The organism is Herbidospora sp. RD11066 (assembly GCF_054661255.1).
The window spans coordinates 56,223-113,405 of the sequence record NZ_BAAGDO010000012.1 but is presented as its reverse complement, the minus strand read 5'-3'; the positions used below and the strand labels follow the sequence as shown (position 1 = coordinate 113,405).

Genomic DNA, 57,183 nt, shown 5'->3' with positions numbered 1-57,183 from the left:
GGCTTGATGATCCTGAGCCTCGACCGGTGGCTGGTCACCACGATGCGGAGCGACAGCCCGCGCCGTTTCGCGCTGGCGGTGCCGCGTCTTCTCATGGCCGTCCTGCTCGGCGCGGTCGTCTCGACGCCACTGGTGCTGCAAATCTTCAAATCGGAAATCGATGCACAAATCGTAGAAATCAAGCAGGAGCGCGCCGAGGCATTCCTGCGCGACCAGTCCGCGGGCGAGGTGGGCAAGAGCGTCGACGAGCTGCGCGCCGATGTGACCCGCCTTCAGCAGGTGATTTCGTCCGGCGGAGACGTTCCGGTCGACCTCACGCAGGATGCCAAGATCAAAGCACTTCAGGTCGATCGTACGAACGAAGAGAAACAGGCCGAAAAGCAGTACAAAGAGTGGCAGTGCCAGCTCTACGGCGGCGCCGGATGCACCAAGAAGGGCGACGGCCCCCTCGCCCAGAGCAGCAAGAAGGCCTACGACCGCAGCCAGACCCGCATCGCCACCCTGACCCGGCAGATCGAGAACCGGAAGAAGGAACTTACCGCCGCGGGCGCCGACGCCAAGGAGAACAGGCTCGCCAGCGCCCGGGAGGCGCTGCCGAAGGCGCAGAAGCAGCTCGACCTGGCCGTGCAGCGCCAGTCGAACCTCCAGAACGCCTTCGACGACGAGAACCTCGTGACCGACGGCCTGCTCATCCGGCTGCAGGCCCTCGACGAGGTCACCGGCGAAGACGCCACGCTCAGCACCGCCCGCATCGTGCTGTTCCTGCTGTTCCTCCTCATCGAGTGCCTGCCCGTGACGATCAAGCTCATGATGCGGCCGGGCAACTACGAGAAGGTCCTCGCCCTCGCCGAGAAGGACGAATACCGCAGCGCCCGGGGCGCCTTCAGCGGCGGCGGCCCGGCGCCCGGCCCGCGCGGCGACACCGACCCCGGCGGGTCGTGGAACGTCTGGGGCGTCTGGAACCGGTCGGCCGACACCGGCGACGGCTGGAAGTCGCCCGGCACCTCGACCGAACGCGGCCCCACCGGCACCAGCGTGGAAGACCGCCCCGACCCCACGGGCGCCCACCGCGGCGACGACGACGCGCTGCGCCGGATGAACGACACCCGCGCCGCCCGCCTGTCGAGCATGGACCGCCCCGGAGGAGTGGAGCTCCTCCCCGACGACGACCACTGACCGCCGCATGATCAAAGGCAGATACGAGCTGATCAGGCAGCTCGGCGCGGGCGGCATGGGCACCGTGTGGGTGGCCCACGACACCATGCTCGGCCGCCGGGTGGCGCTCAAGCGGATCACCCTGGCCGGCGGCAGGGAGGCGGCCGAGACCCAGCGCCAGCGCGCCCTGCGCGAGGCACGCGCCGCCGCGTCGGTCCACCACCCGGCGGTGGTCCCGGTCTTCGACTGGTTCCTCGACGACGACGGCGCCCCCTGGATCGTCATGGCCTACATCGAGGGCACCACCCTCGAACAGTGGATCGACGAGGGCCGCCACACCGAACACGAGGTGGCCTCGCTGGCCCGCCAGGTATTGGGCGGCCTGATGGCGGTTCACCGGGTGGGCGTGCTGCACCGCGACATCAAGCCCGCCAACATCGTCGTCACCCACGACCGGCAGGTCTGCCTGGTCGACTTCGGCATCGCCCGCATCGAGGGCGAGATCGGAGTGACCGCGACGGGTCTGCTGCTGGGCACGGTCGAGTACATGGCGCCGGAGCGGATCAACGACCACTCGCAGTCCCCGGCGGCCGACCTGTGGTCGTTCGGCGTGACCTTCATCCACGCGCTGGAGGGCCGCTCACCGTTCCGCCGCGGCACCGTCCCCGCGACGTTCTTCGCCATCCTGAACGACGACCTCCCGGCGGCCCGCCGCCCCGGTCCCCTGTACGACGCCCTGACCGCCGTCCTGCCCAGAGACCCCGGCCGCCGTCTCAGCGCCCGAGACCTGGCCGCCCGACTCGACGCGATCCTCGCCCCTCCGGTCGCCACGCCGACCAAGGGGAACCACAGCCCTGCCCCGCCTCCTCCGCGACGCGCGCCAGCCCCGCTCCGGGAGCCGGACTCTTCTCAGCGTCGTGCGCCGGTTCCACCTCGGGAGCCGGACCCTCCCCCCCGACGTCCGGCGGCTCCACCTCGGGAGCCGGACCTTCACCCGCGGCGGTCCGCGGCCGCGCGGCCGGTCCCGCCGAAGGAGGCCAGGGGGACCGGGCCCTATGCGCGGATGGAACCACGTGAGGCGGCCCGGGAACTCGACGCCCTCGCGACGACGCGCCCCAGCGAGGCGACCGTGGCACTGACGGCTCTTCCGGCCGACCGGGCCGGGCGGATCCTGGGGTTCATGCGGCCCGACGCCGCGGTCGCGGTGTTCCGGGTCCTGCCGCCCGCCCAGGGGGCGCGTCTGCTCGCGCAACTGAGTGAGCGCTCTGCGGGGACCCTGCTCGGCATGCTCGGCGTCACCGCCGCCGCGATCCGGCTGGTCGAGGCGATGACGCTGGTGCGGGCCTGCGCCGTGCTCGAACACGTGGTGCCCGAGGTCACCGCCGGGCTCCTGAAATCCTCGACGGACGGCCGGTCGGGCCGGATCCTGAAGGGGCTCAGCCCCGGGGCCCGTGACCAGGTCACCTCGATCGGATGAACGAGCGATCCCAGCTAGTTGGACAAATGGTAGATATTTAACTTAAAGGGCAAGTTGGGTTATGGCTGCCACTTCCGGAGTTTTCGGCCGGTTAGTAAAAGTAGCATTGTTAGGATTTACTCATATAACCTGCTCGACCCGATAATGTGACCTATGTCAGCTGAAGGTTGAGTCGGCACGGGCCGTCATCATCGAGGCGGGGAGATGGCTCGCAGCAGGCTTAACGTATTTCTTGACGTCGCGCTTTCACTGATAGTCGTCCCGCTTTCAATGGAGGTCGTGGCCGACCGGCTGACTCCGTCGGTGAAAGTAATGCCGATGTGGGATTACACGCTGATCGGTGGAGCGCTGGTCACGATAGTCATCAGACTGCGGCTTTGGCGGTGGGTGCGGCGGCCCTGGAAAGGCGTGCGCCGCTACAACGTCCCACTGCCGGACGACTGGACGTGGCGCCCGGAAGCCGACCGTGTGATCGACCTTCTCACCAGGGACGATGCCGTCGACGTCGGCCTGCACGGCCCCGGCGGGTTCGGTAAGACGTCACTCGCCCGCGCCATCAGTGGTGACCAGCGAATTCGCGAGCATTTCCGCGGTGGCACCGAGTGGGTGCGCGTCGGACAGCCGAGTGTTCAGACCGACGGTGCCGAGCTGCTCAGGAGTTTCTGCGCCTCACTTTCGATGCGCGACGGCTCGCCGCCGAAAGACCTCGGCCAGATGATGAGCGTTGAACACCTGACCGCCTATCTCGTCGAGCTGCTGGAAAAACGAGACCGTGTGCTCGTGGTGGTCGATGACGTCTGGACAGAGGGCCAGCTGGAGCCGTTTCTGGCACTGGGAGAAAAGGTCTGGCTTCTTGTCACCGCGCAGAAATGGAAGGTTTTCCCGCGCCGAAAGGATTTCGTCCGGGTCCAGGTGCAGGTCCTGGCGGCGGACGCCGCCAGGACGATGCTCTCCGGGGCGCTTCCCGATCTCAGCCCCAAGATCCTCGACGAACTGCTGGAGGTGACCGGCAGGTGGCCCCAGCTGCTGGGCCTGGTCGTCCGCCGGCTGGCGACGGAAGTGGGGCGGGGCGCGGTCGCGGACAAGGCCGCGAAGAAGGTGATCGCCCAGTTCGACGAGGCCGGGATAACCGCCTTCGACGTTGAGGACAGTGAGAAACGCGAGACCGCGATCAGGGCGACCATCGAGTACAGCCTGGCCGTGCTGTCCGAGGACGCCCGAAGCCGATTCCTCGAGCTGGGGATCTTCGCGCCGAATGTGGACGTGCCCCTGGAGACCGCCGCCCAGCTCTGGCGGGTCACGGCCGGCCTGTCACCGGCGGAGGCCGAACGACTCTGTGACGACCTCGCCGGTCTGTCCCTGCTCGCGCTGCGCGAGGAGAACGACCGCCTGGTGATCACCCTCAACAGTACGATCCGGCTGTTCACCCTTTCGCCGAGCGTTCTCGGTCCGGCGCAGCGGGTCACACTGAACCGCTCGTTCGTGGACGCGTCCCGCGGCCTGCTCGTTCAGGAGGGCGTGCCGGACACCCCGTGGTGGCTGCTCCCGAGAGATCATTTCCTCTGGGACCAACTGGCCTATCACCTGGCCGGGGCCGATTGGCAGCCGGAACTCACGCGGGTGGTGACCAATCTCGAGTGGGTGCTCGCCCGTCTCGAACAGCCGGGTCCCTGGGCACTGGAATCGGACCTCGGTTTCTCCACGGCGAGGGACGCGGGCGAGATCCGCCGGCTGATCGCCCGGGTCGGTTACCTCCTCGGTGACGTGGCCAGCGGGGAGCTCGTACGGAGCAGCCGTCGCACGCATCTCAGCGCCCTGCCCGTCTTCCGCGCCCAAGTGGAGGAGACGGCCGTCGCCGAGCGGCCGGACCTGCTGCAACTGCTTCCCATTCCGGAGAGCCGTGAGTCCGACCCCATGCGGACGATGCCCGCACACCATGACGTCGTCACCGCGGTCGTGATCATGGAACGAGGACGGTTCGTCACCGGTTGCCGCGACGGGACGGTCTGCATGTGGGACATCGACAAGGGCACCCTGATCAGGAGGTTCAAGGGTCACACCGCAGCCGTCACCGGCATCGCCGTCGCCCGGGAGGGGACGCTGCTCGCGACGGCGTCGGAAGACCAGACGATTCGCCTCTGGAACTGGGAGGACGGCACGCTGCAGGCCGTCTGCGAAGGCCACACGAACACCGTGACGGCGGTGGCGATACGGGCCGACGGCTCTCGCATCGCGAGTTCGTCCATGGACGGGACGGTCAGGACCTGGGACAGGAAGGGCAGAGAGCGAGGTGCCCTCAAAGTCCAGGGCGGCTGGTCTACGCCGTCGCGTTCTCCCCGGACGGCACCTGGCTCGCGACCGCGTCCATGGACGGGAGGGTGGGACGGTGGGACGCCAACGGCATGCCGATGGTGGAACTGGCCGCACACGAGCACGCCGCGACCGCGCTCGCCATCTCTCCCGATGGGAAGTGGGTCGTCAGCGGGTCACGCGACGCCACTCTGCGCGTCAGCGACTCGGAGGGGATCACGGGTAAGGGGCTCAGCGGGCACACGGGAATGATCAACGCCGTGGCCTTCTCCCCGGACGGCACCTGGGCCGCCAGCGCGTCGGACGACAACACGGTGCGCATGTGGCATCCCGGCGACGGCACGCTCAGCGCCATTTTGAGAGGCCATACCGAGCCGGTGACCGCTCTGGCGATCTCTCCCGACGGAACGCGGCTGGTCAGCGCCTCGGGCGAGTCAGTCCGGGTCTGGGACACCACCGACGTCTCGAGCATCACGGCGAGCGAACACATCGGAACCGTGTACAGCGTCAGCGCGGCACGTGGCGGAAGACTGCTGGTCAGCGGTTCGGACGATGCGACCGTACGCCTGTGGAACGCCAGAGACGGCCGTCAGGTGGCCGTGCTCGAAGGGCACACCGATGCGGTCACCTCGGTGTCGGTCGCCCCCGATGGCGGCTGGCTGGCCAGCGCCTCGAAGGACAAGACCGTGCGCCTGTGGCCGATCCACGGTGAGCGTGAGCCGCTCGTGCTCAACGGGCACACCCGTCCGGTCCACGCGGTGGTGATCGCCTCTGATGGCAGCTGGCTGGTGAGCGCGGCCGACGACGCGCTTCTGCGGTTGTGGAACGTCAGGAACGGCCATGAGACGCGCCGTCTGATGGGTTACAACGGCTGGCTGCAGGCGGTCGCCGTCGCTCCCGACGGAACATGGCTGGCCAGCGCGTACATGGGCGGCCAGGGAGTGAGGCTGTGGAACGCCGACGGGAAGGAACGGGGGCATGTCCTCGACGGCCACACGGGTGCCGTCGCGGCGATCGCGATCTCCCCGGACGGAGCATGGCTGGCCGCCGCCTTCATGCAGGGCGAAGATCATTCGGTGCAGTTCTGGAGCTCCGATGGCGTTGAGCGGGGATCCCTGACCGGCCATTCGGCCCTCATCCGCGCGGTGGCCATCTCCCCTGACGGCAAGTGGCTGGCCACGGCCTCCGACGACAAGACGATCCGGCTCTGGACGACCGGTGAGAACGCCCACTGCGTGGCCGCCGTGCGTTGCGGCGGGAAGATGTACGACGTGAGCTGGGGCTCCTCGCACATGCTGATCGCCGGTGGAGCCCGAGGCCTCTACGTGTTCACCCTGTCAGGCGCCCCGCGACGCGGATCCGCGTCGCGGGGGTCCGAACCCTGATCGCCGTTGCCGGGCTCACGGGTCAGTTGCTGCGGACGATGACGTCGCCGTGCGAGGTCGAGGCGGTGATGTCGACCGCGGCCGGGCCGTCGATCTTCTTCAGGTGGTTGGTCAGGTTGCCGTAGCCGGTGGAGACCATCAGGCCCGCGCCGACGCCCTCGGCCACGCCCACCTCGACCTTCCCCGACAGCGTCGTCAGTTCGAGCTGCCCGCGCACCGCCTCGGCGACCCTCACGTCGCCCTTCTCGATGCGGACGACGACCGGGCCGTCGGTGGTGCCGAGTGCCACGTCGCCCTGCGCCGTGCGGATGGTGGTGGCGGCGAACCGGCCTTCGGTCCGGAAGCCGGTGGCCAGGCCCCTGCCGTCGACGGCGGAGCCTGACGGCACCTCGACGACGACCTCGACCGAGCCGCTGCGGCCGAACCTGGGGCCCTCGGGCGACTTGACCTTCAGGACGCCGCCGGTGAACTCGACGGTGGTCTGACCGGCGGCCTTCACGTCGGCGGAGCTGTTCGGGTCGGTGGGGCGGACGTCCACGATCGCGTCGGTGCGGTCGGTGGCGACGAGGCGGACGAGGCCCATCGGGACGTCGAGGTCGGCGGTGATCGGCTGGGTGGTGGCGAACTTCTGCATGATGCCCTCCGAGGCGTTCTGCGGTGTTTCCGACAGACGAAAGGCTATGTTGCGTTCACTGATTTCTCAATCTCCTCGTTGCGTCCTAGACAAGAAATAGCAGCTCAAGGCCGCTAAATTGTTGCACTAGGTATGTGAATGAATGCAATGCAACGTCTCGACGTGTTGCAATGATGTGTGGGTGAAGGGCATACTCGGCAACGTCGTACACGCGAAGGAGGGGTGCCATGCCGGGTGGAAGGCTCAGCCAGCAGGATCGTCAGCAGATAGCCGTGGGGCTCGCCGACGGGCTGGCCTACGCCGAGATCGCCAGGGGGCTGGGGCGGCCGACGTCGACCGTCACCCGTGAGGTCATGCGCAACGGCGGGCCCACCGCCTACCGGGCCGAGATGGCCCACCGGGCCACCGAGAAGCGGGCCCACCGGCGTAAGAGTTCACCCGTGCAGGCGCCGGAGGCGGCGCCCGACGCCTACGGGCGCGACGCCGCGGCCGTGCGCGACTTCGAGGAGGTGCTCACGGCCTCGTTCACGGCGTCGGGGCTGCCGCGCATGATGTCGCGCATCCTGACCTGCCTCTATGTCAGCGATGACGGTGGGCTGACCGCCGCCGAGCTGGTGCGGCGGCTCCAGGTCAGTCCGGCGTCGATCTCCAAGTCGATCGCGTTCCTGGAGAGCCAGGATCTGGTCCGCCGGGAGCGGGAGGACAACCGCCGGGAGCGCTACGTCGTCGACCTCGATCTCTGGTATCGGTCGACGATCGCCAGCATCAAGGCCAACGAGCGGCTGGCCGAGGTCGCCCGCGAAGGGGCCGAGGTGCTCGGCGAGTCGACCCCGGCGGGGCAGCGGCTCGAATCGGTGGCGCGTTTCCTCGATCTGATCAGCCGGGAGTTCAGCCGGGCCACCGAACAATGGCGCGACGTCCTGTCCCAGGACCGGTAGGGCGGCGGCCGTTCGCTCGATGCGCACGTGGCAGATCGCTGGTCTCAGGCGCCACGGTGGTCGGCCGCCTGCGGGACGCGCAGGTGCCAGTCGGTGGCGCGCTGGAAGGCGTCCACGACCTTGAGCACGACGCCGTCGCCGGACGGGCGGCCGGCGACCTGTAGTCCCAGGGGCATGCCGTCGGCGGTGAATCCCGACGGCATCGAGGCGGCGGGGTTCCCGAGGGCGCTCCAATAGGGGGTGTACGCCGTGCCCAGGCCCTGGGTCGGGTCGAGCTCCTCCAGGAAGCGCAGGGAGATCGCGCCTTCGACCGAGGTCGGCGTGAGCACCACGTCCACCTCGTCGAAGATCCTGGCCACTGCTCTGCGGCCGAAGCGGCGGACCCGTTGCGCCTGGGCGTAGTCGGCCTCGGTGTAGCGCGAGCCGCAGGCGAGGGCCAGGCGGGTGGTGGCGCCGTAGTCGTGCCAGCGTCGCCGCAGGTCGGCCTGGTGGTAGGCGAACGCCTCGTAGTGGAGGACGACGGTGAGCGCGATGGCGAGCTCGTCGTAGTAGGGGAGTTCGACGTCGACCACGTGAGCGCCGCGGCTGCGCAGCACCTCGACGGCGTCGTGCAGCACCGAGGGCAGGGCCGGGTCCTCCTGCTCTCCGGCGACGCGGAACAGCCGGTCGACCCCGATGGTCAGGCCGGTCAGGTCGCCGTCGAGATGGTGGGCGACCGGCTCGGCGGCGATCACTTCGAGCAGCAGGGCGCAGTCGAGCGCCGACCGTGCCATCGGCCCGATCGTGTCCAGGCTGGGGGAGAGCGGCACGCAGCCGGACCTCGGCACGAGTCCGTAGGTCGGTTTCAGGCCGGTGATGCCGCAGTAGGCCGCGGGGGCGCGGATGCTGCCCGCCGTGTCGGTGCCGAGTGCGGCCGGGACGATCCCCGCCGCGACGGCGGCGGCCGAACCGCAGCTGGAGCCGCCGGAGAACCGGGACAGGTTCCACGGGTTGCGGGTGATCGGCGCCCGCTTGCCGTCGGGCGGGCCGATGGCGAACTCCATGGTCGTGGTGGTGGCGAGGATGACCGCCCCGGCGTTCCGCAGCCGTTCGACGACGACCGCGTCGGTGCCGTCGGGCGGCCAGTCGAGGATGGCGCTCCCGGCGGTCGTGTGGCCGTCGGCGATCTTGAGGATGTCCTTGACCGCGATCGGGACGCCGCCGAGCGGGCCGAGGTCGTCGCCGAAGGTGACGGCGGCCGCCGCTCGCTTCGCCTGGTCGGTCAGCCGGGATTTCAGGGCGTGCAGCCGCTCGTCGACCTGGTCGGCGCGCCGGAACGCCTCCCGGACCAGGCTCGTGCTGGTGACCTCACCCGAGCGCACGTCTTCGACGGCCTCGGCGAGGGTGCGCGGCGCGATGGCGAACAGGAGGTCGGCCGCCGCCCGCGCCTCCTCGTAGCCGCGGGCGAGGGCGACGACCTCGCCGGAGGAGGCCGACGCGAGGAGGTCGGGAGCGAGGAGGTCGGGAGCGAGGAGGTCAGGAGCCGGGTGATCAGCCACTGCGCTCGGCCGCGAGCTGGTTGCGGCGGATCTTGCCCAGGTCGTCGCGGGGGAGGACGTCGGCGAACTCGATCGTCTTGGGCGCCTTGTAGTGGGCCATGCGGTCGCGGCAGTGCCTGCGCAGTTCCTCTTCGGTGGGCCGGTTCGTGGGGTCGGTGACGACGATGGCGTGCACGCGGCGGCCCCACGCGTCGTCGGGCAGGCCGACGACGACCACGTCCAGGACGGCGGGGTGTTCACCGAGGGCCACCTCGACCTCGGCCGGGTAGACGTTCTGGCCGCCGGTGATGATCAGGTCCAGCCGTCGGTCGGCGATGAACAGGTAGCCGTCCTCGTCGAGCCAGCCGAGGTCGCCGACGCAGACCGCGCCGTCGGCGGTGGCCGTGGCCGGTTCGGCGCCCCAGTAGGCGTAGTTGTCGGCGTCGGCGGTGTAGCCCGCCGGGGGGCTGATCCAGCGCAGGTAGATGTTGCCAACCTCGCCGGGGGCCAGGTGGTTGCCGGCGTCGTCGAGGATGCGCACCTCGGTCAGGTCGCCGCCCCTGCCGACGCTGCCGGGGTGGGCGAGCCACTCGTCGCCCCAGATGAAGGTGCCGCCCGCGCTCTCGGAGGAGCCGAACGCCTCCAGCACCCGGCCGGGGCCGAGGAGGTCGAGCCAGCGCCGCTTCACCCACTGAGGGCAGACCGCGCCCGCGTGGTAGAGGGTGCGTACCGTCCCGAAGTCGCGGGAGTCGAGGTCGGCCACGCGCAGCATGCGCAGCATCTGGGTCGGCACCATGACCGTCCAGGTGACCTTGTGGCGTTCGATCATGTCGGCCACGAGTTCCGGGTTGAACTTCTCCAGCAGCACCACGGTGCAGTCGTGGAACAGGTTGCCGTAGGTCTGCAGGAACGGCATCGCGTGGTACATCGGGCTGGAGATCAGCGCGATGCCGCCGGGCTCCCGGCCGAAGATGTCGCGCTCACCGGGTTCGAGGGGCACGGCCGTCAGCGGCCGGGGGTTGACGAGGATCTTCGGGCGGCCCGAGGAGCCGCCGGTGGCCAGGGCGGTGCCGGGCTGCGAGACGACGTCGGGCAGGGGTTTGTCGCTGTAGGCCTCGGCGTCCATCAGCTCGGTGGCGCTGATACCCGGCAGGTCCCACATCTCGGTGTCGCCCGCGACGAACAGCTCGCGCCCCGACTCCCGGGCCGCCGCCAGCGTCTGCTTCCGCTCGAACTCGGGCAGGGCCGCGTTCATCGTCAGTACGCACGCCCCGACCTTCCAGGTGGCGAACGACGCGACCGCGTGGGCGATGCCGTTGGGGAGGGCGACCAGCACGACGCTCTCGGGGCCGACGCCGGCCTCGGCCAGCCTGCGGGCGGCCTGGTTGCTGCGGCGGTCGAGCTCGCCGTAGGTGATCACGGTCTCGCCACCCGCCTGGTGGGCCACGATCAGTGCCGGTTTGTCAGGTGTGGACGCCGCCAGGGTCCCCAGGCGCCGCCCATAGGTCACGGCCTTCGTCGATGTCACAGGACCCCCAGGCTGGTAGCGCCGTTTGGAATAGTAGAGTTATGGTACTGACATTACGGTATCGGTCAACAGCCGGATGGTGGCTATGCGGGACGCGGTGATCGTGGCTGCGGTGCGGACCCCTCTAGGGAAACGCAACGGTGTTCTGGCGGGGGTGCACCCCGCCGACCTGTCGGCTCATGTCCTCAGGGAGCTGGTCGAACGCACCGGTGTGGACCCCGCGCGCGTCGACGACGTGATCTGGGGCTGCGTCGGCCAGATCGGCGACCAGTCGTTCAACATCGCCCGCACCGCCGCCCTGTCGGCGGGCTGGCCCGAGTCGGTCCCGGGCACCACGATCGACCGGCAGTGCGGCTCGTCGCAGCAGTCGATCCACTTCGCCGCCGCCGGGGTGATCGCGGGCCACTACGACCTGGTCGTGGCCGGTGGCGTCGAGTCGATGTCGCGGGTGCCGATGGGCACCGGCTTCGCGGGCGGCTTCCCCCTGGGTGACGGCTACACGGCGCGCTACGGCGAGACCATGCCGAACCAGGGCGAGGGCGCCGAGATGGCCGCCGACCGGTGGAAGCTGTCGCGGGAGCGACTCGACGAGTTCGCGCACGCCTCCCACGAGAAGGCCGCGGCCGCCGATTTCGGCGCCGAGATCGCCCCGGTGACGCTGCCCGGCGGAACGGTCGTCTCGGCCGACGAGGGCATCCGCGGGAACAGCAGCCTGGAGAGCCTCGCCGGGCTCAAGCCGGTCTTCCGCCCCGACGGCCGGGTCACGGCGGGCAACGCCTCGCAGATCTCCGACGGCGCCGCGGCGCTGCTGGTGACCACGTCGGAGCTCGCGGCCGAACTGGGGCTGACCCCGCTGGCCCGGGTGCACACCGCGGTCCTCGCGGCGGAGGCGCCGATGCCGATGCTGACCGCGCCGATCCCCGCGACGGCCAAGGCCCTGTCCAAAGCGGGCCTGTCGATCGACGACATCGGCGCCTTCGAGGTCAGCGAGGCCTTCGCGGTCGTGCCGCTGGCCTGGCTCGCCGAGACCGGGGCGCCGGAGAAGGCGCTCAACGTCCACGGCGGCGCCATCGCGCTCGGCCATCCGCTCGGCGGATCGGGCGCCCGCCTGGCGACCACCCTGATCCACCACATGCGGGCCGAAGGCGTGCGCTACGGCCTGCAGACGATGTGCGAGGGCGGCGGCATGGCCAACGCCACGATCTACGAACTGGTGAACCGATGACCATCAAGCGCATCGCCGTGATCGGCGCTGGAGTCATGGGCAGCGGCATCGCCCAGACGGCGGCGACGCACGGCTACCGCACCCACTGCTACGACCTGTCGGCCGACCAGATCACGACCGCCAGGGGCCTGCTCTTCGACGGCCGCTACGGCCTGCGCCGGGCGGTCGAGCGGAACAAGATCACCTCTGAGCAGGCCGAGATCGCCCAGGAGCTCCTCACCTTCGGCACCGACCTGGACGAGGCGCTCGACTCCGCCGACCTGGTCATCGAGTCGATCCCCGAGGACCTCGGCCTGAAGACGCGGCTGTTCCGGCGGCTCGACGACCTGGCCCCGCCCGGCGCGATTTTGACGTCCAACACCTCGGGCCATCCGATCTGCGCGCTGGCCGGGGCGACACTGCGGCCGGAGAAGGTGATGGGCTGGCACTGGTCGTCACCGGCCCAGGTCATGCCGCTGGCCGAGCTCGTCGTCACCCCGCAGACGGCTCAGGCGACGGTCGACGCGGTCGCCGGGGTGGCCGCGGCGTGCGGCAAGAACCCCGTCGTGGTGAAGGAGAACCCGTTCGTGTGGGGGTTCGTCGGCAACCGGGTGCTGACGGCGATGGTCCGGGAGGCTCAGCGGGTGGTCGACGAAGGTCTGGCCACCAAGGAGCAGGTCGACCAGATCGTCGTCGACGGCTTCCGCTGGCCGGTCGGCCCCTTCGCGATGATGGAAGGCGCCTCCGGCGGGTGGGGCGAGAACCGTACACCGACCGCCCCTCCGAAGGACGCCCCGTGGAAATGATCCGTGCCGCCGCCCCCGGCGACGAGCCCGCCCTCAACGTCCTGCTCCACGAGGCGTTCGCCTTCGGGGGTGACGTCCAGGGCCCGATCGGGCTCGACGCCCGCTACGTCCTCGAACGCGACGGGGCCGTGTGCGCCACGGCGGCGGTCTACCCGTTCGGGCAGTATTTCGGCGGCCGGGAGCTGAAGGCCACCGGCGTGGGCGCGGTCGCGGTCGGCACCGACTCCCGGGGTTCCGGCGCGGGCGGCAGGTTCATGGACGGCCTCCTCCAGCGGATGCGCGCCGACGGCGTGGCCGTCTCGACGCTCTATCCCAGCGTGCCGGCCGCCTACCGGAAGGTCGGCTGGGAGATCGCGGGCGACCACCGCACCTACCGCACGCCCCTGGAGGCGCTGCCCGTCGTGAAGGGCGCGGAGGTCCTGCCCTGGACCCGCGACGACCTGCCCGCCATCGCCAACTGCTACCGGCGGTTCGCCCTGATGCAGCAGGGACTCCTGGCCCGCACCCCGGCCTGGTGGGACCGGGTGCACTCACCGGCCGCCGACCCGACCGCCGTCTTCCGCCGCGCCGTCTGGGAAAACGGGCAGGTCACCGGCTACACCGCCTACCGCAAGAAGGCCGCCGACAAGGACCTGCCCTACTACTTCGACGTCGAGGTGAGCGAGGTCGTCTGGACGACCCCGGCCGCCTCCGACGCGCTGCTGACCCACTTCAGCAGGCACCGGGGCCTCGGCCGCGACCTGCTGTGGGCGGGCCCGCCCAACGATCCGTGGCTGAGCCGCCTGGGCGGCCTGGTCGCGCGCACCGAATTCTCCTATCCGTGGATGCTGCGCATCGTCGACGTCGCGGCGGCGCTGTCGGGCCGGGGCTACGCGAGGTGGGCCGACGCGACGGTCCGCCTCGACCTGACCGACCCGAACCTGACCGCGAACACCGGACACTGGCTGCTCAGCGTGTCCGGCGGCGAGGCGACGGTGGAGGCCGCCAGTGAGCACGACGTACCGGTCGTCTCCCTGGGCTCGTGTGAGCTGGCGGCCCTCTACACGGGCTGGGCGAGCGCCCATGACCTGCTGCGGTCGGGCCGGATCGCGGTCGGCGACCCCGAGGCGGCCGACGCGCTCGACCGCATCTTCACCGGGCAACCGGCCTGGATGCCGGAGATGTTTTGATAGAGATGGACGTATATGTCACATAAAGATGTGCGCGACAGCGCCACGTGGGCCCGGGTCGACGACCATTTCCGGCGGATGCACGAGCCGGCGTTCGGGCAGCCGTACAAACTGCTGGAGCCGTCGTGCTCCGCCGACGGGTCGCGGATCGCCGTGACCGGTCTCGTGTACGACGAACTCGCCGGCACCCCCCGGCAGGCCTGCTACCTGGTCGAAGGCGGCGAGCTGCGGCTGCTGACGGGGTCGTCGGGTTCGGCGCGGCAGCCGCGTCTGTCCGCCGACGGGTCGACGCTGGCGTTCCTGTCCGACCGCGCGGAGGCGGGCCGGTTCCAGCTCTACCTCGACGAGCGGGCGACCCCGGCCGTGCCCGGGACGGTGGAGTACTGCTCCTGGTCCCCCGACGGCACGAAGGTGCTGCTCGGGGTCGCGGGACTGGGCGCCGATCTGTCGAGCGGCCAGGGGAGCGGCACGACGTACAAGCCGAAAGAGGAACTGCCCGCCTGGCACCCGCACGTCGAAGAAGGCGTGCCCGAGGAGGCCTGGCGGTCGGTCTGGATCCACGACCTCGCGGCGGGCACCACCACCCGGCTCTCGCCCGAGGGGCTGAACGTCTGGGAGGCGGCCTGGCTCGGCCCCGACGCGGTCGCCGCCGTCACCAGCCCCGCCCCCGACGAGGGCGCCTGGTACACCGCGATGCTCTCCCGCCTGAGCCTCGACGGCGTGGTCACCGACCTGGCCCGCTCCGAGGTGCAGTTCGGCTGGCCCGCCGCCTCGCCCTCCGGGCGGCGGCTCGCGGTGGTCGAGGCGGTGTGCAGCGACCGCTGGGTCGTCGCCGGTGACCTGCTGGTCGGCGCGCCGGGCGCGGTGCTGGAGCGGGTCGACACCTCGGGGGTGGACGTCACCGCCACCAGGTGGCTCGACGCCGACCGCCTGGGGATCATGGGCCTGCGCGGCCTGGAGACCGTCGCCGCCGTCTACGACGCGACCACCGGGAAGACCACCGAAGTGTGGTCGAGCACCGACACGAGCTGCGCCACCCGCTACTACCCCGACGCGGCCTGGACCGACGACGGCCGCGTGGTCCTCGTCGAAGAGGGCTACGCGGTGCCGCAGCGGGTGGTGGTCCTGGGCGACGACCGGACCGAACTGGTGAAGCTCGACGGAGCCCCGAACCCGGGCACCGCCGGGACGTTCGAGTGGACCGCCCCCGACGGCCTGCGCCTCGAAGGGATCCTCTGCGTCCCCGACGGCGAGGGGCCGTTCCCGCTCGTGGTCAACATCCACGGCGGTCCGGTGTGGGCCTACCGGAACCTGTGGTCGCTGTCGTCCCCGCTGACCCCGCTGCTGGTCGGCCAAGGCTACGCCGTCCTCAGCCCCAACCCGCGCGGCAGCTCCGGCAGGGGCCAGGCCTTCGCCCGCCGCGTGTTCGGCGACATGGGCGGCGAGGACACCGCCGACTTCACCTCGGCCGTCGACGCCCTCGTCGAACGCGGCATCGCCGACCCGGCCAGGCTCGGCCTCTACGGCGGTTCGTACGGCGGCTACATGTCCGCCTGGCTGGCCACCCAGGACGACCGGTGGGCGGCGGCCGTGCCGGTCTCCCCCGTGACGAACTGGTACAGCCAGCACTTCACCAGCAACATCCCCCACTTCGACGCCCTGTTCCTCGACGGCGACCCCGAGATCCCCGGCGACAGGTTCCACACCAGAAGCCCGGTCGTGTACGCCAGCAGGGTCCGCACCCCGTGCCTGAACATCGCCGGCGGCCTCGACCGGTGCACGCCGCCGACGCAGGCCCGCGAGTTCCACCAGGCGCTGCTGGAGCACGGCGTCGAGTCGCAGCTCGTGATCTACCCGCAGGAGGGCCACGGCGTCCGCGCCTTCCCGGCCCTGATCGACTTCTGCACCCGTGTCGTCGACTGGTACCAGAGGCACATGCCCAGTGGATGAGACAGGTGGATGAGCTGGGGCGAGTTGCGCGGGCGCTCGCCGATCGCATCGGCCGGGCGGTGGCGATCGACGATCCCCGGATGCACCTGATCTGCCACACCGCCCACGGCGACGACGTCGACCGGCACCGCATCGCCAGCATCATGAGGATGCGCGCCGCCGACGACGTCGTGGCGCACGCCTTCGCCCAGGGCATCGCCATCGCCGAGGGCCCGGTGCGGGTGGCCGGGCGGCCCGAGATCGAGCTGCTGCCGCGCGTCTGCTTCCCGGTCCGCTGCCAGGGGCTCCTGTTCGGCTACCTGTGGATCATCGAACCGCCGGGTGGGCTGTCCGGCGACGAGACCCGGGCGGCGGCCGAGGCCGCCGCCGACGCGGGCCGGGTGCTGTTCCGCGACCGCCTGGTCGACGACCTGCGCGACAGCCGCGAGCGTGAACTGCTGCGCGACCTCATCTCCGACGACCCCGCAGTCAGCTCCGCCGCCGCCGACCTGCTGGCCGACGAGGAGATGCTGCCCGCCACCTGCTCGCTCGCGGTCCTGGCGGTGCGGATGGAAGGCCGGGAGGACCTGCGCACCACGCTGCACGCCGCGCTCCGGAGGGCCGGCCGCCGGGTCACCCCGTCGGTGAGCCTGGCGATGGCCCGTGCGGGCGGCCACGGCGTCCTGCTCCTGGCCGGGCGCCGCCCACCCCCGATGGCCGACCTGCGCGCGGCGGCCGAGCAGGTGCGCGAGGAGCTGGAGAGACACGGCGCCGAGGTGCGGGTGGGCATCGGCCCGGTCGTCGACGGCCCCGCGCACGCCCCCCTCAGCGCCCGCCGCGCCCGCGAGGCCCTCGACGTCACCTGCCGGGTGCCCGGCCTCGGCGGGGTGACCGCCTGGGACGACCTCGGCGTCTACCGCCTGCTCGTCCAGGTCCCCTTCGACGACGACCTCATCCCCGCCGGCCTGCGCACCCTGCTCGCCGCCGACCACGAGGGCACCCTGGCCACGACCCTGGAGACCTGGCTCGAAGAGGGCTGCGACTCGCGGCCCACCGTGGCCCGCCTCCAGGTCCACCGCACGTCGCTCTACTACCGGCTGAGCCGCATCGAGGAGATCACCGGCCTCTCTCTCAAAAGCGGTGGTGTACGTCTCGACCTGCACCTCGGCCTCAAACTCGCCCGCCTCCAGGGTCTCCTCGACAGATGACGAACCAGGGGCCGGGAAGCCGCGACCCCTGTCGCTGGGATCCGGGCCGGGCCACCGCAATACTTCGCAAATGAACGTGAAAGCAGACATAGCGGTCGTCGGGGCGGGAGTGATCGGCTCGTCGATCGCCTTCGAGCTGGCGAAGTCGGGCCGCTCGGTGGTGGTCGTCGACAAGGCGGGCGCCCCGGGTCAGGGGTCGACGAGCGCGTCCAGCGCGGTGATCCGGTTCAACTACTCGGGCTGGGACAGCGTCGCGCTGTCGTGGGAGTCCCGGCACTGCTGGGAGAAGTGGGCCGACCACGTCGAGGCCGCCGACCTCACCGATCTGGCCCGCTTCCACCGCACCGGCATGGTCTTCCTGGACGTCGACATCGCCCCCATGGACCGCGTGCTCGGCATGTTCGAACGCGCCGGAATCCCCTACGAGGCCTGGGACGCCGACGAACTCGCCCGCCGCGTGCCGACCGTGGACCCCGGCCGCTTCTGGCCCCCCAAGCGCATCGACGACCCCGAATTCTGGGAGGACACCGACCGCCGCCTCGGCGCCCTGTGGACCCCCGACGCGGGCTTCGTCGACGACCCGGCCCTGGCCGCCGTCAACCTCGCCGACGCCGCGCGGCGCCGGGGCGCCCGCTTCCTGTTCGGGCGCCGGGTGGTCGCGGTCCCCGACGGCGGAGTCCTTCTCGACGACGGTACGACGATCAGCGCGCCCATCGTGGTCAACGCCGCCGGGCCCTGGTCGGGGAGGCTCAACGAGCTGGCGGGCGTCGGCGCGGGCTGGTCGGTCACCGTCCGGCCGATGCGGCAGGAGGTGCACCACGTGCCCGCCCCGGCCGGGTACAACGACGGCGGGATCGGCCCGGTCATCGCCGACCTCGACCTCGGCGTCTACCTGCGCGGCACCCCCGGTGACGGGCTGCTGGTCGGCGGCACCGAACCCGAGTGCGACGGGCTCGACTGGATCGACGACCCCGACACCGTCGACCTCAACCCGACCCGGAAGGTCTTCGATGCCCAGGTCACCCGGACCGCCCGCCGCCTGCCCGACCTCGGCGTCCCCGCCCGGCCGATCGGCATCGCCGGGGTGTACGACGTCACCGAGGACTGGTCGCCGATCTACGACGCCACCGAGCGCGAGGGCTTCTACGTCGCGATCGGCACCAGCGGCAACCAGTTCAAGAACGCCCCCATGGCCGGACGGCTGATGCGGGCCGTGATCGAGGGCGAGAGCCACGTCGTCGGCGAGCACACGGGGCTGGAGATCGCCCTCGCGCCGTTCGGCCGGTCGAGGCCGCGTAACGCCGACTCGACCGGAACCGTGCTGGGCTGAACGCGGAACGCGGGTGTCCTTCTCCCGAGGACACCCGCGCCGCCGGCGTCAGTCGTGCGAGACGACGAGCTCGCCCGCCTGGTAGACCGCGCGGATCCGCTCGGTCAGCCCGGTGAAGTCGAGCGGGTTCCCCGCCACGACCACCAGGTCCGCCTGCTTGCCCACCTCGATCGTGCCGACGTCCCCGTCGATCCCGAGCAGGCGCGCGGCCGCGCTCGTGGTCGCCTTCAGCACGTCGGCCGAGGGCATCCCGGCCGCGGCCATGAGCTGCAGCTCCTCCAGGTTCCGGCCGTGCGGGAAGCCGACCGCGTCGGTGCCCATCGCGACGCGGACGCCCGCCTCGACCGCGAGCTTGAAGGAGCGTTGGTGGTGGGTGATGATCTCGTGCACCTTGCGCCGGGAGGCGTCGGTGAGGGTGGCCCCGTTCTCGGTGGCCTCGATCACGCTGTGCGGTGCCAGCAGCGTCGGCACGAGGTAGGTGCCGTGTTCGAGCATCAGGTCGACGGCCTCCTCGTCGAGGTAGATGCCGTGCTCGATGGACCGCACACCCGCTCTGACGGCGTTCTTGATGCCCTCGGTCCCCTGGGCGTGCGCCATCACCGGGATGTCCGCCGCCTGGGCCTCCAGCACCGCCACCCGGATCTCCTCCGGCGTCAGCTTGGCGTGCCGGGGGTTGCTGCGCGGGGACAGGACGCCGCCGGAGGTCGCGATCTTGATCTGGTCGGCGCCCGCGCGGATCAGCTCGCGCACCCGCTGCCGCATCTCCTCGACGCCGTCGACCACGCTGCTGCCGATGCCCGGCACGAGCCCGGCGCCGAGCGAGCCCATGCACTGCCCCGACGGCATCCAGCCGTCGCTGTGCCCGCCGCTCTGGCTCAGCATCTGGATCGCGATCAGCAGCCGCGGGCCCACGATCCGCCCGTCGAGCAGGGCCTGCTTCACGGCCGGGCTGGCGCCGCCGGCGTCCCGCGCGCTGGTGATGCCGATCGCCAGCATCTTGCGGAGGTTGTCGGCGGCGATGTAGTGCCCGTAGCCGTAGGGCTGCTGGAACAGGGTCATCGTGTCGACGGATTCCAGCGTCACGTGCACGTGGCAGTCGATGAACCCGGGCAGGAGGGTCCGGCCGGTCAGGTCGACCGCGAGGTCACCGTCGAGCCCGGGGCCCACCTCGACGATCCGGCCGTCCTGGACGGCGACGTCGGCCGGGCCGGGCGCGGCACCGGTTCCGTCGAAGACGTTCCCGCCGGTGAAGACGGTGCGCAGGGAGGCGCTCATGCGTTGACCTCTTCCTTGCCGAGTACGTAGCGGCTCATCCAGTCGAGCAGGGCGTCGTTCTGGGCCCGGCGGTGGCCGATCGGGCCGATGACCGAGCCGCCGTGGCTGGAGCCGGGGAAGCGCAGCATCTCGGTCGGCACGCCGATGATCTTCAGAGCGGTGTAGAACTGGTCGGTCTGCTCGGCCGGGCAGCGGTAGTCGTTCTCGTGCTGGAGGAACAGCGTCGGCGTCGTGCAGTGGAGGGCGTAGGCCAGCGGCGAGCAGCGTGCGTAGGTGTCGAGCAGCTCGAACGGGGGACCGCCGAGCTCGATGTCGCCCATCCAGGCGCCGACGTCGCTCGTGCCGTAGAAGCTGATCCAGTTGAACACCGGGTTCTCCGGGCAGGCCGCCTTGAACCGGTCGGTGTGGCCGATGATCCAGCCGGTCAGGTTGCCGCCGCCGGAGATTCCGGCCACGCCCAGCCGGTCGGGGTCGGCCAGGCCCAGCTCGATGGCGTGGTCCACGCCGGCCATCAGGTCGGCGTAGTCGAGGTTGCCCCAGTCGCCGGTGATCGCGGTGGCGAAGTCGTCGCCGTAGCCGGTCGAGGCGCGGTGGTTGATCTCGATCACGCCGTAACCGGCGCCGTTGAACATCAGCGCCTCGAAGCCGAAGGTGTGGCCCCAGGCGGCGTGCGGGCCGCCGTGGATCAGCATGACCGTGGGCACCGGACCCTCGGCGTCGGCCGGGCTGAGGAACCAGCCCTCCACCTCCGCGCCGTCCTTGCTCGGGAAGGTCATCCGCTGGACGACCGGCAGCGTGAGCTCGGCCAGCACCTCTTCGTTGAAGCGGGTGATCCGGCGCTCGTTGGCGCCGTCGGGGTCGACGGTGTGGAAGTCGCCCGGCTCGGTGAAGCCGAAGGCGGCGAACAGCACCGTGCCGCCGGCCGCCGCGATGGGGGTGCAGACCCGCTCGCCGGACACCAGGACCTCGTGCTCGTCGGGGCCCGAGAGCGGCACCCGGATGATCGAGATGGCGCCGTTGGACTGCGCCTGCACCAGGGCCGAGCCCCCGTCTTCGGTGAGGATGATGCGGCCGGGGACGAACCCGGCCGACGGGCTGTCGTTCTGCATCAGGCCGATGAGGTGACCGGGGACGTCGGTGGCCCGGGCCTCGCGCCGGCCGGTGGCCGGGTCGACGACGTAGAGCGGTGAGCGGACGCCCGCCTTCGTGCCGCCCTCGTAGTTGGTCACGTAGACGACCCTGCCGTCGCGGCTGACGGTGTGCATGAAGATGGTGAGTTCGCCGTCGGTGCCGGTGACGTCGGTGACCTGGCCGTCGAGGGTGATCAGGTGGAGGCGCGAGTCGGGCCGGGTGCCGCCGGGCTTGTGCGCGGCGACGTACACGAGCGACTCACCGTCGGGGTGCCACTTCGGGTTGGCGTTGAACCAGCCGTCGGAGGTGAGCCGCCGGGGCTCGTCGCCGGTGGTGAGATCGAGGATGTGGATGTCCTGGAGCGCGTCGTCGACCAGGCCGATCCCGTCCTGGCGCCAGATGGTGCGGGTCACCCGGTAGGGGATGCCCGGGTCGCGGGGCGGGCCGGGCGGACCGGCCGTGAAAGCGATCTTGGTGCCGTCGGGGGAGAACACCGGGGCGCCGCCCACGCCCTGCGCCAGGTCGGTGACCTGGCGGGCCTCGCCGCCAGCGAGGGGGAGCAGCCAGAGCTGGGGCCTGCCGGAGCGGGTGGACAGGAACGCGACCTGCGTGCCGTCGGGCGAGAAGGCCGGGGCGGTGTTGACACAGTCGCTGTGGGTGAGCCGTACCGAGGTACCGTGAGCCACGTCCAGCAGATGGAGGTCGACGTGTTCGACACTTGCCTCCGCGTCAACTCGGGTCTGCGCGTAGACCACGCGGGTGCCGTCGGGCGACAGGGTGGCGCCGACCAGGAACCGCAGGCGGAACAGGTCTTCAGGGTTGATCGAGCGCGTCATGGATCCTCACATCCAGAGGCTATAATGGAGTTATCGTAGTGAAGTTACGGAACTTATCAAGGGGTGCCGCGAGATGAGCGATTCGACGTCCACCTCGGCCAAGTGGCCGGCCAGGTCCGCGGCCAAGGCGGCCACGCGGGCCGCGCTGATCGCCGCGGTCCGTGAGATCGCGGGGGAGCGCGGCTATCTGGCCACGTCGGTGGAGGCGGTGGCCGAGCGTGCCGGGGTCACGACCGGCTCGATCTACTCGATCTTCGGCGGCAAGCGCCAGCTCTTCATGCAGGCCTTCGACGAGATCAGCCGCCTGCCCCGGCTGGCCGACGTGGCCACCAAGGGCACGCCCATGGCCGAAGCGCTGGAGGCCTACGGCCGCCAGTGGTCCGAACTGACGAACCAGCCGACGACCAACACGGCCCTCGACCTGTCGATGGAGCTGCGCATGACCGCCCGCGGCGACGCCGCCGTTGTGGAGGCGGAGAAGAAGCGCTACGCCGCGATGATCCAGGAACTCGCCGACGAACTGACCGAATACGCCACGGCCTCGGGCGAGGAGTTCCCCCTACCGGCCCTCGACCTGGCCCGGGTCCTGGCCGCCAGCCTCGGCGGCCTGGCCCTGGCTCGGGTGCAGACCGGCGAGCCGCGCGGCGAGTTCTTCGGCTACGCGGCGGCGAGCCTGTGGTCGGGAAAGGGCTGACCGGCCCCACCGAAGATCACTGCAACGCCAGGCGGGTCTCCTGCGCAGGCCCGGTTGCGCGCCCTGTCTGCCCTTCGCTCACCGCGGCGATCGGCCCGTGTCCCTGCGGACCTGGCGAGCTCATCCCATGCTCACCGCGCCTGCCGCGATGAGCGCTTCAAGCCTGTCCTCCTTCACGCCGAGCGTTTCGGCGATCTCGCGGGTGTGTTCTCCGGGGTAGGGCGCGGGGCCCGAGATCGACAGGGGTGTGCGCGACAGACGTGGCGCGGGGGCGGGCTGGGTGATGCCGTCGTACTCGACGTAGGTGCCGCGTGCCACCAGGTGCGGGTGGCGGGTGCGTTCCTGCCAGTCGAGGACCGGTTGCACGCAGGCGTCGGTGCTCCCGAGCATGGCGGCCCACTCGTCCCTGGTCCTGGTCAGCCAGAGTGCCGCCCACTCCTTCTTGTGGTCGGGCCACGCGGCGGGTGAGGGCTGGATGAAGCGGTCGTCGCGGCCCCGGCGGAAGCCGGTGAGGCGGACCAGTTCGGCGAAGAAGTGCGGTTCCAGCGGGCCGACGGCGATCCACTTGCCGTCGGCGCACTCGTAGACGTCGTAGTAGGGGGCGGCGGAGTCGAAGGGGTTGCTCCCACGGCGGGCCGGGTCCCACACCCCCATCTCCGACAGCGCCGTGATCATCGTGGTGAGCACGCTGACGCCGTCGACCATCGCCGCGTCGACCACCTGGCCGTGCCCGCTGGTCCGCGCCTCCAGGAGCGCCGCGAGGGTGCCCATGACGAGGAACAGCGAACCACCGGCGTAGTCGGCGACCAGGTTGAGCGGCGCCGACGGCGCCTCGTCGGCGCGGCCGAACCCCCACAACGCCCCGGTGAGCGCCAGATAACCGATGTCATGCCCGGCGACCTGCGACAACGGGCCGTCCTGGCCCCACCCGGTCATCCGGGAGTAGACCAGCCGGGGATTGCGGGTGGCGCAATCCCGAGGCCCCAGCCCCAGCCGCTCGGCCACCCCGGGCCGGAACCCCTCGACGAGCACGTCCGCGCGCTCGACCAGATCGAGCACGAGATCCCGCCCGTCGGGGTTCTTGAGGTCCACCGCGATCGACCTTTTGCCCCGGTTGACCACATCCTTCCTGCTGCTCCACCGCGACCGTGGTCCGCCGGGCCCGATGCGGTCGACGCGGATGACGTCGGCTCCCAGGTCGGCGAGAAGCATGGTCGCGAAAGGGCCGGGCCCGATCCCGGCCAGCTCGACCACGACGGTTCCCGCGAGAGGCCCGGCCGAGGGCCGCGGCTCACGCATCGGAGTCCACCGAGGCGTTCGCCGAAGCCTCCACTGTGAAGATCGGCAGGGGTGGCGCGTCCTCGCGGTCGCGCCAGCCGACGCGCACCCGGTCGCCGATCCGGGCGGCGTCGGCCGCGATGTTGGTGAGCATCCTCGGGCCCTCGTCCAGTTCGACGATGGCCGCGATGTAGGGCGGTTCGAGGTCGGGCCTCGCGGGGATGCGCACGGTCGTACAGGAATAGATGGTGCCGAGACCGCTCGCGGGCACCGACTCCAGCGCGGTCGACTCACACCCGAGGCACAGCGGCCGGGGATAGTGCTGCCACCGGCCGCAGTCGGCGCAGCGTTGCAGGACGAGCCGCCGGTCGCGGGCCCCGGCCCAGAACGGGCGGGACAGGGGATCGCCGTAGTCGAGGTCAGTCACGTCCGAGCACCACCGTCGAAGAGGTCGAGAAGAAGCCGCCGACGCCGTGGGCCACCGCGATCTCGGCCCCGGCGACCTGCCGGTCGCCCGCCTCGCCGCGCAGCTGGCGCACCGCCTCGACGAGCAGGAGCACCCCGAGCGCACCCGGGTGGTTGTACGACAGCCCGCCCCCCGACGTCAGCGAGGGCAGCGCCCCGCCGGGTTCGAGCCGCCCGCCCTCCACGAACGGCCCGCCCTCACCGGGCTCGCAGAAGCCCAGGTCCTCCAGCGCCTTGATGACGGTGATGGTGAACGAGTCGTAGGTCTCCAGCACGTCGACGTCGGCGGGCCCGACCCCGGCCATCCGGAACGCCGCCCGGCCCGACTTCACCCCGGCGCTCACCGTGAGGTCGGGCATCTGGTCGATGTGCCAGTGGGTGTGGCTCTGCCCGACCCCGAGCACCCGGACGGCGGGTTTGGCGGCGTCGCGGGCCCGCTCGGGCGTCGTGACGATCACTGCCCCGCCGCCGTCGGTGACCAGGCAGCAGTCGAGTGTGTGCAGCGGGTCGGCCAGCAGCGGGGAGGCGAGCACGTCGTCCACGGTCAGCGGGGTTCTGATCCACGCCTTCGGGTTCAGCGCCGCCCATTTGCGCGCTGCCACGGCGACCCGCGCGAGCTGCTCGGGCGTGGTGCCGAACTGGGCCATGTGGCGGGCCGCGATCAGCGCGTAGTGCCCGATCGGGGCGGGGAGCCCGTAGGGATGCTCGAACTGCGCGGTCAGCGAGGCCGCGTCGGCCAGTGGAGGGCGGCGGTTGCGGCGGCTGCGCTGCCGCGACGCGTAGGCGATCAGCGCGACCTCGCACTCACCCGCCGACACGGCGAGCATCGCGTGGTGGACGAACGCCTCGAAGGCGGCCCCGCCCAGATCGCTGGAGTCGGCCACCCTCGGCTCGATGCCGAGATACTCCCCGACCTGGACGGTCCCCTCCTCGCCCATGTAGTTGACGAACAGCCCGTCCACGTCGGCGAAACTCAGGCCGGCCTCGCCGAGCGCCTCCTTGGCGGCCAGCGCGACCATCGACAGTTCCGTCTGGTCGGTCACCTTGCCGAGCGGTGTCTCGGCGACGCCCGCGATGTAGGCGGCGGTCATGCGTGGGTCTTCCCGTCGAGTGCGTAGTGGCAGGCGGCGTCGCTCGCCGACGTCGTGATGGTGCCGGGGTCGTGCTCGACGCAGTCGGTCCGCTCCGGGTGCGCCTGGATCCCCACCGGGCAGCGCGGGTGGAAGCGGCACCCCCGGGGCGGGAGCCGCGGGTCGGGCGGCTCCGACTGGATCGGCAGCTTCAGCGGTGCCCCGGCCTTCAGCCGGGGCACGGAGTCGACGAGCGCCCGGGTGTACGGATGCCGCGGCCGCATCAGCACGTCCTCCGCGCCGCCCGCCTCCACGATCCGCCCCAGGTACATGACGGCGACCTGGTCGCTGATGTGCCTGGTCACCGCGAGGTTGTGCGAGATGAACACGACCGACAGCGCCAGTTCCTTCCGCAGGTCGGCCAGCAGCCGCAGGATCCCGGCCTGCACGCCGACGTCGAGCGCCGAGGTGATCTCGTCGGCGATCAGCACGCTCGGCCCGGCGGCCAGCGCCCGCGCGATGGACGCGCGCTGGAGCTGCCCGCCCGAGAGCTCGTGCGGATAGCGCCGCGCGAGCCCGGGGTCGAGCGCGACCAGGTCGAGCAGCTCGGCGGGGGTCCGCGTCGGACGCACCTCGGAGATGGAGGCGCCGATGGTCGACCGGGGGTTGAAGGCCGACGACGGGTCCTGGGTGATGAACTGCACGTGTTTGCGCACCTGCGCCTGGGCCGGTTTCGACCAGCTTCCGAACTCGGCGTCGGCCACGACCAGCCGGGTGAAGGTGCCCCGGGCCAGCCCGACCAGCGCGCGGGCGATCGTCGACTTGCCGCAGCCCGACTCGCCGACGAGCCCGAGCGTGCCGCCGGAGGCGACCGACAGGCTGACGCCGTCGACCGCGCGGACGGCCCGCGCGCCCCGGCCGTACTGGACCCGCAGGTCCGTCACTTCGAGCGCTGTCATACCAACTGCTCCTTGGTGGCCACGTTCCAGCAGGCGACCTCGTTGGCCGGGCTCGACCGGAGCGGCGGCGCCTCCTCGGCGCACCGATCGGAGGCGAGCGGACATCGGGCCAGGTAGGCGCACCCGCCGGGCACGCTCCTGCCGACCGCGGGAGGCGGCGCCTCGCCTTCGGGGGAGTGGTCGAGCGTGACGACCGACCCGAGCAGCGCCTGGGTGTAGGGGTGCTGCGGCCGGTGGACCACGTCGGCCGTGTCGCCGTATTCGACGATGGATCCGGCGTACATGACGGCGACCTTGGAGCACATCTGCGCGATCACCGACATGTCATGGCTGATCAGCAGCACCGCCGCGCCGTCGCGCACGTTGACGTCCCGGAGCACGGAAAGGATCTGTGCCTGGACGGTCACGTCGAGCGCCGTGGTGGGTTCGTCGGCCACGATGAGCGCCGGTTCGGTCATCAGGCCCATCGCGATCATCACGCGCTGCCGCTGGCCGCCGGACAGCTGACTCGCGAAGTCGCGCAGCCGGCCTCTGGGCGCCGGGATGCGCACGTCCGAGAGCCGGTCGACCGCGCGTTCCAGAGCCTCGCGGCGGCCGGTGCCACCGGCCCTGACGGCCTCGGTCATCTGCGCGCCGATCCGCATGGCCGGGTTGAGCGACGTCGCCGGATCCTGGAAGACCATGGCGAGCCGCTGCCCGATCTTCCGGGAGCCGAGCCCTTCCTGGCCGAGGAAGCGGTAGCGGCCGGTCGTCACCCGCGCGTTGGCGGGGGCCAGCCCGGCGACGGCCAGCGCGGTCAGGCTCTTCCCCGAGCCCGACTCGCCGACCAGGCCGAGCACCTCTCCCTTGTGGATCCGCAGGTCGATGCCGCGTACGGGCACCGTCTCGCCCCACGGGGTGTCGAAGGCGACCCGCAGCCCCCGGACGTCGAGGACGACGTCGTCGGGCACCGGCTCGGCGTCGGCCTCGGTGGCGGTGGCGGGCGCCTTCTTCTGCGCCTTCGCGGCGGACGTGGCGAGCCGGGGGTTGACCGCCCGAGCCAATGCCTCTCCGACGAGGGCCAGACCGATGCCGGTGACGACGATCATGCCCGCCGGGGCCAGCGCGGCGACCGGCTGGACGTACAGGAGATTGAAGCCGTTGACGAGCAGGACGCCCCAGTCGAACGTGGGCGGCTGCACGCCGATGCCCAGGAACGACAGCGCCGAGACGGCGAGCAGCGCGGTGCCGAGGGCGTAGAAGAACGTCAGCAGCAGCGGTTCGGCGATGTTGGCCAGCAGGTAGCGGGGGAGCAGAGTGCGGACCGGCACCCCGAGCGTCCGCGCGATCTGGAAGTACTCCGTGCGCGAGGTGGCCAGGGCCAGGTTGCTGGCCAGCCGCGCGAGGGGCGGGGCGAAGGAGATCCCGATCGCCAGGACGGTGCTGCGGACGCCGCCGCCGAACATCGCGACGAACACGATCGCCAGCAGGATGACCGGGAAGCTCAGCGAGATGTCGATCGCGGCCATGGACAGCCGCCGCAGCGGACCGGGCAGCACGGCGACCACGACGCCGAGGGTGTAGCCGAGGACCGCCCCCACCACCGCCGCGCCGGTGGCCAGCAGCAGCGACAGCCGCGTGGCGACCATCGTGCGGGCGAAGACGTCACGGCCCAGCCCGTCGGTGCCGAACCAGTGCTCCGCGGAGATCCCGAGGTTGAGGTCGTTGATGTTCTCGGCCTGCGCCACCTCCGTCCAGACGAAGGGCGCGACGACGGCCACGCCGATCACCAGCAGGAGGATCACCGACCCGATCGCCCCGTTGGGCGTCGTGACGAGGGCGCGTAGGTACTTGTTCCGCATCAGCTCTCCCTCAGCGCGCCGGGGTCGACGACCGCGAGCAGCACGTCGACGAGGGTGTTCACGATCACGACGGTGGCGCCGAGCAGCAGCACCCCCGCCTGCACGACCGGGTAGTCCCGGTTCAGGACGGCGCTGGTCAGCGCCGACCCCATGCCGGGCCAGTTGAAGATCTGCTCGACGACGACCGTGCCGCCCACGAGCGAGGCGAACGAGACGCCCGCGAGGGTCACGCCCCCGTAGGCGGCGTTCGGGACGACGTGCCGGACGTAGATCCGCCACCGGCCCAGCCGCTTGGCCCGCGCGGTCCGCACGTAGTTCTGCGACAGCACGTCGAGGGCCTCGGAGCGGACCACCCGCGACAGGAAGCCGATGCTCGGGATGGCCACCGCGAGGGTGGGCAGCACCAGGCTCGACAGCCCTTCGTCGCCCGCGACCGGGAACCAGCCGAGGGTCAGCGCGAAGACCAGCGAGAACACCGCCGCCAGCACGAAGTCGGGGATGGCGCTGAGCGCGCCCGTCGCGGTGCCGTAGGTGGCGTCCAGCCGGGGACGACGGCCGTCGCGGGTCAGCACGGCCATGACGAGGCCGATCCCGAAGCCTACGACGATCATCACGACCGTGGCCGCCGCCGCGAGCTCCAGCGTCTTCGGGAACCGCTCGGCGATCAGGTCCTGCACGGGGATCCCCTGGCGGAACGAGTCGCCGAAGTCCAGGTGCAGGGCGTTCCAGCAGTACGACCACATCTGCTCCAGCAGCGGCCGGTCGAGCCCGAGCCGTTCACGGGTGAGCAGCAGGGCCTCCGGCGTCGCCTGGAGGCCGAGGATCTGGGCGGCGGGGTCGCCGGGCATCAGCCGGACCATCAGGAACGTGCCGACGAGCAGCATCGCGCACACGACGGCCAGACGTCCGGCCCGCGCGAGCAGGAAAGCCAGCCAGGGGTGGCGCGCCTTGATGCCGAGACGCGCCACCCTTTCGGGTGCCTCTTCAGCCACGTTCGATCAGCCCTTGGTCTGGCGGATCGCCTGGGTGAGCGGACTCCCGTTGGTGTCGAGAGACACGCCCGCGGCTGTGAAATAGGACCCGACCGGCACCATCCACGGCAGCAGGCTGTAGTTCTTCAGCAGCTCCGCCTGGATGGTGGCCCAGCCCTTGTCCGCCTCCGGCCCGACCAAGGCGGCCGTGTCGTCGGCGAGTTTCGAGAGATCGGCGTTCTCGCTCCGGATGAAGTTCGAGCCGCCGGGCGGGAGCGTGCCGAGGTAGAACGGCAGCAGTGCGCTCGGCGCCTCGACGGAGCCGTCGATCGGATAGATCGTGACGTCGTAGTTCCCGCTCGACAGGTCGGCCAGCCATCCGTTGCCGTCGGTGACGGAGAGATCGACCTCGACGCCGAGCGCCTTGATCTGCGACGCGAGGAGCTCGTTCGCGTTGCCCCAGTCGCCGGTGCCGATCATGCGGACCTTCAGGGTCTTCCCGTCCTTGGTCCACTTGCCGGCCGACTCGGTCCAGCCGGCGGCCCGCAGCGTGGCCTTCGCGCCGTCGACCGAGAACTGCGGCACGAGGGACGCGGTGCTCGGGTCGTACCCCGGCATGTTCGGCGGGATGACGCTCGTGCCCAGCTCCAGTTCGCCGCCCGACGGGCCGAGCATGGCGAGCAGCAGGCCCTTCCGGTCGACTCCCTGGTAGAGGGCGTGCCGCACCTCGGGGTCGGCCGTCACGCGGCTCTTCTCCTGGTTGCCGACCACGGCGTACTGGCCCTGGGTGGCGAGGTCGATGCGAGTGATCGACTTGTCGGCGCTCACCCGTTCCACGTCGACGCCGGCGATGTCGGCGACGTCGATGGTGCCGGCGAGCAGCTCGTTCGCCGCGGTGGCCGTGTTGGCGATGACCTTCAGGTTGAAGGTCGAGGGCACGCCCGGCGCCCCCGGCTTGAACCCGTTCGTGCCCCAGGTGTAGTCGTCGCGCAGCTTGAGCGTGTACGCGATGCCCGGGGTGCTGGCCGTGAGCTCGTAGGGGCCGGAACCGTTCGCCTTCGAGGCCAGCGACGCCCGGTCCTTGAGCCCGGCCGGGCACACCAGCGGCACCATCTTGAGACCGGAGAGCAGCGCGCCGAACGGCTTGGCGGCGGTGATGGTCAGGGTGAGACCCGCGTCGTCGGGGGTGATGGTCAGCGGGGCCTTGCCCAGCCAGCGCGTCGCGTAGGGGGAGCCGGTCTTGGGGTCCAGGTAGGCCTCGAGAGAGGCGGCCATGCCGCTCGGCAGGAACTTGGTGCCGTCGGCGCAGGTCACACCCGGCTTCACCTTGAACTTGATCGACGCGGGGGTGAGGTCCCACGACTCGACGACGACGCCGGTGTACTCCTTCGTCGTCGGGTTGAACTGGACCAGCGTGTCGTAGGTCGAGTAGGTGACCGGCCCGCTGGAGCCGGTCACGGTCTTGAAGGGGTCGAGTGTGTCGGGGGCGGCCCCCATGCGGACGGTGACCGTGCCGCCCGAAGGCGCGGGGGCGGATCCGCCGTCCTTGGTCTCGGTGACCGTCGATCCACTCGAACAGGCTGCTCCGGCCAGAGTGACGACAGCAGCCGCAGCAGCTAGTCGAGCCGGGAATTTAACCGACATAAGCGTGCCTTTCATGCGATCTCCTCGCCGCGGCCAGTGAACCTTAACGATCGTTAGAAGTCAATGGCCCAAACGAGAGGTGAACGCGATCTACCTGCAACGTTGCGGCTCTTGACCGATCGGCACCCCATGCGTCATCGTGCACAGATCTTAACCATCGTTAAGCAAAGGGTGGATTCCGCGATGACACGTCTCAGGGGCCGGACCGCGATCGTTACGGGGGCGGGGCGGGGGCTCGGCCGCGCGCACGCGCTGGAACTCGCCGCGCGGGGGGCGAACGTCGTCGTGAACGACCTCGGCGGTGACGTCCACGGGACCGGCGCCGATCCGACCCCGGCGCAGGAGGTCGTGCGGCAGATCCGCGACCTCGGCGGACAGGCCGTCGCCAGTGGCCACGACGTGTCCGACTGGCTCCAGGCGGCCGCGCTGATCCAGCTCGCCGTGGGCACGTTCGGCGACCTCGACATCCTGGTCAACAACGCCGGCATCATCCGCGACCGGTCGCTGGCCAACATGACCGAGGCCGACTGGGACGACGTGATCCGCGTCCACCTCAAAGGCCATGCCGCCCCCACGCGGCACGCCGTCGCCTACTGGCGGGAACGTGCCAAGGCCGGGAACCCGGCCGACGCCTCGGTCGTCATGACCAGCTCGGTGTCCGGGCTGGCCGGGAACTTCGGGCAGGCCAACTACGCCACCGCGAAACTGGGGGTGCTCGCGCTCTCGCGCGTCGTCGCTCTGGAGGCGCACCGCTACGGCGTGCGCTCGAACGTGGTCTCACCCGGCGGCCGCACCAGGATCACCGACCTGGACGAACCGGCCGCCCCCGAGGGCTTCGACCAGATGGACCCGGCCAACGTCTCGCCGCTCGTCGCCTGGCTCGCCGCCGAGAAGTGCGAGGCCAACGGCCAGGTCTTCCACATCACCGGTGAACACCTGATCGTGTCGTCGCTGCCGGCGATCGTCCACGAACTGTGGAGCGAGGGCCGCTGGACGCTGGAGAAACTCGACGACGAACTGTCGACGCGCCTGGTCGCGCCGCTCGACGTGGAGGCCTGGCTCGGCTAGCCGCCCGTGTTGGCGACCATGGCGAGGGCCAGCTCGCCGTACATCCGGGCGACCTCGTCGTTGGTGAGCGGGCCGTCGGGGCGCACCCACATCACGTTGTCGCTCATGCCGAGGATCGCGAACGCCACCGCCGTCGGCTCGACCGTGCGGAACACGCCTCCGGCCATGCCCGACGAGATGATCTGCTTCAGATCGGTGACGTGTTCGTGCATCAGCGCCCGGACCTCACGCCGCTGCGGCGGGGGCAGCGACTCGACCAGCACCCCCATGCTCACCGCCGAGGTCCCGCGCAGCTCGCGGACATAGGGCTGGGCGAGCACGCACTGGACGTGGGTCTCGACGAACTTCGGCAACTGCTTCTCGGGCGGTTCACCGAGAGTGGCCTGCTGGCAGCGGGCGATCTGCTCGACCATGGGCATCCGCAGGCACTCGAACAGCAGCTCGGCCTTCGACCCGAAGTGGTAGTAGAGCGCCGGACCCGAGACGCCGAGCTCGGCGCCGATCTTGTCGACGCTGGTGCCGGCGAACCCGTTGAGCCGGAACATGACCCCGGCCTGCTCCACCAGCTTCGCGCGCAGATCGGGATCGGACGCACCGCCCGCGCGCTTACCCATGCGGATCCCTTTCGATCTTGGTTGGGGGCTGCCACGGGCATCCTATGCGGACGCACCGGCGGGCAGCGCCACCTCGTGGTGGCGCTGCCCGTGGTCGTGGCTTCTCGTCTCCCTACTTGTACGCCTTACTTGTACGCCTTACTTGTACGACGCGAACGTCGCCACCCGCAGCGGCGGCGTGTGGTTCACGAACGGCCCGCAGTTGCCGGGCCAGGCCGGGTTGCCGCCCGTGCCGGGAACCGGGTTGATCAGGCACGTGGTCTGCGCGACCTCGCCCGTGAGGCTGTGCACCGTGATGTGCAGGTTGTCGTTCTCGACCGACAGCGACACCCCGTTCACGAAGGCCGGGTAGCCGACGATGCTGTCGATGTTGTGCCAGAACGGCACGGTCTGCGGGTCACGGACCAGCGTGGAGCCGTTGGGCAGCGTGTAGCCGATGTACTTGTTGGTGCCCAGGAAGGCCGTGCTGATGGCCGAGCCGGGCAGTCCGGGCGGACCCGCAGGTCCGGCCGGGCCCGCGGGACCCGCCGCACCCGCCGGTCCTGCCGGGCCCGCGGGGCCCGCCGCGCCGGAGGAACCCGCCGGACCCGCCGCACCGGCCGGTCCAGGGGGACCCGCCTCACCGGCCGGGCCTGCGGCGCCCGCCGGTCCGGGCGGACCCGCCACACCGGCCGGACCCGCCGCACCGGTCGCGCCGACCGGTCCGGGAGCGCCGCTCGTACCGGCCGGTCCCGCCGGGCCCTCAGGTCCTGCGGGGCCTGCCGTTCCCGCCGGTCCCGCCGGGCCGACCGGGCCCGCAGGTCCCGCCGTACCCGCAGGTCCCGCCGGTCCTTCAGGTCCTGCCGGGCCCGCGTCTCCCGCAGGACCCGCGGGTCCCGCCGGTCCTGCCGGGCCCGCGTCTCCGGCGGGGCCCGCCGGGCCGGTCGCGCCGGGAGGGCCCGCGTCTCCCGCAGGACCCGCCGCTCCTGCCGGTCCTGCCGGGCCCGCGTCTCCCGCAGGTCCCGACGGGCCAGTCGGGCCCGCCGGTCCTGCCGTACCCGCCGGTCCGGCCGGGCCTTCAGGTCCGGGAGGTCCTGCCGTGCCCGCAGGGCCGGCCGGGCCCTCAGGTCCGGGAGGTCCCGCCGTGCCCGCGGGGCCCGCAGGTCCTTCGGGTCCGGCTGCTCCGGTCGTTCCCGCCGGGCCCGCGGGGCCCACCGGTCCCGCTGCTCCGGTCGTACCGGCCGGGCCCGCGGGGCCTTCAGGTCCGGGAGGTCCTGCCGTACCGGCGGGGCCGGCCGGGCCTTCAGGGCCTGCGGGGCCGGTCGAACCGGCGGGGCCCGCGGGGCCCGTCGCGCCGGCCGGGCCCATCGCACCCGCCGTACCGGCGGGGCCTGCCGGGCCGCCCGCTCCGGGCGGGCCCGCCGCGCCGGTCGGTCCGGCCGGGCCCAGAGCGCCCGTCGAACCCTGCTGTCCCTGCGGTCCGGGCGGGCCGAAGGGGCCCTGCGGGCCCGTCGCACCGGTCGCGCCCGCGGGGCCCGCGGGACCCGCCGGGCCCGCGGGGCCGGGAGGTCCGGGCGGGCCGGGGACCGGGATGCGCGGGATGACGCAGGTCACGCACGGCGGAGGCAGCGGCGGCTTGGGCCTGGGCCGGTAGTGGTGTCCGCATTCCGGGCCGCCGTGACAGTCGGCGAACCTCGTGGCCTGGGACTGCGTGGCGTGGCGCACCTCGCCCATCGCGGGCGCCGCCATCGACATGATTCCGCCGGTCATCAGCGTCGCGGCGACGGCGGCCCACAAGGCGCCCCTCGCCGAAGAAGACCCCATCGTGTCTCGGTAACTCACTGACTGGCTCCTGAGTGATCTCAGCCCCTATTGGGGCCACCAAGATCACCGATACCCGGTCACTCTCCGTGAAGTACGCCGAAATATTCCCGATTACCGCAAAATCGGATATTGCGGTCACTTGGCGATGGAGCGTTCAGCCGACGTGGACGACCGGACGTCGGGCCGGGTCGGGTTCGGCCTGGCGCAGGACCTCACGGGTCAGCGGCGGGATGTCGCCGCCGCCGAAGACGAGGTAGCGCAGCAGAGCTCCTATCGGGTTGCCCTCGGCGGCCCAGTGGAAGTAGACGTGCGGGGTCTTGCCGGTCTCGTCGCGCAGATGCAGCAGCAGGGCGGCGATGGCGTTGGCGACGGTGGTGCTCTGGGTGCGCAGGATCCGGAACCCGTGCCGCTCCTCGCCGACCACGCGCAGTTCGCCGGCGAATTCCGAGGCGTCCGGGACGGTCACCTCCAGGAACAGCAGGCCCTCTCTGGTGCGCAGCCGGTGCAGCTCCCACGCCTCGCGGGCCTTGTCGACGTACTCCTTGGCGTCCCGGCCGTTGGGTTCGTTGGCGATGATGTAGAGCTCGCCGGTCTCGTTGACGAAGCGGCGGGCGGCGTCGTCCAGGCTGATGCGGGTGACCCGCAGTTCGGTGGAGCGGGTGGCCCGGGAGATGAGCGAGACGACCACGATGGCCAGCACGAACAGCAGCGCGATGACCAGCCCGTCGGGGCGCTCGATGATGTTGGCGACGGTGGCGTAGGCGAAGAACAGCGTGACCACGCCGAAGAAGAGCGCGGGGCGGGTGCGTCCCTTCGTCCAGGCGGAAAGGGTGACCGCCACCGCCGCCGACAGGATGAGCGCCAGCACCCCGGTCGCGTAGGCGCCGCCCTGCGTCTCGACCTCGGCCCCGAAGACCACGGTGATGAGGAACGCGATCACGGTGAAGACCAGCACCATGGGCCGGGAGGCGCGCACCCAGTCGGGCGCCATGCCGTAGCGGGGAAGGTAGCGCGGCACGATGTTGAGCAGCCCCGCCAGCGCCGAGGCCCCCGCGAACCACAGGATCGCGATGGTCGACAGGTCGTAGGCGGTGCCGAACCAGTCGCCGAGATAGAGGTGGGCCAGGTAGGCCAGCGCCCGCCCGTTGGCCGAACCGCCCTCGGCGAACTCGGCGGGCGGGATCAGCATGGTCGTGGCGAAACTGGAGGCGATGAGGAACACGCTCATGATGAGCGCGGCCGTGGTCAGCAGCTTGCGCGCGCCCTTGACCCGCTCGGCCACATCCCCCTTGACCAGCGGCATCACGGCCACGCCGGTCTCGAACCCCGACAGCCCGAGGGCGAGCTTCGGCATGACGTAGAGCGCGACCGCGACCATCGCCATCGGGCTCGCGTAGTCGGAGTTCAGCGTGTTCTGCCAGCCGACCAGTTTGTCGGGCGCGGTGAGCGCGTGCTGCACGGCGGTCGCCACCACGACCACGTTGAGCAGCAGATACACCGCCACCAGCACGACCGCGACCGAGATCGCCTCACTGAACCCGGCCAGGAACACCGCCCCCAGCGCCGCGATGAGCACCAGCGTGACCGGCACCTGCCACCCGCCCAGGAACTCCGGCACGAACGGGTTGTGCAGGATGTGCGCGGTCGCGTCTGCGGCCGACAGCGTGATGGTGACGATGAACGCCGTGGCCACGAACCCGAGCAGGAACAGCACCAGCAGCTTCCCCCGCCAGCCGGGCAGCAGCCGCTCCAGCATCGACAGCGACCCCAGCCCGTGGGGGCTCTGCTCGGCCACCGCCCGGTAGGTCGGCAGCGCCCCGAACAGCGTCAGCGCGACCAGTACCAGCGTGGCGATCGGGCTGAGCGCCCCGGCGGCCAGTGCGGCGATGCCGGGCTGGTAGCCGAGGGTGGAGAAGTAGTCGACGCCGGTCAGGCACATGACCTGCCACCAGGAGTGCTGGTGCTCGGGCGGTTCCTCGTCGTGCGAGGTCCCGGTCGGCCCTTCGGGACGCTTGAGACCCTTGAGCAGCCATTGCCGCACTGTTCGCTCGTGGAGCGTGCCGGTCACCGGGCCACCTCGGGCTAATTGGGCAAGTAAGTCGAAAGCACGCTACTGAGGTGGCGTAGGTAAGCCGTAAAGACGAGGCGTCAAGAAAACGTAAAAACTAGTCCTGTGCCGCCTCAAGATTGCGTCCGCTTGCGACCAAGAACCCGATCGCGGGCACCGTGACGGCGGCGGCGCCCAGCAGCGCCGCCCTGACCCCGAGCCGTTCGGCGAGCAGCCCGAGCGGCGGCCCGCCGACCACCTGACCCGCCGCGTTGACCTGGCTGAACAGCGAATACACCGTCGCCCTGGTGGCCGATTCCGTCTGCCCGGCGAGCCAGGCCGCCTCCAGCGGCCCCGTCGCCGCCCGCAGCAGGCCGAGCACGACGGAGGCCACCGCCGCGGCCCAGAACGATCCGGCCAGTGCGAACACGACCGTCGCCCCGACACATCCGGCCCGCAGGAGCGCCATCGCGCGGGCCGTCCGGCGGGGGTCCCGGAGGTCGACGGCCCGGCGGATCACCTGGGTGGCGCCGATCGCGCCGATCATCCCGGACGCCGCCAGCAGGCCGAACCACACGTGGGCGCCTCCGGTCGCGGGGAGGCCGATGTCGTCCAGGAAATGGAGTTGGGACAGGCGGTCGAGGCCCTCGCTGGCGAAGGCCGTACAGGCGAGGGCCGCCAGCAGGAGGAGCAGGCCGCGGTGGGCGCGGACCGCCGCCAGCGCGGTGCCGGCCTGCGCGCGCATCGCGCGCCAGGAAGCAGGGTCGGGGACGGGCCGGAACCCGTCCTCCGGCATGACGGCGATCAGCACGAGCCCGAGGACGACCCAGACGGCGGCCCCCACCAGGATCGGGACGTTCAACCCGAACCCGGCCAGCGCGACGCTGCCGCCGATCCCGAGCACGGCCCCCGCCTGACCGGCCTGGGCCCCGCTGACCAGCACTTCCGACGCCCGGTCGGGCCCGACCTCGTCGACGATCCACGCCTCCTGGGCGCCGTCGACGAAGGTGGCCCCGATGCCCCAGACGACGTTGGCGGCCAGGATCGCGCCGAAGAACGGGAACAGCCCCTCGACCAGGAACCCGGCCCCGAACAGCAGATAACCGATGATCACCGAGAGCCGGCGGCTCCGCAGGTCGGCCAGCACTCCGGTGGGAACCTGGGCGAGAAAGCAGACCGTCTCCAGGACGGTCCCGACGAGGACCATCTGCAGGGCACTGAGCCCGGCGGTCTGCGCCTGGTAGACGAGGTTGAGAGTGAACGCGGTGCTACCGGCGAACGACGCCGTTCCGCGAATGGCGATGTACGTGACACGAGCACGCAAGAAGAGCTCCACAGAACGCAGCCACAGGGACGAGGGACGAGGCGATGCGGTCTGCCGTCATCGAGTCCCTCCTCTGCGCGTGGGTCGGCCCGACTGTAAGCAGCATGTGAAAAGCGCCGCAACCGGTTTCATCCCTATGATCTCGGGCGTGATCAGTGATCCCATCGCCATCGAGGGCGTTTCCGGCCCGGTCGTCGTCACCAGCGGCGCGTGGTCGCGCCCGGTCGTGACCGTGGGCGGAGTCGTCGCGCCGCGCACCGGCGGCCGCCTCTACGCGCTCCCCACCGTGACCGGCGAGCCGGTCCAGGCGCTCGTCCGCAGCGGATTCGGCTATCCCTTCCCGACCGTCGAGGTCAACGGGGTGCAGCACCGCACCGGCCCGAAGATCCCGATCGTCCTGCAGGCCATCTCCCTCCTGCCGATCGTGCTCCTCGCCATCGGCGGCCTCCTGGGCGGTCTCGTCGGCGGCACGGCCGTCCTGATCAACCAGTCGGTACTCCGGCGCCCGATGTCATCGGTCGCGAAGGCGGCGGTGATGATCGGAATCGGCGTCCTCGCCTACTTCGTACTGATCACGCTGGCCGCCGTCTTCCTCCTGGCGACGGGTCAGGTCTAGGGCGCGATTGGGACACCGAGGTCGTAAGCACGTCGAATTTGCACGACCGTTAAGTGGCCGAAACACCGCCGGGTGAAGGTGGAGCCCAACCCCGATGATCATTGTTTGTCAGGGATGGGAGTCCACCATTTCCACCAACCACTGGAGTTCGGCCAGTCGTCGGAGCCTGTTAGCCGCCGGTCTGGCCGCGACGTTCGCGGCCGCCGTCCCCACACCCGCCCACGCGACGCCCGGCGACAAGGGCGGCCACGGCAACCCCCCGCCGCGCGGTAGGTGGCACCACCACCTCAAATCCACCCCGGACAAACTGCACTGGGGCGGCTACCCGATCGGGTGGGCGCCCGGCCTCACGATGAAGTCGGGCCAGACGGTCCGCGTCGACACCCTCTCCCACCAGGGTTTCACCAACTCCTCCATCCACCCGAACGACTACTTCGGCGCCTTCGGGGTGAAGCCGAGGGAGATCCTGTCCGACGGCCTGGCGTTCTGGCAGACGCTGCCCGACCGCGAGGCCAACGGCCGCCGGTACGGCGGGCACGTGCTCACCGGCCCGATCTACGTCGAGGGCGCCGAACCGGGCGACACCGTCGCGATCGAGATCCTCGAAGTCGACACCCGGGTGCCCTACGGCTTCAACAACACCGCCGCGACCAGCGGCGTCATGGCCAACTTCTACCCGGGCTGGCGTCCGGGAGACCAGGGTCTCGACATCCCCACCGAGATCCCGCCCGGCCTCCCGGCCGGGGTCTGGCCGGACGTCCGCACCCACCTCTACCGCACCGGCATGTACCGCGGTCAGGAGGTCGTGTTCTTCGCCGACGACATCATCATCCCGACCCACAAGTTCATGGGGATCATCGCGGTCGCCTCGCCCACGGGCGAGTTCATCGGCAACACCGAGAACGAGCCGCCGCCCGCCACCGGCGTGCAGAACTCGACGCCGCCGGGCAAGTTCGGCGGCAACATGGACGTCCGCGACCTCAACGTCGGCACCACGCTCTACCTGCCGGTCTTCCAGCCCGGCGCGCAGATCTTCATGGGCGACCCGCACAGCTGCCAGGGCGACGGCGAGGTCAGCGGCACCGCCGTCGAGCACTCGCTGTCCGGCACGTTCCGGATCACCCTGATCAAGAACACCGAGACCGAGCTGCCCTGGGCCGAGACCGACGACCACTGGATCATGATGGGCATCCACTGGGACCTCGACCGCGCCATGCGGATCGCGGTGGAGAAGACCGTCGACTTCCTCGTCACCACCCAGGGCCTGACCGTCCCGAAGGCCTACTCGTTCGCCTCGATCGCGGTGAACTACCACAACGCCGAGGTCGTCGACCGGACCCAGGTCGTGACCGGTTACATCCCGAAGAGCGTCTTCAGGGGACGCCGCCGCTGACCCGTAAGAAAGATCCGCAAAAGAGTGATCAAACAGTCGATATGAGGGCAGAGCCGATGTCATGGCTGTCTTCGAATTGATTTGCTACCTGATCGCTTTCGTCCTCTTCGTCCTGGCCGCGCTCAACGTGGGCGCGCGCTTCAACCTCGTGGCGGGCGGGCTCGCGGCGGCGATCCTGCCCACCCTGGTGGCCGCGTTCAACGGCCTGAGCTGAGCAACGGCGCGAACGGGTCGTCGTAGCGGGCCCACGCGGACGACCCGGCCACCGCCTCGTCGGGGGTGAGGAGACACGCGTCGAGCAGGCTGTGGATGCGGTCGCGGTCCAGGTCGGGCCCGATGAAGACCAGGTGCTGAACCCGGTCGCCGAGAGGGTCGGTCCAGTCGAGGGCGGCGGCCGTGCGGCGGGCGGGGGAGACCAGGTCCCAGGCCGCCTCGGGCAGGGAGGCGAGCCACGGTCCCGCGTCCTCGACCGACATCCCGCCCGCCACGGCGTCCCAGCCGAGCAGGCGGTCGTGCCTGCTGGCCAGCCAGAACCGGCCGCGTGAGCGGACCGACTCGGTGACCAGGTCGTCGAGGGCCTCGAACAGGCGGGCGGGGTGCAGCGGCCGCAGCCGGTGCCAGACGACGGTGGTGATCTCGCCGTCGCGCGCGTCGCAGGGGAGCACGGCGGTGGCCGGGTCGACGCGTTCGGCCAGGACCGTCGTGCTGAGCGCCGGACCGGTCACGTCGGGCAGCTCGGTGGCGAAGACCGGGGTGGCGGGCGCGAGATGGGCGAGCAGGGCGCGCGAGAGGTCGTGGTCCTCGTCGTCGCCGCCGTACAGGACCAGAGCCGTCGCGTATTCGACCTGCCGGGCCAGCACCTCCGCCAGGTAGCGCCGGTCGTCGCCGGTGCCCTGGCCCGTCTCCGACAGGCGCTCGCCGCGCGCGATGTCGACCGGCAGGTGCTCGGTGTGCAGCGCCGTCGCCACGCAGGTCAGGCGCAGAATCGTGGACGTCTCCACGACGTCGAGCGCCTCGGCCACCGTACGCGGCTCGACCGAATCCCACAGGTCCACGATCAGCAGCGACGCGGTCGCGGCCCGCCGGATCAGTTCCGGCCGCAGGTCCTCCCTGACCGTGCAGGTCACGCAGCCGTGCGCCAGCCGTACCTCGGACAGTTCCAGCACGCCGGAGCCGTCGCGCACGACGCGCTCGACCCGGCCGGAGGCGACGTCGCGCAGATCGTGGTGGATGGCCACCGCGCCGGGATGGGCGGCCAGGAGGCGGTCGACGGTGGCGGTGCGGGCGGCGGCGTGCAGGCCGGCGACCAGGACGACGGGGGTGGTCATGGCGGACCTCTCGGGTAGCGTTTGAAAACAATTATCATTATCATTGCATCCATGGCCAGAAGCGAACTACGTCCAGTGATCAAACTGCGCTCGACGGCGGGCACCGGCTACACGTACGTGACCCGCAAGAACCGCCGCAACGACCCCGACCGGCTCACCCTCAACAAGTACGACCCCATCGCCCGCCGCCACGTCGAGTTCCGTGAGGACCGCTGATGTCGGCCCACTGCCAGCTGACCGGAGTGGGGCCGGTCTTCGGCAACAACGTCTCCCACTCCCACCGCCGCACCCGCCGCCGCTGGACGCCCAACATCCAGCACCGCCGCTACTGGCTGCCCAGCGAGAACCGGCACGTCCGCCTCACCCTCAGCACCCGCGCGATCAGGACCGTCGACAAGATCGGCATCGAGGCGGCCGTGGCCCGCATCCGCGCCAGAGGAGAGAAGATCTGATGGCCAAGAAGAGCAAGATCGTCGCCAACGAGCGCCGCAGGGTCGTCCAGGCCCGGTATGCCGCCCGCAGGGCCGAACTGAAGGAGATCATCCGCACCGGCCCCGCCGAAGAGAAGGCGGCCGCCGTGCGTGAGCTGGCCCGCCAGCCCCGCGACGCCAGCGCCACCCGCATCCGCAACCGCGACTCGGTCGACGGGCGCCCGCGCGGTCACCTGACCAAGTTCGGCCTCTCCCGGATCAGGTTCCGCGAGATGGCCCACCGGGGCGAGCTCCCCGGCATCACGAAGGCGAGCTGGTAGCGGTGGCCGTACCGAAAAGGAAGGTCTCGCGCAGTAACACCCGCCACCGCCGTGCCCAGTGGAAGGCCTCGCCTCCCGATCTGGTGCCCATCGAGGTCGGCGGGCGCCGCCTGCTGGTGCCGCGCCGCCTGGTCGCCGCCTATCAACGCGGGCATCTCTGAGGGGCTAATTTATGATCATGAATCGACGGTATCAAGTGTTACCTCGATTCCCTTGTTAGCGTAAAACCCCGGCAAATACGGTGGCCCTCCGAAGATCCGCTCAGTGGGCGGCAAGCAGAGAGGTGCCCCGTAATGTACGACGCCTGGACGGAGCATCCCGCCGACGACCTCGATTCGATGGTCCTGCAACCCCTGGTGACGCCCGAATACGAGCAGAACCCTGGAGCGGTCCACGAGCGCCTGCGGGGGATCTACGGGCCGGTCGCCCCGATCGACCTCGCGGGCGTGCCGGCCTGGCTCGTCCTCGGCTACCAGGAGTCGCTGAGCGTCTTACGCGCCCCCGGCGACCTGTGGAGCAAGTCGGCGGCCCACTGGCGGTGGTACGCGCAGGGCAGGGTGCCGCAGGACTGGCCCTTCCTCGGCACCTACCTCTCCAGCACGATGGGACAGCAGGAAGGTCCCGGGCACCTGGAACTGCGCACCGCCTGGACCGCCGCGCTCAAGCCCTTCCAGGACCTCTCCCACCCCCAGGCCCAGCTGCTGGAACGCCAGATCACCCGCTACGCCGACCAGCTCATCGACGTCATGGCCGACGGCGGCCCCAGCGGCTGGGCCGACCTGGCCTCGCAGTACGCCCGCCCGCTCCCGCTGATGGTCGCCACCCGTCTCCTCGGGTTCGACTCCCGGCGCGGCGAGGAGGTGGTGATGGACTGCTGGCGGCTCTTCGACGACAGCCCCGAGGCCCCCGCCGCGTTCACCCGGCTCTACTCGGCGATGGCCGAGCTCGCGATCGGCAAGCGCGAGCAGCCGGGAGACGACCTGCCGTCCTACCTGATCGCCGCCAAGCCCGACATCAGCGACGACCAGCTGGCCAGGGAACTGCTGATGATGCCGATGCTGCACTACTTGGCGGCGTCCCTCATCTGCAACGTCGTCGTCGCGATGGTCACCAACGCCGACGTCCGCTCGACGCTGTCGACGGGAACGATCAAGGAGACGGTGAACCGGGCGGCCCTGCTCAGCCCGCCCACGCCCAGCCTGCCGTTCCGGTTCCCGAAGATGAACGTCCGCATGGGCCGGTTCACCATCGCGGCCGGAGACCCGGTGATGGTGTGCGTCGCCGGAGCCCACGCCGACCCGTGGTTCGGCGGCATCGCCGGTGGCCGGAGCACGCAGAGCACCCGCGCCCACCTGGCCTGGGGCGCCGGGCACCACGGCTGCCTGGGCGCCCGCCTCGCCTCCACGATCGCCACCATCGGCGTCCAGCGCCTGGTCACCCGCCTGTCCCATCTCCAGCTCGCGATGCCGGCCGACCAGCTGCCGTGGGGCGGCACCCCGTATCTGCGGGGTCTGCGGTCGCTGCCCGTCCAGTTCGAGACCGCCGCCGGGTTCGTCCGGGCGAGCGCGTCGGGCCCGGCGCCGGTCGTGGCCCGCCGCCAGGAGCCGGAGCCCCCGGCCGACTCCAAGCTGTGGAACTTCCTGCGCGGCCTGCGTCTGCGCCGCAACGCCCGTCTGTGACGCCGTTCCCTCGGAGGGACCGGTGAGGAACGCCGTACAGGGAGAGACCCTGAACGGAGACGACGATGAGATTTCGACGGATGGCCGTCGCGGCGGTGCTCGCACTGACCGCCGCGACACCGGCACCGGCCCTGGCGCAGGTGACCGCGGTCGAGTTCTGGGGCTGGGGCCTCAACGACCGGGGCCAGATCGGTGACGGCGGAACCGCCGACCGGCGCTTCCCCCTGCTGGCGGGCGCCCTGCCGGGCGAGAGGATCATCAGGCAGATCGTCATCGGGAGCACCTTCGGCGGCGGCGTCGACGACTCCGGTGCGGTCTTCCTGTGGGGCGCCCTGCCGGGAGTGGTGAACAGCCTCGTTCCCGTACGTGTGGACGGTCTCCCCCCGGTCGAGTCGATCAGCCTGGGGGAGCGGCACGTACTCGCCCGCGCCGTCGACGGCACCGTCTGGGCCTGGGGCGACAACACCTTCCGCCAGCTCGGCGACGGCACCACGACCGGCAGGCCGACTCCCCAGCAGGTCGCGGGCCTGACCGGCGTCCGCATGGTCTCGGCCGGATACCGCCACAGCCTGGCCGTCACCCAGAGCGGCCAGGTCTGGGCGTGGGGCCACAACGGCTACGCCCAGCTCGGCGACGGCACCACGGTCAACCGGGGTTTCCCGGTCGTGCTGACCGGCATCACCGGCGCGGTGTCGGCCTCGGCGTCCAGGAGCGGCGTGTTCTCGCTCGCGCTGAAAGCCGACGGCAGCGTGTGGAGCTGGGGCAACAACGCCGACGGCCAGCTCGGCGTCGGAGGTTCCGCGCCCCGGTACGTCCCCACGAAGGTCCCCGGCGTCGACGGCGCCACCCAGGTGGCCGCGGGCGAGAAGTCCGGCTACGCCATCGTCGCCCGCCAGGTGTACGCCTGGGGCGACAACACCAGTGGCCGCCTCGGCGACGGCACGACCACGACCCGCCGCACCCCCGTCGTCACCCCCATCACCGACGTGCAACAGGTCGACCCCGGAATGGGCGGCACGGCCGCCGCCCTGACCACCGGCTTCTGGGCCATGACCTGGGGCGACAACACCGGCAACGCCCTCGGCCGGAACGCGGTGACCCCCTTCGACCCGGTCGCCCGCGAGGTGTTGACGAACACGCCGTTCAACTCCATCTCGATCGGCCACTCGACGGGGCTGGGCACGTCCAACCTGCTGCCCGACCCTCCGCCGAACTGGGCGAGAGTCCCCGACCTGATCGGCCTGCCCGAGTCCGGCGTCCGTTCGAGGCTGACCGCCGCGAGCCTGCGCCCGGGAGTCAGGAACACCTGGGTGGACCGCCACTGCGCCAGGCTCGGCCGGGTCGTCGATCAGAGCCCGGTCGCCGGTACGGCCGTCGCCATCGAGTCGGAGGTCGACTTCACCGTTGCGGTACCCCCTGCCGGACCGTGCCCGTGAGCCGACGGGTGCCGGTCGTCCGGTAGACCGGCACGAGCTCCTCCAGGAAGTGGTTGTCCAGCAGCCAGGAGATCGGCACCTCCTCCGGCAGCGGCGGAGCCTCGGGAATGAGCCTGCTGACCACGTGATACTGCGTGCCGCCGCCCGGCTGCTGGAACGCGGGCGCGATCGGCCCCACCTCGACGCGGAACGACTTCAGCACCCGGAACGCGTGGTAGTTGCACACGTGCTGCGGGTCGGCCGGATTGGTGTTGAGGTTGCGCGGCGGCAGCGCCCGCTTGCTGAACGCGTCACCCATCGGCGACATGAACGAGCCCCCGTTGCCGCCGAAACGGTCGAGTTTCATACCGGCCTGGAGAAACGTCGTCTTGGCCAGCAGACGGCCGTTCGGATAATTGCCGGACCGCCCGAATCCTGAGTCGGGCGGGAACCGGTAATTCTGCGCGGTGTAATCCCAGTAGCGCGAGAGGAAATGCTGCGGCTTGAGCCCGCCGAACGGCACATAGCCTCGCAGAATGGCTCCGAGATAATGGGCCTTAGGCAGGAACGTCGGCCCCAGGTCGGGGTCTCCGGTCACGTAGGGCGGTCCGCAGACCTGCCCTACAGGCACCGGGCCCGCGCCGTCGGCATGTGCGGCCACGCCGCCCATCAGGCAGATCGCGGCGGCCAGTACGGCGCTGCGTCGGTGAAATCGCATGACGTCCCCATTGGTCGTGCATACACAAGCGATTCAGCGATGAAATGCAGGTGAATGCGGTGATCATGGGCTACATTCCCGCCAACGCTCTAATTGCACACCTTAGACACTATAAGGGGAGCGTAAATTTAAATCCGGACGCGTTCGCGCAGTCCCGCGGCGAGCCCGGCGACGGTCAGCAGATCGATGAGTCCACCCCCGTAGACGACGAGCCAGGGCCTTTTGACTCCGCCGATGCGGAAACGCAAATGGACGCGGGTGCCGCTTCCTTCAGAGCTCAGGCGAATGGCCCAGCTGATGCTCAGGTGACCGCGCGTCGAGCGATGGACGAGCACATGAGGAGCGTCGTGCACGACGATCTCGAACGTCGCGTCCCGGCCACCCCAGTCGTCGATGACGTCACCCGGCCGCAGCCCCTGCAGCGACGGATCGATGTGGCGCAACGCCCGTCGGCGACGCGGAACGAACGTCTCCACCCAGGCGGGCAGATACCAGCCCGCGCGGTTCTTCCCCAGCTGCCCGAACCAGGGCCACACGGCCTCGGGCGGTACGGGAAGGTCGAAGGCCCGGTCCATCACCGCGTCGGGTGAGGGCACCAGGTCGTCTCCCGGCAGCCCGGCCAGCCTCTCGGACGCTCGCGGTCGCATGGGCACGTCTCCTCTGGTCACAGGTACGAAGGCCCGGTCACCCGGTGCCGGAACATCCACCACATCCACGCCTGCGCCGTCATCAGCACCGGAAGCACTACCAGCGTCGGCGGCAGCAGAAACGCCAGCGACGCGGCGTCGGCAGCCCGGTCACCAGGGTCCAGCCGCCATCCCATCAGCACCCCGGCCGCCGTCATCAAGGCCGAGGTGACCAGAAACGGCAGCCCGAACCCGGCCCGACGGCGCAGCACCCCGGTCAGCCGCAGCGAGGAGAAGGCCAGCCCGTGCAGGCCGAACAGGACGACGACCACGACCACGCCGACGAGAGAACCCCCGATCAGCGCGCCCCACCCGAGGGCCATGCACCAGCTCGCGACGACCACGGCGACGTCGGCGGCGCCCCGCCAGGACCGGCGGTCGACCCGCCCGCGCAGCCAGAGCCCCATGTCCCGCACGACCCACCCGAAGAGCAGCAGGGTGAACGGCACATACCGGTCGTGGACGACCTCCGCCTCCAGCTCGGGGAACGCCCCGGCCAGCAGCCCGATCGTCGCCACCAGCCACACCTCGTTGGCCAGGAAGAACGGAGCGATCCCGGTCAGGACCATCCGGCGCTCGTGGTCGGTGCGGCCCAGGTAGGGGAGCATCATGCCGGTGCCGATGTCGGCCCCGCCGAGAACCAGGTAGCCGAGGGCGAAGAACGCCAGCACGGCGACGGCGACGACCTCCATGGTCATCTCCTTAGAAAGTCAGAGGCGAAATCGAGGGGGCGGGCTCCAGCGCCGAGCCGTCCGGCCCCCGGCGGGCGAACCGGGCGAGGAGCCAGACGTTGACGACGCCCAAAACCACGAACAGCCCCGTGAAGATCACCAGGGAGGCCCGGAGCGCGGACGGTGACATCGGCGACAGGGCATCGGAGGTCTTGAGCAGGCCGTACACGACCCAGGGCTGGCGCCCCGTCTCGCGGAACACCCACCCCGCGAGCAGCGCGACGAACGGGAGCGGCAGAGCGAGGACGAGAAGCCGCAGCCGGACGCGGCGCCCGGCCAGCGCCACCACCGTGACCAGCAGCATCAGCACCCAGCAGAACATCATCAGATAGGCGGCCGTCGTCCCGATCGAGGACGGGACGTACTGGTCCGGCCCGTATCGGGCGGCCAGCTCACCCTGGAGAAGGGCCTGCTCGGCGTCGTCGCCCAGCAGCGCCGCCTTCATCGGCTGGGTGGCCTCCAGGACGTCGAAGTGCGTCACGCCCATCCACACCGTCAGAACCAGCGCGGGCGGCGCGACCCACAGCCCCCACTTCAGCGAGGTCGCGTAGACGGCCTCGTCACCGTGGCCGGGGCGCCGCAGGTGCCAGGCGCTCACCCCCGCGAAGACCAGCCCGCCGGTCAGCAGCGCGCCACCCATCAGGTGGCCGAGCGCGACGAGGGCGCTGGCGTTGCCGAAGACCGCGCTCGCGTCGGTCAGCCGCAGAACGCCGCCGACCACCCGGGCGCCCACGGGGTTCTGCAGGAACCCGTTCGACAGCATGATCCAGAACGCAGAGGCGTAGGCGGTCAGCACGATGCCCCAGATCAGACCCAGGTGCAGCCACCGGTTCATCCGGCCCCACCCGAAGATCCACAATCCGAGGAACGTCGACTCCAGGAAGAACGCGGTGAGCGTCTCCATCGCCAGCAGCGACCCGAAGACGTTCCCGGAGAAGTGCCCCAGCCCCGACCAGTTCAGACCGAGTTGCAGCTCCATGACCAGGCCGGTGACGATGCCGACGGCGTAGTTGATCACGTACAGCTGACCCCAGTAGCGCGTCATCCGCCAGTGCAACGGCGAGCCCGTGACCGTGGCGCGCGTCTGCACCAGGGCCACCAGCGTGGCCACACCCAGCGTGAAGGCGACGAACAGGAAGTGGATGCCCGCCGTGAGGGCGAACTCCAGCCGGGCGAGATCGACAGTGGTGGCGTCCACTAGCCGAACACGGCCTTCTTCACCGCGGGGACCCGGTCGGCCACCCGCAGCAGGGTCCGGAAGGTCCCGCGGGCGAACCGGCTGGTCGTCGCGGCCGACTCGGCGTTGCGGCGGGAGGCCGCCAGCGCCGGGTTGGCCCATCCCCGCATCTCCTCCTCGTAGGAGGCGACGGCCGTAAGGAGATCCGGGACGTCCGTCAACGCCCTGCGCAGCGCCGCCGCGTCCCGCAGGGCCGTGTTGGCTCCCATGCCGGCCATCGGCGTCATGTTGTGGGCGGCGTCGCCGAGCAGGGTGACGTTGCCACTCGGCCACGACCGCAACTGAGGCATCGACCGCAGCACCACGGGCGCCACCGAGCCGGGGTCACCGTGCCGGACCAGGGTGGTCAGCGCCGGTGACCAGGTGGCGATCCGGGCCAGGACGAGCTCCCGCAACTCCGTACCCGACAGCTTCTCGACGTCGGCCGGGAACCCGGCCCGCCCGCCGACATAGGCCCAGACGGCGTCGGTCGCCCACGCGCAGACGAACATCCACCCCGGCCCCGCGGGCACGACGCTGTTCGGGGAGCCGTCCAGGATCTCGCGGGGCAGGCCCGCCGTCGCCTCGCCGGTCATCGCGGTCCGCCCGGCGATGCTGATCGCCCCGAGGTCCTCGCGCCGCAGCTGCGGCAGCCGCTGCGCCCGGACCCGTGAGTTGCTCGCATCGGCCCCCACCAGCAGGTCGCCGTCGGCATGCCCGCCGTCCGCGAAGTGCGCCCTCACTTGCCCGCCGGGAAGCTCCTCGTACCGGACGAACTCCTTCCCCCACCGCACCGTGCCGTCGGCCAGATCCGTGAGCAGCAGGTCCCGCAGCACCGAGCGCCCGATGGACCGGCGCCGCCCCTGCGCGCCGTTCCCGATCCGGGTGAGCGGCCGCAGCCGCTGATCGTAGAAACCCGAGGTGGACCCGGCCTGACCGGCCCGCTCGTCGATCGACGTCCAGATCGCGGCCGGAAGCGAGGCACGCAGGGCCGCGCACCCGGCCTCGTTGAGGTGGATGCCGTAACCCTGGAGGTCCACGGTCCGGTCGTGACGGCGCTCGAAGACCTCGACGTCGATGCCACTGCCGCGTAGCCCCTGGGCGAGGCAGAGCCCGCCCAGCCCCGCACCGATGATCAACACCTTCATGGGGAATCCCTTCTTTTCCCCGCATCGTGAACCGTTTTCTCCGGCCGTCACAAATTTGCTTTTTCCCGAAGAACGGCGAATCGGGAGGGCGAAAGAGCCCCGGTGTGGCGTTCAGTGGTGCGGCGGAAGAGCGAAATACTCTTCTGGGTGTACGCCCGTTACTCCCGCCGGACCCTCAGAGGGAAGTCCGGCGTGCCGGGAGTACCGCGAATTCATTCGCGAGAACGAAATAGGGCCCGTTACTCCCACGGGAGTAACCGGAAATCCGCCGCTGGTACGACCCGGCCCGCCCACCGAGCCACGAACATGGACGGACGAGACGACCACCGAGGACACCATGTGCCGCACCCTGCGCACCGACATCCCGCTAGCCCTGGCCCTCATGGCCCTGTCGGTCGTGCTGACCCGGCTGGGCGACAACGGTAGACCACCCGACACCCTCGGCTGGATCCTCATGATGTGCGGCCAGGCCTCCGTCGCGCTGCGCCGCCTCCACCCGACCGCCGCCGTGGTCATCCTGGTCGTCTTCATCGGCCCCTACCACGCACTCGGCTACAACCACATCGCCCCGACTCTGGCCGCCATGCTGGTCCTGTACGGTTTCGCCACCACCGCCCCACCCCGCCGCGCCTGGACCGTCGGCACGGTCGTGATCGCCGGCACCGTGGCCGCCGACTGGATCGCCGACTCCGGCGACGCCCTCGAAACGCTCCGCACCTCCGGCTGGATCGCCTTCGTCGTCGTGGCCGGCGTCTTCATGCGCGCCCAGCGCGACCGCGCCGACCGCGCCGAACGCACCAGGGAGGAGGTCGCCGCCCGCCGCGTCGCCGAGGAACGCCTGCGCATCGCCCGCGACCTGCACGACATCCTGTCCCACTCGATCACCCTGATCGGCGTCCAGGCGTCGGTGGCCTCCCACGTCCTGAACGTCGACCCCACCCGCCTCGACCGCCAAGCCCTGGCCACCGCCCTGGACGACATAGCGGAAAGCTGCCGCACGGCACGCTCGGACGTCCGCGCGACCCTGGAGTTCCTCCGCGACACCGACGGCCCCGAGCGAGCCGACCCGGTCCCCGACCTGTCGGCCCTCCCCGCCCTGGCCACCAGATCAGCGGCAGACCTCTTCGTCGACGTGGACGAAACCAGCCTCAGAGCCTCCGTCCAGGCCGCGATCTACCGCATCGTCCAAGAGGCCCTCACCAACACGACCCGCCACGGCGGCCCCGCCGCCCGCGCCACCATCCGCCTCACCGGCCGAGACCCGGTCGAACTCGACATCACCGACGACGGGCGCGCCACCGGCGACACCGGCGGCTCCCGTCTCGGCCTGATCGGCATGACCGAACGCGCCCGCAGCGTGGGCGGCACCCTCACCGCCGGGCCCCGCCCGGAGGGCGGATTCGCCGTCCACGCCCGCTTCCCCGCAGAGAAGGCCCCATGATCCGTGTACTGCTCGCCGACGACCAGCACCTCGTGCGCGGCGCGTTCGCCATGCTCATCGGTACGGCCCCCGACATGGAAGTGGCCGGCCAGGCGGCCACCGGCAGACAGGCCGTCGACCTGGCCCGGACCGTCCAGGCCGACCTCGTCGTCATGGACATCCGGATGCCCGACCTGAACGGCATCGAAGCCACCCGCGCCATCACCTCGGACACCGCCCTGGCCCACCTGAAGGTGCTGATCCTCACCACCTATGACACCGACGACAACCTCCTGGAGGCGCTGCGGAGTGGCGCGTCCGGCTTCGTCGTCAAGGACACCTACCCTGCTGATCTGCTCACCGCGATCCGCACGGTCGCCGCCGGAGACGCCCTGCTGTCGCCGGGGCCGACCAAGAGGCTGATAGCGCGGGCGCTGTCCCAGACGTTGCGGGTTCCCACGCCCCCGAACCAGGCCCTTGCCGTGCTCTCGGACCGGGAGCGGGAGGTGCTCACCCTGGTCGCCCAGGGGTTGACCAACCACGAGATCGGCACCGCCCTCGACCTCAGCCCGCTCACCGCCAAGAAGCATGTGTCCCGCATCATGGGCAAACTCCACTGCAGGGACCGCGCCCAGCTAGTGATCACCGCATACGAAACCGGCTTGGTCACCCCTGATCCGGGAGCCGGGCGTCGGCGGTAGTAGACGAGCGCGGGCAGATTCCCCCGCACGGTCCGGCCGCCGACCTCGCCGAACCGCGGGCGCCGAGCGTGTCGATGACCATGCAGCCGGCTGAACCCGGCGCCGGAGTCATTTTGTTAGGACCTCTTAGAACATCTTGGGTCCGCACCCTCTGAGTGCGTGCTTGAGAAGTGGTAATCCGTCCGGCGCGCCCTTGGACACGCCGCTGACGGCTACAAGGAATCGACCACTCAACCCGCCTATGTCGCCTTCTCGAACACCCTCTGAAGCCGGTCGGGTCCGACCCGGCGACCCGCTTAAGGATGAGACGTATCAGGCGCTGATCCGGATTCGATTGACCGAACGCGGCGCTGTAACGGTATGAGCGCCGTCCGTGGACCCGCTGCGTATCCACGTCTCTCCGGAATTCGCCCGCGCGAGGGTTTGCTCGCCATCCAGCATCTTCGGCCGGCTGTAAATTACATGCTCCACCGCGAAGAAACAGCATGATAAGCCGATTCCGGCGCCCGAGCAGCCGATGCCGCCTTTACCTGGGTCCGCTGGAAAATTTATCCTCTGTCGATCAAATGCTCCGTCCATTGAGGAGAAGCATGCAGAAGATCACGTGGGCCCGTCGGCTCGGCCTCATCTCAGCCGCCTTGGCGATCGGCCTGGCGACCGCGCCTCCGGCCGCACTCGCCGACGGCTACGACACTCCCCGCAGCGCCACCGCCACAGGGGCGGGCAACACCTACGCGGCCGGGTCGGCACTGGCCGAACAGCGCGCCCGAGCGGCCGTCGTCGCGGTCGGCCACGACTGCACCCCCGGCACCTACTCCACCCTGACGACCTACGTCTCCCCAGGCGGCGGCACATGGGTCTTCCAATCCACCCACCAGGCGATGTGCACCGACTGACGCGAGAGCCTGCCCGGTCAGGAGGAGAGATCCCGCAGCCAGGAGGCGATGGCCTTTCCGACCTCATCGGGCGCGTCCTCCTGCACCATGTGGCCGCCCTTCACCGCGACGTGCGCCTGATTCGGCCACGAACGCGCGATGGCCCGATGCGTTTCGAACATCGTCCCCGGAACCGCCTCGACGAACAATGTGGGAACCGGCGAATTCGCGAGCCATTCCGCATAACGCGTGATGACATCGTGGACATCGCGAGGTTCACCCGCGACCGGAACCTCCCGCGGCCAGGCGAGCGTCGGCCGCCGCGACTCGCCCGGTTCCGCATAGGGACGGCGATAGACGGCCATCTCCTCCTCCGACAACCCCCGCAGCACCTGCGAGGGCAGAATGCCGTCGACGAAGATGTTCCGGCCGATGACCATCTCCTCTCCCGCACCGGAGCGAATGGCCTGGAAGAAGGCCACCGCAGCCTCCGGCCAGTCGCCCCACGAGGGAATCGGCGCCACGAACGCCTCCATGTAGGCGATGCCCCGGACCGCGTCCGGATGACGGCAGGCCCAGTCGAAACCGAGAGCCGAACCCCAGTCCTGCACAACGAGCACCACCCGCTCGTTCACGCCGACGGCCCGGAGGAACGCGTCGAGATAGCGGCGGTGTTCGACGAACCGGTAGGAGCCCGGCCCACTGTCCGGAAGTTTCGCGGAATCGCCCATCCCGATCAGATCGGGAGCGATACAGCGACCGTGGCCGGTCAGGTGCGGGATGACGTTGCGCCATACATATGACGAGGTCGGATTGCCATGAAGAAAGACGATCGGATCGCCTTCTCCCTCGTCGACGTAGGCCATTTCCAGCCCGTCGATCTGAATACGACGCTTCCGATAACGTTCCTCGGCAGAAATCACGGTTCTCTCCATTCCGAATGGCCCGCCAACGCGGTTGCCGGCGCGGCTCCGGTCGGAGATTCTGCAGGACGAAAGGGGTCTTGCCACAAGCCCCCGGCTGAGGCATACTCTGCGGCCGTTATCGGGTTCTGCCCCACCTTGCACCCTCTCTGCGCTGCGGGTTCGTCGATGGGCGATGTTGTGTCGACCGCAGCCTTCGAGAGCCGGACTCCGAGCGAAGCGAGGCCCGGCCGGGGAGCGCGAGGGGTGGAGCCCTGAGGTGGCCAGAAGCGAAGCAGGGATAAATCTTGTCTGGCCATGTCCAGCTACGACCTCGAGGGATCCCGGCGGCTGAACAATGGATGCCGGGTGGCGTCGACCCGTAGCAGGCCGCACGAAGCCAGATCCTCATCTTCGGTCAAGGGACGCATCGTTCTGGGTCATCGCTGGCGCGGCATCGCCCACCCCCACGCTGGCCGGGGAGAGCATCCGCGTCATGCGGAACAAGATCATCGTAGGGATCGCCTGCGTGGCCATCACCTGCTCCGGCCCGGCGGTCGCCTCGGCCTCGACGGAGGCCCTCGCCAGTGCCATCACGACGGCGCCGGGCCAGGTAGTCCGATTGTCACTGGACGGTGCACACCTCACCGTTCGCGATGCCTTCGCCGTGCTGGAAGCCGACACCGTACAGGTGAAACTCGCCCCCAAAGCCGTCACCGCCATGACGCGCACCCGCCGAGGCGCACTCGCCGCACTGAAAGGCGGCGCCCGGGTCTACGGCTGGAACCAGGCCCTCGGCCCGCTGAAGGACCGTCCCCTGGACGACGGCCAGCAGCGGCAGTTCCAGCGCAACATGCTCCTGTCACACGCGGCCGGAACCGGCCCCGCCCTCCCCGACCGCGTCGCCCGCTTGGCCCTGATCATCAAGGCGAACCAGATGGCCCGCGCCGACGAGGGAGTCCGCCCCGAGGTGCCGCAGAGGCTGCTGGATTTGGTCAACGCCGGCATCACCCCCGTCATGCCACAGATCGGCTCGCTGGGCACCGGTGACCTGCAACCGCAGGCCGTGGCCGGACTGGTCGCGATCGGCGAGCAGGCCCCCGCCCGCTACCGCGGCGAGGAACGCCCCGCCGCGCAGATCCTCCCGATGGCCGGGCTGAGCACGGACTTCGAGTTCCAGCAGGGTGAAGCCCTCCCGCTGATCAGCGGCAGCACTGTGGCGGCCGCCCAGTTCCTGGACGCCGTCCATCAGGCAGATTCCCTGGCGGACCTGGCCGAGGGCGCGTTCGCCCTGTTCATGGAGGCCACCCGCGCCGAACAGAGTTCCCTGGACAGACGCACCCACGACGAACGCCACATCCCCGAACAGAACGCCGTCGTGGCCAGGCTCCGCGCCCTGATCAAGGGCAGCCAGTGGATGACCGACCGAGGACGAGCCCAACTGGACACCGCCCTCGGACAGGAACCCCATCCGCGAGTCCAGGACGCGGTCTCGGTACGCGCCGCCCCGCACATCTTCGCCGTACTCCGCCGCGACCTGGCCAACGCCCGCACCATCCTGCAGCGCGAGATCAACTCCTCGACCTCCAACCCGCTGATCTTCCCGAGGCAGGGCGGCGGCCACGAGTTCGTGATGGGCGGCAACTGGGACGGCGCGATGATGGGCCACGCCGCCGACACCCTCAACGCCGACGTGACCGACGTGGCGGTCCTCTCCCAGGAACTGTCAGGCCGCCTGCTGTCAAGCAGATGGAGCTACGGCCTGCCCCCCAACCTCGCCGGCGGCCTGATCGGCCTGAACTCCGGCCTGGTCCAGGTACAGACGGTCGCCGCGGCACTGATCCCCGAAATGCAGAGCAACGCCTTCCCGGCCAGCGTCCTGTCCCGCCCGGTGAAAGACGGCCAGGAAGACCACAACTCCATGGCGATGGCCTCGATCCGCAAGACCCTCGCCAACCTCGGCCAACTGCCCACGGTCCTGGCCGTGCAATACCTCATGGCCGCCCAGGGCATCGACCTCATCAAGGACAAGATGACCGGCCTGTCCTTGGGCGCCGGCACGAGCGCCCTGCACCAGGCCATCCGCAAACGCGTCCCGGCATTGGTCGACGACCGCTGGATGACCCCCGACCTGCAGGCCATCACCAACGCGGTAACCAACGGCGAACTCCTCACCACCGTACGAGCAGCCACCACCCGCTGACCCGCTCCCAGCCCAAGGGCTCCTCAACAGCGCCGTCGGTGCCGCCATGATCGTGCTCGTCCGCGCGCGGACGGATGGTGGCGGCATACACGGCGAGAGGCGATGTCGTAGAAGCGGAGCCGCACCCCTATGGCTGGGTCTACATCGGCAGGCAGTAAGGGATGAGCCGGGCTGGTGATCGCACGTTGGGTCGCCACAAACGATCGATGGCTCTACGAAGGACCATCACGACTGCACGCCCAGGCCAGAGTGGCAAGGTCGTCCAAATTGACGCCAGGGGCCATCGAAAGGCGAAGCCACCCGAATTCCACGAGCGAAGCGAGTTCGATCCGAGCGAAGCGAGGCCTTTCCAGGGAGCGCGAGGGGCAGGAGGCCCCTCGCAAGGAGCGCAGCGACCCAGAGCGAAGCGATGCCGGGCCGCGACAGCGGACCAGGGGGAGCGTGAGGGGGCGAAGCCCCCTGTCAGCGGGGGGTTCGGGGGGTCGTCCCCCCCGTAGAAAGAAGGAACGGCTTGTGACAGCCGCCCGAAGGGCGTCAACCACAAGCCGTGACTGGTGTGGGGCGCCAGGGATTCGAACCCTGAACCTACGGATTAAAAGTCCGGAGCTCTGCCATTGAGCTAGCACCCCTTGCCAAGCAGGGTACAGCGATCGACTCATCGGAGCGAAGCAGTTCCCTGTGATCAGCCTACCGGCAGCCTCACCGATAAGCCGCCACCCCGGTCAGCGCCTCCCCGAGCACCAGCGTGTGAATCTCCTGGGTCCCCTCGTACGTCAGCACCGACTCCAGATTGTTCATGTGCCGGATGACCGGATACTCCAACGTCACCCCGTTGGCCCCCAGGATCGACCGAGCCTCCCGAGCCACATCAAGAGCCGCCCGCACGTTAGCGAGCTTCCCAAACGACACCTGCTGCGGCCGAAGAGCCCCAGCATCCTTAAGCCCCCCCAGATGCAGCGCAGTCAACCCGGCCTGCCCCAGAGCCACAGCCATCCACGCCAGTTTCGACTGCGTCAGCTGAAACCCCGCGATCGGCTTCCCGAACTGCACCCGCGTCTTCGAGTACTCAAGAGCAGCCTCGAAACAGGCCCGCCCCGCCCCCACAACCCCCCAAAGAATCCCAAATCGAGCCTCAGACAGACACGACAGCGGACCCTTCAGTCCAACAACGTCAAGCACAGCAGAAGCCGGCACCCGCACGTCATCGAAGTACAGCGACGAGGTGACCGAAGCCCGCAGGGAAAGCTTCCGATGGATCAAGGGAGCCGAGAACCCAGGAGAGGAAGTCGGCACGACGAACCCACGAATCCCCTCGTCGGTCTGCGCCCACACCACGGCCACGTCAGCCACCGACCCGTTGGTGATCCACATCTTCGACCCGTTGAGGATCCAGTCCCCAGAAGGGTCCTGCTTCGCGAAGGTCTTCATGTGAGCCGGATCAGACCCGTGATCAGGCTCGGTGAGCCCGAAACACCCGATGGCCTCCCCGGCAGCCATCCGAGGCAGCCACTCCTCCTTGGTCTCCAACGTCCCGTACTTCCAGATGGGAAACATCGCCAGCGACCCCTGAACCGACACGAAGGACCGCAACCCCGAGTCCCCCGCCTCCAGTTCCCGGCACGCCACCCCGTACGACACCGCGTCGAGCCCCGCGCACCCGTACCCGTCCAGATGCATCCCCAGCATCCCCAAAGACCCGAGAACGGGTCCCAGCTCACGGGCCGGAAAAGTCCCTTCCTCGAACCAGGTCGCCACGTCGGAGAGCACGTGGTCCCTGACGAACCCCTGAGC

Annotated in this window: 49 protein-coding genes, 1 tRNA gene and 2 pseudogenes (2 of these 52 running past the window's edge); 27 read left to right on the top strand and 25 right to left on the bottom strand. The window is 70.4% G+C overall.

Annotated elements, in window-relative coordinates; translation table 11 throughout:
• The 5 genes and pseudogenes from ACYQ78_RS34615 to ACYQ78_RS34595 form a co-directional block, all read left to right on the top strand.
• On the top strand, window positions 1-1,176 hold the 3' portion of the coding sequence (locus ACYQ78_RS34615; RefSeq protein WP_459805180.1) for a DUF4407 domain-containing protein. Its footprint begins 198 nt before the window's first position; the window shows 1,176 of its 1,374 coding nt (coding positions 199-1,374); its start codon lies off the left edge, out of view; it ends in the stop codon at window positions 1,174-1,176.
• A gap of 7 nt (window positions 1,177-1,183) precedes the next feature.
• On the top strand, window positions 1,184-2,632 hold the full coding sequence (locus tag ACYQ78_RS34610) for a protein kinase domain-containing protein (RefSeq protein ID WP_459805179.1): 1,449 nt from the start codon (window positions 1,184-1,186) through the stop codon (window positions 2,630-2,632).
• Window positions 2,633-2,836: 204 nt separating this feature from the next.
• A pseudogene (locus ACYQ78_RS34605) lies at window positions 2,837-4,891 on the top strand (NB-ARC domain-containing protein); the annotation flags it as partial.
• Window positions 4,804-4,989: pseudogene (locus tag ACYQ78_RS34600) on the top strand (hypothetical protein); the annotation flags it as partial. The pseudogenes ACYQ78_RS34605 and ACYQ78_RS34600, both read left to right, overlap by 88 nt.
• A 21-nt stretch (window positions 4,990-5,010) precedes the next feature.
• Window positions 5,011-6,327 (top strand): WD40 repeat domain-containing protein, encoded by a 1,317-nt coding sequence (locus ACYQ78_RS34595; RefSeq protein WP_459805293.1) that lies wholly within the window; start codon window positions 5,011-5,013, stop codon window positions 6,325-6,327.
• Between the two features lie 22 nt (window positions 6,328-6,349).
• Here ACYQ78_RS34595 and ACYQ78_RS34590 read toward each other — a convergent pair whose 3' ends face one another.
• On the bottom strand, window positions 6,350-6,961 hold the full coding sequence (locus ACYQ78_RS34590) for a DUF4097 family beta strand repeat-containing protein (protein WP_459805178.1): 612 nt from the start codon (window positions 6,959-6,961) through the stop codon (window positions 6,350-6,352).
• Window positions 6,962-7,188: 227 nt separating this feature from the next.
• On the opposite strand from ACYQ78_RS34590, the gene ACYQ78_RS34585 reads away from it, so the two are divergent.
• Entirely contained in the window at window positions 7,189-7,899 is a 711-nt protein-coding gene (locus tag ACYQ78_RS34585; protein ID WP_459805177.1) for a GbsR/MarR family transcriptional regulator, read from the top strand.
• Window positions 7,900-7,943: 44 nt separating this feature from the next.
• On the opposite strand, the gene ACYQ78_RS34580 is transcribed toward ACYQ78_RS34585, so the two are convergent.
• Together ACYQ78_RS34580 and ACYQ78_RS34575 are read right to left on the bottom strand one after the other, a co-directional pair.
• Window positions 7,944-9,437, bottom strand: a complete 1,494-nt coding sequence (locus tag ACYQ78_RS34580) for an amidase (protein WP_459805176.1) — start codon at window positions 9,435-9,437, stop codon at window positions 7,944-7,946.
• Entirely contained in the window at window positions 9,430-10,944 is a 1,515-nt protein-coding gene (locus ACYQ78_RS34575; RefSeq protein WP_459805175.1) for a class I adenylate-forming enzyme family protein, read from the bottom strand. The genes ACYQ78_RS34580 and ACYQ78_RS34575 overlap by 8 nt, the downstream gene beginning before the upstream one ends.
• Window positions 10,945-11,029: 85 nt before the next feature.
• On the opposite strand from ACYQ78_RS34575, the gene ACYQ78_RS34570 reads away from it, so the two are divergent.
• From ACYQ78_RS34570 to ACYQ78_RS34545, 6 genes are all read left to right on the top strand, one after another.
• Window positions 11,030-12,169: a thiolase family protein gene (locus tag ACYQ78_RS34570; RefSeq protein WP_459805174.1), complete on the top strand. Its 1,140-nt coding sequence runs from the start codon at window positions 11,030-11,032 to the stop codon at window positions 12,167-12,169.
• Window positions 12,166-12,954, top strand: coding sequence for a 3-hydroxyacyl-CoA dehydrogenase family protein (locus ACYQ78_RS34565; protein ID WP_459805173.1), 789 nt, complete (start codon window positions 12,166-12,168; stop codon window positions 12,952-12,954). The genes ACYQ78_RS34570 and ACYQ78_RS34565 overlap by 4 nt, the downstream gene beginning before the upstream one ends.
• Window positions 12,951-14,123, top strand: a complete 1,173-nt coding sequence (locus ACYQ78_RS34560) for a GNAT family N-acetyltransferase (protein ID WP_459805292.1) — start codon at window positions 12,951-12,953, stop codon at window positions 14,121-14,123. Before ACYQ78_RS34565 ends, ACYQ78_RS34560 begins: the two co-directional genes overlap by 4 nt.
• Window positions 14,124-14,153: 30 nt before the next feature.
• Complete coding sequence (locus ACYQ78_RS34555) at window positions 14,154-16,073, top strand: S9 family peptidase (RefSeq protein WP_459805172.1); 1,920 nt, start codon at window positions 14,154-14,156, stop codon at window positions 16,071-16,073.
• 5 nt (window positions 16,074-16,078) lie between these two features.
• Window positions 16,079-17,260 carry a PucR family transcriptional regulator gene (locus ACYQ78_RS34550; RefSeq protein WP_459805171.1) on the top strand — a complete coding sequence of 394 codons (1,182 nt, stop codon included), beginning with the start codon at window positions 16,079-16,081 and terminating at the stop codon, window positions 17,258-17,260.
• A 70-nt stretch (window positions 17,261-17,330) separates the two neighbouring features.
• Entirely contained in the window at window positions 17,331-18,590 is a 1,260-nt protein-coding gene (locus ACYQ78_RS34545; RefSeq protein WP_459805170.1) for an NAD(P)/FAD-dependent oxidoreductase, read from the top strand.
• 48 nt (window positions 18,591-18,638) lie between these two features.
• On the opposite strand, the gene ACYQ78_RS34540 is transcribed toward ACYQ78_RS34545, so the two are convergent.
• Together ACYQ78_RS34540 and ACYQ78_RS34535 are read right to left on the bottom strand one after the other, a co-directional pair.
• Window positions 18,639-19,865, bottom strand: a complete 1,227-nt coding sequence (locus ACYQ78_RS34540; RefSeq protein WP_459805169.1) for a metal-dependent hydrolase family protein — start codon at window positions 19,863-19,865, stop codon at window positions 18,639-18,641.
• Window positions 19,862-21,832, bottom strand: coding sequence for a S9 family peptidase (locus ACYQ78_RS34535; RefSeq protein ID WP_459805168.1), 1,971 nt, complete (start codon window positions 21,830-21,832; stop codon window positions 19,862-19,864). Before ACYQ78_RS34535 ends, ACYQ78_RS34540 begins: the two co-directional genes overlap by 4 nt.
• Window positions 21,833-21,905: 73 nt before the next feature.
• Here ACYQ78_RS34535 and ACYQ78_RS34530 point away from each other — a divergent pair, with 73 nt between their 5' ends.
• Window positions 21,906-22,526, top strand: coding sequence for a TetR/AcrR family transcriptional regulator (locus ACYQ78_RS34530; RefSeq protein WP_459805167.1), 621 nt, complete (start codon window positions 21,906-21,908; stop codon window positions 22,524-22,526).
• 120 nt (window positions 22,527-22,646) lie between these two features.
• On the opposite strand, the gene ACYQ78_RS34525 is transcribed toward ACYQ78_RS34530, so the two are convergent.
• From ACYQ78_RS34525 to ACYQ78_RS34495, 7 genes are read right to left on the bottom strand one after another with little or no spacing between them, the layout of a single operon-like run.
• Complete coding sequence (locus tag ACYQ78_RS34525) at window positions 22,647-23,825, bottom strand: CaiB/BaiF CoA transferase family protein (RefSeq protein WP_459805166.1); 1,179 nt, start codon at window positions 23,823-23,825, stop codon at window positions 22,647-22,649.
• Window positions 23,818-24,231 (bottom strand): Zn-ribbon domain-containing OB-fold protein, encoded by a 414-nt coding sequence (locus ACYQ78_RS34520; protein WP_459805165.1) that lies wholly within the window; start codon window positions 24,229-24,231, stop codon window positions 23,818-23,820. Before ACYQ78_RS34520 ends, ACYQ78_RS34525 begins: the two co-directional genes overlap by 8 nt.
• Window positions 24,224-25,360 (bottom strand): acetyl-CoA acetyltransferase, encoded by a 1,137-nt coding sequence (locus tag ACYQ78_RS34515; protein WP_459805164.1) that lies wholly within the window; start codon window positions 25,358-25,360, stop codon window positions 24,224-24,226. Before ACYQ78_RS34515 ends, ACYQ78_RS34520 begins: the two co-directional genes overlap by 8 nt.
• Entirely contained in the window at window positions 25,357-26,298 is a 942-nt protein-coding gene (locus ACYQ78_RS34510) for an ABC transporter ATP-binding protein (protein ID WP_459805163.1), read from the bottom strand. Before ACYQ78_RS34510 ends, ACYQ78_RS34515 begins: the two co-directional genes overlap by 4 nt.
• The gene (locus tag ACYQ78_RS34505; RefSeq protein WP_459805162.1) at window positions 26,295-28,139 is read right to left on the bottom strand and encodes a dipeptide/oligopeptide/nickel ABC transporter permease/ATP-binding protein; all 1,845 of its coding nucleotides are present in this window, start codon (window positions 28,137-28,139) and stop codon (window positions 26,295-26,297) included. Before ACYQ78_RS34505 ends, ACYQ78_RS34510 begins: the two co-directional genes overlap by 4 nt.
• Complete coding sequence (locus tag ACYQ78_RS34500) at window positions 28,139-29,131, bottom strand: ABC transporter permease (protein ID WP_459805161.1); 993 nt, start codon at window positions 29,129-29,131, stop codon at window positions 28,139-28,141. Before ACYQ78_RS34500 ends, ACYQ78_RS34505 begins: the two co-directional genes overlap by 1 nt.
• A gap of 6 nt (window positions 29,132-29,137) precedes the next feature.
• Window positions 29,138-30,769, bottom strand: a complete 1,632-nt coding sequence (locus ACYQ78_RS34495; protein WP_459805160.1) for an ABC transporter substrate-binding protein — start codon at window positions 30,767-30,769, stop codon at window positions 29,138-29,140.
• A 168-nt stretch (window positions 30,770-30,937) separates the two neighbouring features.
• Between ACYQ78_RS34495 and ACYQ78_RS34490 the strand changes: the two genes are divergently transcribed.
• Window positions 30,938-31,822 carry an SDR family NAD(P)-dependent oxidoreductase gene (locus tag ACYQ78_RS34490; protein WP_459805159.1) on the top strand — a complete coding sequence of 295 codons (885 nt, stop codon included), beginning with the start codon at window positions 30,938-30,940 and terminating at the stop codon, window positions 31,820-31,822.
• On the opposite strand, the gene ACYQ78_RS34485 is transcribed toward ACYQ78_RS34490, so the two are convergent.
• From ACYQ78_RS34485 to ACYQ78_RS34470, 4 genes are all read right to left on the bottom strand, one after another.
• Window positions 31,819-32,436 (bottom strand): TetR/AcrR family transcriptional regulator, encoded by a 618-nt coding sequence (locus ACYQ78_RS34485; protein ID WP_459805158.1) that lies wholly within the window; start codon window positions 32,434-32,436, stop codon window positions 31,819-31,821. The genes ACYQ78_RS34490 and ACYQ78_RS34485 overlap by 4 nt on opposite strands.
• A gap of 138 nt (window positions 32,437-32,574) precedes the next feature.
• Window positions 32,575-34,257 carry a collagen-like domain-containing protein gene (locus ACYQ78_RS34480; protein ID WP_459805157.1) on the bottom strand — a complete coding sequence of 561 codons (1,683 nt, stop codon included), beginning with the start codon at window positions 34,255-34,257 and terminating at the stop codon, window positions 32,575-32,577.
• Window positions 34,258-34,393: 136 nt separating this feature from the next.
• Window positions 34,394-36,307, bottom strand: a complete 1,914-nt coding sequence (locus ACYQ78_RS34475) for an APC family permease (RefSeq protein WP_459805156.1) — start codon at window positions 36,305-36,307, stop codon at window positions 34,394-34,396.
• Window positions 36,308-36,404: 97 nt separating this feature from the next.
• Window positions 36,405-37,610: an MFS transporter gene (locus ACYQ78_RS34470; RefSeq protein ID WP_459805155.1), complete on the bottom strand. Its 1,206-nt coding sequence runs from the start codon at window positions 37,608-37,610 to the stop codon at window positions 36,405-36,407.
• A gap of 148 nt (window positions 37,611-37,758) precedes the next feature.
• Here ACYQ78_RS34470 and ACYQ78_RS34465 point away from each other — a divergent pair, with 148 nt between their 5' ends.
• From ACYQ78_RS34465 to ACYQ78_RS34455, 3 genes are all read left to right on the top strand, one after another.
• A complete protein-coding gene (locus ACYQ78_RS34465) occupies window positions 37,759-38,226 on the top strand; it encodes a hypothetical protein (protein ID WP_459805154.1) in 468 nt (155 codons plus the stop codon).
• A 94-nt stretch (window positions 38,227-38,320) separates the two neighbouring features.
• Entirely contained in the window at window positions 38,321-39,619 is a 1,299-nt protein-coding gene (locus ACYQ78_RS34460; RefSeq protein ID WP_459805153.1) for an acetamidase/formamidase family protein, read from the top strand.
• A gap of 61 nt (window positions 39,620-39,680) precedes the next feature.
• Entirely contained in the window at window positions 39,681-39,833 is a 153-nt protein-coding gene (locus ACYQ78_RS34455; RefSeq protein ID WP_459805152.1) for a hypothetical protein, read from the top strand.
• Here the strand turns inward: ACYQ78_RS34455 and ACYQ78_RS34450 are convergent.
• On the bottom strand, window positions 39,817-40,947 hold the full coding sequence (locus ACYQ78_RS34450; protein WP_459805151.1) for a CobW family GTP-binding protein: 1,131 nt from the start codon (window positions 40,945-40,947) through the stop codon (window positions 39,817-39,819). The two genes, ACYQ78_RS34455 and ACYQ78_RS34450, sit on opposite strands and share 17 nt — an antisense overlap.
• 51 nt (window positions 40,948-40,998) lie before the next feature.
• Between ACYQ78_RS34450 and rpmG the strand changes: the two genes are divergently transcribed.
• From rpmG to ACYQ78_RS34420, 6 genes are all read left to right on the top strand, one after another.
• Window positions 40,999-41,163: a 50S ribosomal protein L33 gene (gene rpmG, locus ACYQ78_RS34445; RefSeq protein ID WP_459805150.1), complete on the top strand. Its 165-nt coding sequence runs from the start codon at window positions 40,999-41,001 to the stop codon at window positions 41,161-41,163.
• Complete coding sequence (gene rpmB / locus ACYQ78_RS34440) at window positions 41,163-41,399, top strand: 50S ribosomal protein L28 (RefSeq protein WP_459805149.1); 237 nt, start codon at window positions 41,163-41,165, stop codon at window positions 41,397-41,399. The genes rpmG and rpmB overlap by 1 nt, the downstream gene beginning before the upstream one ends.
• Entirely contained in the window at window positions 41,399-41,698 is a 300-nt protein-coding gene (gene rpsN, locus ACYQ78_RS34435) for a 30S ribosomal protein S14 (protein WP_459805148.1), read from the top strand. Before rpmB ends, rpsN begins: the two co-directional genes overlap by 1 nt.
• Before the next feature lie 2 nt (window positions 41,699-41,700).
• A complete protein-coding gene (rpmF, locus tag ACYQ78_RS34430; RefSeq protein ID WP_459805147.1) occupies window positions 41,701-41,859 on the top strand; it encodes a 50S ribosomal protein L32 in 159 nt (52 codons plus the stop codon).
• 132 nt (window positions 41,860-41,991) lie between these two features.
• Window positions 41,992-43,377, top strand: coding sequence for a cytochrome P450 family protein (locus ACYQ78_RS34425; RefSeq protein WP_459805146.1), 1,386 nt, complete (start codon window positions 41,992-41,994; stop codon window positions 43,375-43,377).
• A 65-nt stretch (window positions 43,378-43,442) separates the two neighbouring features.
• A complete protein-coding gene (locus ACYQ78_RS34420) occupies window positions 43,443-44,813 on the top strand; it encodes a PASTA domain-containing protein (protein WP_459805145.1) in 1,371 nt (456 codons plus the stop codon).
• On the opposite strand, the gene ACYQ78_RS34415 is transcribed toward ACYQ78_RS34420, so the two are convergent.
• From ACYQ78_RS34415 to ACYQ78_RS34395, 5 genes are all read right to left on the bottom strand, one after another.
• A complete protein-coding gene (locus tag ACYQ78_RS34415; RefSeq protein WP_459805144.1) occupies window positions 44,776-45,510 on the bottom strand; it encodes a TNT domain-containing protein in 735 nt (244 codons plus the stop codon). The two genes, ACYQ78_RS34420 and ACYQ78_RS34415, sit on opposite strands and share 38 nt — an antisense overlap.
• A 128-nt stretch (window positions 45,511-45,638) precedes the next feature.
• Window positions 45,639-46,157, bottom strand: a complete 519-nt coding sequence (locus tag ACYQ78_RS34410) for an SRPBCC family protein (RefSeq protein WP_459805143.1) — start codon at window positions 46,155-46,157, stop codon at window positions 45,639-45,641.
• A gap of 17 nt (window positions 46,158-46,174) precedes the next feature.
• Entirely contained in the window at window positions 46,175-46,888 is a 714-nt protein-coding gene (locus ACYQ78_RS34405; protein ID WP_459805142.1) for a cytochrome d ubiquinol oxidase subunit II, read from the bottom strand.
• Window positions 46,889-46,898: 10 nt separating this feature from the next.
• Window positions 46,899-48,125 (bottom strand): cytochrome ubiquinol oxidase subunit I, encoded by a 1,227-nt coding sequence (locus tag ACYQ78_RS34400; protein WP_459805141.1) that lies wholly within the window; start codon window positions 48,123-48,125, stop codon window positions 46,899-46,901.
• Window positions 48,125-49,291: an FAD-dependent oxidoreductase gene (locus ACYQ78_RS34395; RefSeq protein WP_459805140.1), complete on the bottom strand. Its 1,167-nt coding sequence runs from the start codon at window positions 49,289-49,291 to the stop codon at window positions 48,125-48,127. Before ACYQ78_RS34395 ends, ACYQ78_RS34400 begins: the two co-directional genes overlap by 1 nt.
• A 337-nt stretch (window positions 49,292-49,628) precedes the next feature.
• On the opposite strand from ACYQ78_RS34395, the gene ACYQ78_RS34390 reads away from it, so the two are divergent.
• The 3 genes from ACYQ78_RS34390 to ACYQ78_RS34380 all read left to right on the top strand — a co-directional run bounded on the left by ACYQ78_RS34390 (window position 49,629) and on the right by ACYQ78_RS34380 (window position 52,308).
• Complete coding sequence (locus ACYQ78_RS34390; RefSeq protein ID WP_459805139.1) at window positions 49,629-50,732, top strand: sensor histidine kinase; 1,104 nt, start codon at window positions 49,629-49,631, stop codon at window positions 50,730-50,732.
• Window positions 50,729-51,412 (top strand): response regulator, encoded by a 684-nt coding sequence (locus tag ACYQ78_RS34385; RefSeq protein ID WP_459805138.1) that lies wholly within the window; start codon window positions 50,729-50,731, stop codon window positions 51,410-51,412. The genes ACYQ78_RS34390 and ACYQ78_RS34385 overlap by 4 nt, the downstream gene beginning before the upstream one ends.
• Window positions 51,413-52,002: 590 nt before the next feature.
• Window positions 52,003-52,308, top strand: a complete 306-nt coding sequence (locus tag ACYQ78_RS34380) for a hypothetical protein (protein ID WP_459805137.1) — start codon at window positions 52,003-52,005, stop codon at window positions 52,306-52,308.
• Window positions 52,309-52,325: 17 nt separating this feature from the next.
• On the opposite strand, the gene ACYQ78_RS34375 is transcribed toward ACYQ78_RS34380, so the two are convergent.
• Window positions 52,326-53,210, bottom strand: coding sequence for a haloalkane dehalogenase (locus ACYQ78_RS34375; protein ID WP_459805136.1), 885 nt, complete (start codon window positions 53,208-53,210; stop codon window positions 52,326-52,328).
• Window positions 53,211-53,685: 475 nt separating this feature from the next.
• Here ACYQ78_RS34375 and ACYQ78_RS34370 point away from each other — a divergent pair, with 475 nt between their 5' ends.
• Window positions 53,686-55,392, top strand: coding sequence for an HAL/PAL/TAL family ammonia-lyase (locus tag ACYQ78_RS34370; RefSeq protein WP_459805135.1), 1,707 nt, complete (start codon window positions 53,686-53,688; stop codon window positions 55,390-55,392).
• A 557-nt stretch (window positions 55,393-55,949) separates the two neighbouring features.
• Here ACYQ78_RS34370 and ACYQ78_RS34365 read toward each other — a convergent pair.
• Window positions 55,950-56,021 (bottom strand) — tRNA-Lys (locus ACYQ78_RS34365).
• Window positions 56,022-56,091: 70 nt separating this feature from the next.
• Window positions 56,092-57,183 carry the 3' portion of an acyl-CoA dehydrogenase family protein gene (locus ACYQ78_RS34360; protein WP_459805134.1) on the bottom strand. 60 nt of this gene lie beyond the right edge of the window, so 1,092 of the gene's 1,152 nt are visible here — the last part of the coding sequence; the start codon falls outside the window, past its right edge — the gene reads right to left on this strand; the stop codon is at window positions 56,092-56,094.

Coding starts and splice junctions, on each gene's coding strand:
- ACYQ78_RS34610 (WP_459805179.1), top strand. CDS start 1,184: ATGATCAAAGGCAGATACGAGCTGATCAGGCAGCTCGGCGCGGGCGGC.
- ACYQ78_RS34590 (WP_459805178.1), bottom strand. CDS start 6,961: ATGCAGAAGTTCGCCACCACCCAGCCGATCACCGCCGACCTCGACGTC.
- ACYQ78_RS34585 (WP_459805177.1), top strand. CDS start 7,189: ATGCCGGGTGGAAGGCTCAGCCAGCAGGATCGTCAGCAGATAGCCGTG.
- ACYQ78_RS34570 (WP_459805174.1), top strand. CDS start 11,030: ATGCGGGACGCGGTGATCGTGGCTGCGGTGCGGACCCCTCTAGGGAAA.
- ACYQ78_RS34565 (WP_459805173.1), top strand. CDS start 12,166: ATGACCATCAAGCGCATCGCCGTGATCGGCGCTGGAGTCATGGGCAGC.
- ACYQ78_RS34560 (WP_459805292.1), top strand. CDS start 12,951: ATGATCCGTGCCGCCGCCCCCGGCGACGAGCCCGCCCTCAACGTCCTG.
- ACYQ78_RS34545 (WP_459805170.1), top strand. CDS start 17,331: ATGAACGTGAAAGCAGACATAGCGGTCGTCGGGGCGGGAGTGATCGGC.
- ACYQ78_RS34540 (WP_459805169.1), bottom strand. CDS start 19,865: ATGAGCGCCTCCCTGCGCACCGTCTTCACCGGCGGGAACGTCTTCGAC.
- ACYQ78_RS34535 (WP_459805168.1), bottom strand. CDS start 21,832: ATGACGCGCTCGATCAACCCTGAAGACCTGTTCCGCCTGCGGTTCCTG.
- ACYQ78_RS34530 (WP_459805167.1), top strand. CDS start 21,906: ATGAGCGATTCGACGTCCACCTCGGCCAAGTGGCCGGCCAGGTCCGCG.
- ACYQ78_RS34525 (WP_459805166.1), bottom strand. CDS start 23,825: ATGCGTGAGCCGCGGCCCTCGGCCGGGCCTCTCGCGGGAACCGTCGTG.
- ACYQ78_RS34515 (WP_459805164.1), bottom strand. CDS start 25,360: ATGACCGCCGCCTACATCGCGGGCGTCGCCGAGACACCGCTCGGCAAG.
- ACYQ78_RS34510 (WP_459805163.1), bottom strand. CDS start 26,298: ATGACAGCGCTCGAAGTGACGGACCTGCGGGTCCAGTACGGCCGGGGC.
- ACYQ78_RS34505 (WP_459805162.1), bottom strand. CDS start 28,139: ATGCGGAACAAGTACCTACGCGCCCTCGTCACGACGCCCAACGGGGCG.
- ACYQ78_RS34495 (WP_459805160.1), bottom strand. CDS start 30,769: ATGAAAGGCACGCTTATGTCGGTTAAATTCCCGGCTCGACTAGCTGCT.
- ACYQ78_RS34490 (WP_459805159.1), top strand. CDS start 30,938: ATGACACGTCTCAGGGGCCGGACCGCGATCGTTACGGGGGCGGGGCGG.
- ACYQ78_RS34485 (WP_459805158.1), bottom strand. CDS start 32,436: ATGGGTAAGCGCGCGGGCGGTGCGTCCGATCCCGATCTGCGCGCGAAG.
- ACYQ78_RS34460 (WP_459805153.1), top strand. CDS start 38,321: ATGATCATTGTTTGTCAGGGATGGGAGTCCACCATTTCCACCAACCAC.
- ACYQ78_RS34455 (WP_459805152.1), top strand. CDS start 39,681: ATGGCTGTCTTCGAATTGATTTGCTACCTGATCGCTTTCGTCCTCTTC.
- ACYQ78_RS34450 (WP_459805151.1), bottom strand. CDS start 40,947: ATGACCACCCCCGTCGTCCTGGTCGCCGGCCTGCACGCCGCCGCCCGC.
- rpmG (WP_459805150.1), top strand. CDS start 40,999: ATGGCCAGAAGCGAACTACGTCCAGTGATCAAACTGCGCTCGACGGCG.
- rpmB (WP_459805149.1), top strand. CDS start 41,163: ATGTCGGCCCACTGCCAGCTGACCGGAGTGGGGCCGGTCTTCGGCAAC.
- rpsN (WP_459805148.1), top strand. CDS start 41,399: ATGGCCAAGAAGAGCAAGATCGTCGCCAACGAGCGCCGCAGGGTCGTC.
- ACYQ78_RS34425 (WP_459805146.1), top strand. CDS start 41,992: ATGTACGACGCCTGGACGGAGCATCCCGCCGACGACCTCGATTCGATG.
- ACYQ78_RS34420 (WP_459805145.1), top strand. CDS start 43,443: ATGAGATTTCGACGGATGGCCGTCGCGGCGGTGCTCGCACTGACCGCC.
- ACYQ78_RS34415 (WP_459805144.1), bottom strand. CDS start 45,510: ATGCGATTTCACCGACGCAGCGCCGTACTGGCCGCCGCGATCTGCCTG.
- ACYQ78_RS34410 (WP_459805143.1), bottom strand. CDS start 46,157: ATGCGACCGCGAGCGTCCGAGAGGCTGGCCGGGCTGCCGGGAGACGAC.
- ACYQ78_RS34405 (WP_459805142.1), bottom strand. CDS start 46,888: ATGGAGGTCGTCGCCGTCGCCGTGCTGGCGTTCTTCGCCCTCGGCTAC.
- ACYQ78_RS34395 (WP_459805140.1), bottom strand. CDS start 49,291: ATGAAGGTGTTGATCATCGGTGCGGGGCTGGGCGGGCTCTGCCTCGCC.
- ACYQ78_RS34390 (WP_459805139.1), top strand. CDS start 49,629: ATGTGCCGCACCCTGCGCACCGACATCCCGCTAGCCCTGGCCCTCATG.
- ACYQ78_RS34385 (WP_459805138.1), top strand. CDS start 50,729: ATGATCCGTGTACTGCTCGCCGACGACCAGCACCTCGTGCGCGGCGCG.
- ACYQ78_RS34380 (WP_459805137.1), top strand. CDS start 52,003: ATGCAGAAGATCACGTGGGCCCGTCGGCTCGGCCTCATCTCAGCCGCC.
- ACYQ78_RS34370 (WP_459805135.1), top strand. CDS start 53,686: ATGCGGAACAAGATCATCGTAGGGATCGCCTGCGTGGCCATCACCTGC.